Raw genomic sequence first — 57671 nt, forward strand, 5'->3', positions numbered from 1 at the left:
GGCGGCGCGGGCGCCCGCACTCCGTCTGGGGGCGTTCGGGGGGGGTGGGTGCGGGGCCCGCGGGGCGGTGGGGGCGGGCCTGCGGGCCCGCGCCTCTCCCGGCCGCCCCCGGCCGGTGGTACCCGCGTCTGCGGAAACGGCGGACGGACGGGGCGGCCCCCGCCGGGCTCGCGCGTCGCGGAACCGGCGGGGGCGGGGGAAGCTCTCGGGTCAGTACATCTCGACCTCGTACTCGGTGATCGACGTGGCGATCCCGTCGACCACCTCGACCTCGGCCAGGACGGTGGCGCCGTTCGAGAGGGTGGCGTCGAACTCGTCGAAGTCGCACGCCACCACACCGGTGTCGGGGTCCTGGACGCCGTCGGCGCAGGCGTAGATCCCGGCGTGGATCACCGTGTCCTCGGCGACGTGGAACGCCGTGCCGTTGACGGAGTACTCGCCGGGGGAGACGTACTCCAGTTCGCCCGCCACGCGCACGTCGGTCCCGCCCCCGGTGCCCTCCCCCGGCGCCGCCTCGGGGGCGCCCGTCGCTCCGGAGTCGTACGGGGTCGCGCTGTCGTACTCGGTGACCGACACCGCGACGAGCTCGTCGTCGTCCCCCAGCTCCGCCTCGGCCTTGACATGGACCGGAACGTCTCCCCGGGCCGCCGCCTCGAACGACTCCAGATCGCACTCGACGAGGCCGAAGCCGACGTCGTCGAGGCCGTCCTCGGCAGGGCAGACGTTGAGGCCGCCCACGTACCGGGTCTCCTCGCTGACGAAGAAGGCCTGGCCGTCGATGACGAACTCACCGGGGGCGAGGTACTCCAGCTGTCCCATGAGCGCGTCCTCGCCCCTCCAGTCGGAGTCGTCCGCCGACACCGCGTCGACCACGTCCTCTGGGGAGCACGCCGAAGAGCCGACGACCGTCAGACCGGAGGTCGCGACGGCCAGGACGGTGGTACGGAAACTGCGCTTCATGCGATCCCTTTCTCCCCGGAGAGGAGATGTCTTTGGTGTGGAAACGAGTGGCTGGCAGCGGTTCCCGGGCATGCCGAAGGCGCTCACCATGGGGTTTTCGTGAAGGATCGAACAGCCCGTGTGCGTACTTCTCGCGCGTTTCCCCCGCGCGGGCCCGGGCGCCCCAGAAGCGGCTGTGGCCTGCGGATACTCGTGCTCGCTGTCGGTCCCGTGCGCGCTCCGGGGCCGCCGTGTGGAGTGATCGAGTTCCGTTTTCCGGTCACCCGTGACGGGTTTCAGGCCATGGGCTGGTGTTCCGGGGTGTTCCTGCCGGAGCTCCGCTCGTTCCGTGGTTTCTTTCTGTGCGTTCTGATGGCGTCGGGGGCGGAGGAGTTCTCCGGGGGCGGAGTCTTTCTCCGAAGCGGGTCGCGGGCGTCAGCGGTCCGCCGGCGTCGGGGCGGGGAGGCCCTCAGCGTGGTCCCGGGCGGCGGGCACGCCGACCTCGAACCCGGCCAGGATGCGCTCCGCGTCCTGCGGGGACAGCCCCTGGCGTCGGCAGGCCTGCTCCACGAGCAGGCGTCCGGTGGCCCGCAGGTGGTGTTCCATCGCCTCGCGGGCGGCGACGGGATCGCGGTTGCGGATGGCGGCCAGTACCGGGGCGTGCTCGGCGTCGATGTCGTCCAGGGTGCGGGCGTCACCGGCGGTCGACGCGCCGAGCAGGCGGGTGTGGATGCGCAGCCGTGCGACGATCCGCGCGCTGCGGTCGGCCCGGCCGGTCCGCATGATCGTGTCGTGCAGGCGTTCGTCGTGGTCGAAGAACAGGGTCTCGTCGCCCTTCGCGGCGGCGGCGTGCATGTCGTCCTCGACGGCGGCGATCCGGGCCAGGTCCTCGGCGTCCGCGTCGCGCGCGGCCCGGGCGGCCGCCGGAACCTCCAGGGCCAGCCGTATCGAGAAGATCTCCGCCACGTCCTCCGGCTTGGTGGGGAGCACCCGGAAGCCCCGGTTGCGCTCGAAGGCCAGGAGTCCGGCCTCCTCCAGACGCACCAGGGCGTCGCGGACCGGTGAGCGGGAGATCCCCATCTCCTCGGCCAGGCGCTGGACGCTGTAGAGCTCCCCCGGCCGCATGGTCTGGGAGACCACCGCCTGCCGGACCCGATCCATCACCTGTTCGGTCAGCGACGGCGCGCGGTGGGGAAGTCGGTCCATGGTTGCCCATCCTGCCACAGGGAGATGTCCGGATTTGGCGGTATCTGGATGTATGTAACATGTTACATGCATGTGGCGGGAGTCACTGCGTGTTGCGAGTGAGGAGAAAGCATGGGGGCAGGGATCGTCAGCCTCATCGTGTTCATCGTGGTCACGATCATCGTGAACGTGCCGATGAGGCGACCCATCTCCGAGGCGCTGGTGGCGGCCTTCGTCGCCTGCGCTCTCGTCGGAGGACTACAGGCACCCGAGCTGATAGTGAACGGCATGCTCGGCGCCTCCCAGTCGGAGGTCACCTTCGCCGGGATGGCGTTCGTCTTCATGAGCCTGGTGATCTCCTCGACCGGTCTGATCCGGCGGTTGATCGACATTCTCAACTCCACGTTCGGCGGTGTCCGCGGCGGACCCGGGTACGTCTCGACCCTCGGCTCCGCGATGGTCGGCATGGTGGCGGGCTCCACCGCCGGAAACACCGCCACGGTCGGGTCGATCACCATCCCCTGGATGAAGCGCAACGGATGGTCGCCGGAGAAGTCGGCCACCCTGGTCGCCGGGAACTCGGGCCTGGGCGTGGCGCTCCCGCCCAACTCCACGATGTTCATCCTGCTCGCCATGCCCGCGGCGGCCGGAGCCACCGGCGGATCGGTGTACGTCGCGCTGCTGGTGGCCGGTAGTTACTGCGTGCTCTACCGCATGGCCGTCGTGTGGCTCTGGTCCCGGGGGTCGGACAGCCGCCCGCTGCCGAAGTCCGAGCGCGTCCCGCTACGGGAGTCACTGGCCCGGGGATGGCAGTCCACCCTCATCTTCCTGGGCGTCGTGCTCCCCGTGGTGATCACCTTCGGCCCCCTCAGCACCTGGCTCTCCCAGCCCGGAATCCTGGGCGAGAGCACGAGCAACATCTCGATCATCGTCTGGGTCCCCCTCCTGGTGACCGCCTTCGCGCTCGTCGAGGGGCGGCGCAACCTGCCCTCCGTCCGCGAACTGGGTTCCCGGATCATCGGCGAGATCCCCCAGTTCGCCACGGTCGGCATCTCCCTGTTCGCCGCGCTGGCGGCCGCGCACGTCATGGAGGCGCTCGGCCTCGGTGAGCAGCTCGCCGGGTTCATGACCTCGCTCGACGTCTCCCCGGCCCTGATGGTGCTCCTCGTGTGCGTCATCGTCGTCATCGTCGCCACCCCCCTGTCGGCGACGGCGACGGCGGCGGCGATCGGCGCGCCGTCGATCTACGCGCTGACCTCCATCGGTGTCGACCCGACCATCGCCATCGTCACCCTGCTCCTGTGCGCCTCCACCGAGGGCGCCTCCCCGCCCATCGGAGCCCCCCTGTTCATGGCGGCCGGGTTCGCCAAGGCCAAACCCGTGAAGATGTTCGTCCCGCTCACCGTCTGGTTCGTGGTTCCGATGGCCGCCATCGCCTGGCTCGTCGGTATGGGCTGGCTGCCGATCCCGGCGTGACCGTGAAGGAAGAGATCATGAAATCAGTCGTACTCCGCCCGGTGTGGTTCCTGTTCTGGGCCAGCCTGGCCGTGTTCCTGCTCAGCGGCGCAGTCGTGGTGTTCGGCCAGCTCGCCGGTGTGCTCCTGGTCCAGCCCGGCTGGATCACCGCGCTCTCCGGAAGCGCGTCGTCGGTCGCCTTCACCGGGTCGGCGCTCTGCGCCTGCTGCGCGTTCGTGCTCCAGTACACGTCCAGGGTGCGCGCCCAGCGCCCCGAGGACTCAGACGCCACGCCCCCCGAAGACGGCGAGCCGTCCGAGCACGACGGCGGTTCCGGACAGGGACCCACCTCCGGTGGAAGGGGTGACCGGTGACCAGCACCCTGGACTCCGCCTCCGACCTCCCCGGGGCGCCGGACACCGGCGGGGACCGCGCCGCCGAGATCGAGCGCTTCCTGGGCCCCCGCCTGCGGCTCGACACGACCACGCGCGGCGCCTACACCTCCGACGCGTCGCTCTACCGGCGGTTCCCCGCGGCGGTCCTGGAACCGAGGGACACCGACGACGTACGCGCCGGCGTGGAGCTCGCCCGGCTGCGCGGCTGGTCGGTGGTCGGCCGGGGCGGGGGGACGTCCGTGGCCGGGAACGCGATCGGCGAGGGGCTCGTGATCGACACGTCGCGGCGCATGAACCGCGTCCTGGAGATCGACCCGGTCGCGCGCACCGCCCGCGTCCAGCCGGGGGTGGTCTGCGACCAGCTCAAGGAGGCCGCGGCCGCCCACGGTCTCACCTACGGCCCCGACCCCTCCACCCACTCCCGGTGCACCATCGGCGGCATGGTCGCCAACAACGCCTGCGGCTCCCACTCGGTGGCGTGGGGGACCTCCGCGTCGAACCTGGTGTCGATCACCACCCTGCTCGCGGACGGCCGCGAGGTGCGCTCCGACCACGGCGGCGCCGACGACGAGGGAATCGACGCCGCGCTGCGCGGGCTGCGCGACCGCCACCTGGCGATGCTGCGCCTCGAACTCGGCCGCTTCCCCCGACAGGTCTCCGGCTACGGTCTGCACTACCTGCTGCCGGAGAACGGCTTCGACGTGGCCAAGGCCGTAGCGGGATCGGAGGGCACCCTCGGTGTGATCACCGAGCTCACCGTCTCCCTCGTGGAGCTCCCCAAGGCCACGGCCCTGGCGGTACTGGCCTTCCCCACCGTCTTCGACGCCGCGGCGGCGGCACCGCGCCTGCGCCAGGAGGGCGTGGCGACCATCGAGGGCATGGGCGGCGACCTCCTCGCGGCCCTGCGTTCGCAGCCGGGCAAGGAACGGGCCGGTTCCGGGCTGCCCGGCGGCGCCCCGGGCGACGTCACCGCCGGGGGGTGGCTCTACTGCGAGACCACCGGCGCGACCCTCGCGGAGGCCGAGGAACGGGCACGGGGCCTGGTCGCCGGGTCCGGTCCGCTGGTGGCCTCCACCGTGGTCACCGACCGGGCCCAGACCCGTGCGCTCTGGCGCATCCGCGAGGCGGGGGCGGGCATCGTCACTCGGCTGCCCGACGGCGGCGAGGCCTGGCCCGGTTGGGAGGACTCCGCCGTCCCCGCCGAGAACCTCGCCGACTACCTGCGCGACCTCTACGAACTGCTGGACTCCCACGGACTCCGGGGCATCCCCTTCGGCCACTTCGGCGAGGGCTGCGTCCACATCCGCGTGTCCTACCCGTTGAGGGACGAGGGCGGCGACCGCGTCTTCCGCGCCTTCATGGAGAGCGCCGCCGCGCTGGTGGCCTCCCACGGCGGGTCGCTCTCCGGCGAACACGGTGACGGGCGGGCGCGCTCCGAGTTCCTGGCGCGCATGTACAGCCCCGAGATGCTGGCGGCCTTCCGGAGTTTCAAGGAGGTCTTCGACCCCGACGGGCTCTTCAACCCGGGCGTCCTCGTCGACCCCGACCCCGTCGACCGGGGGTTGCGCCCCGGACCCGAACAGCGCCGCTTCGAGCTCACCCCGGTGCACGCGCTCTCCCGGGACGAGGGCTCCCTGGTCAACGCCGTCAACCGCTGCGTCGGAGTCGGGTCGTGCCGTTCCGACGAAGGCGCGATGTGCCCCTCCTTCCAGGTCACCGGGGACGAGGTGCACTCCACCCGGGGACGGGCCCGCCTGCTGTCCGAGATGCTCCGGGGCGAACGGATCACCGGCGGCCACCGCTCCGAGGAGGTGCGGGAGGCCCTGGACCTGTGCCTGTCCTGCAAGGCCTGCGCGTCCGAGTGCCCGGTGAACGTCGACATGGCCACGTACAAGTCGGAGTTCCTGAACCAGCACTACTCGGGGCGGCTCCGGCCGATGACGCACTACTCGATGGGGTGGCTCCCCGCGCTGACGGCGCTGATGCACCGCGTCCCGGGGGCGGCCCGGGCGCTCAACGCCCTGATGCGGGTCCCCGCCCTGGAACGGATGGTCAAGGCGGCCGCCGGGGTCGACCGCTCCCGGAGCATGATCCGCTTCGCGCCCCGCTCGTTGCAGACCGAGTTCCGCCGCAGCGGCCGCGCCGGTGCGGCGCCCGCCGCGTCCGCGGCCCCTCGGGAGACCGGGGACGGCCCGGACGGCGGGGCGCGGCCCCGCCTGGTGCTGTGGCCGGACTCCTTCTCCAACCACCTGGACTCCGGGCCCGGGCTCGCAGCGGTGGAGGTCCTGGAGGCGCTGGGCTACGAGGTCCTGATGCCCCGGGAGTTCGTGTGCTGTGGTCTGACCTGGCACTCCACGGGACAGCTGGCCATGGTCAAGCGGGTGTTGCGACGCAGCGTGGAGGTGATGGAGCCCTACGTGGAGGCGGGCGTCCCGGTGGTGGGCCTGGAACCCTCATGCCGGGAGATGCTCGCGCACGAACTGACCGAGCTGCTGCCCGGCGACCCTCGCGCGGAGCGCCTCCAGCGGTCCGTCGTCTCCTTCTCCGAGGTGGTCTCCCGACACCTGCCCGGGGTGGACGCAGACCCGGGCGACTGGCCGTTCGGCGAGCTGCGCGTCGGCGCCGTCTCGCAGGTGCACTGCCACGAGCGCTCCATGGGGGACTCCGCGCCGTCGTCCGCCCTGCTGTCCGCGGTGGGGGTCGACGAGCGTGCCGTGCGGACCGGCTGCTGCGGACTCGCGGGCAACTGGGGCTTCGAGCCGGGGCACGCGGACCTCTCGCGTGACCTGGGCGAGCGCGAGCTGTTCCCGGCGATCCGCGCACGCGGAGAGGGGGACATCGTGCTCGCGGACGGATTCTCGTGCCGCACCCAGGTCAGGCAGGAGACCGACGCCGAGCCGCTGCACCTGGCCGAGGTGCTCAGGCGCGCCCTGGGGCGCCCCGGCGACGCCTGACACGGGGCGGACGGCGCCCGGCCCGATCATCGCGGGAACCGGGCGCCGTCCCGCTCCGTCCTGAGGAGAGGCCGCACCGAGGGCACGCCCTAGCATCGGGGCATGAGCACTCCCACCCCACCGCCCCCGCGCCGGGCCGCCCGCGGCACCCGGGCCCCCTACGAGCGGGGTGACCAGCGTGAGGCCCAGATCCTGGACAGCCTGGACGAGCTGCTGCGCACGACCCCGCTGACCGGGATCAGTGTGGACCACATCGCGAAGGGCGCCGGGATCTCGCGGCCCACCCTGTACTTCTACTACCGGTCGCGGTCGGAGGTCTTCGTCGCGCTGCTGCGCCGCACGCTGGCCGAGCTGAGCACGCCGCCGCAGGATCTGGTGGACGCGGCCCCGGAACTGACGCCCCGGGCGGAGATCGCCGCCCTGCTGCGCCACGTCCTGCGCTCCTGGCAGGACCACGGCGCCGTCCTCAGGGCCGTGGTGGAGGCGGCCGACGACCCGGCCGCGGACGCGGTGTGGCGTCAGGCCATGGAGGCCTACGCCCACTTCCTGGAGGGGTGGATCGAGCGGCACCGGGCCCAGGGCACGGCCGTGGACACCGGCGACGACCCGGCCGACCTGGCGGCCGCGCTCACGTGGATGGTGGAGCGCAACAACTACCGCAGGTTCCGTGCGGGGACGCCGACCGGCGCCGAGATCGACCGGCATTTGGACACGCTCACCGGGATCGTGCTGCGGGCCATCGGCATCACCGACCCCGCCTGATCGACAAACTGTCGATTTACACTCGACACAGTGTTGATCACTGCCGGTGTCCGGGGCCATACTCGTGCCACACACTCACCCCCTAAGCGGCGGAGGCAGCCCCCCATGGCGCGACAACGGACCCTCATCACCGGTGGACTGGTACTGGTCGGAGACCCGCTGAACGGGAAATGCGAGCGGACGGACGTCCTGGTCGAGGACGGGGTGATCACCGCCATCGGCACCGGGTGGGATCGGGCCGACGCCGAGCGCGTCGACGCCCGAGGCCGACTGGTGGTGCCCGGCTTCGTCGACTCCCACCAGCACCTGTGGCAGACCACCATGCGCGGCCTCACCGCGGACTGGGACCTCAAGGACTACTTCTGGCGCATCCGCATGAACCACACGGCCCAGCACGGGGCAGAGGACGTCTACGCCGGCACCTACGTCGGCGCCCTGGCGTCGCTGGACAACGGCGTGACCACCACCAGCGACTACAGTCACGCCCTGCTCAGCCCGGACCACGCGGACGAGGCCGTACGAGCGGTCACCGACGCCGGGCTCCGCGCCCGGTGGTTCTACGGGCTGTACGACCCGCCGACCGCGAACCCCGTGTTCACCGACGCCGAGCAGCGGTGGGCCGACGCCCGCCGCGTCCGCTCCACCCACTTCAGCGGCAACGACGCGCGCACGGACCGCGTCACCATGGGTGTGGCCCTGACCGAGCTGGGCCTGCGCCCCTGGAAGGAGACCGAGGGCGAGTTCCGCCTCGCCGCCGACCTTGACGTGTCGCTGACCGCGCACACCAACGTCGTGTGGGGCCCCGGCCACGGCACCTCCGAGATCGAGACCTACCACCGGCACGGCCTCCTCGGGCCGGGGCAGCTGCACTCCCACGCCAACACCAGCACCGACCACGAGCTGCGCCTGCTCGCGGACGCGGGCGCCACCACCAGCAGCACCCCGGACACCGAACTCCAGATGGGTATGGGAAGCCCCGTCTGGGCGCGGGCCGCCGCCGCCGGCGTGCACGTCGGCCTCGGAGCCGACATCCAGTCCAACAACTCCAGCGACCCCTGGGCCCAGATGCGGCTCGCTCTCCAGGCGGAGAACCTGCGGGCCTCCCTGCCCGTGCTCGGGACCGACGGTCTGGTCGGCCTGACCGGGGCGCCGGCCACCCCCCGGCAGGTCCTGTACCACGCCACTCTGGGCAGCGCCCGGGCCCTGGGCCTGGGCGACGTCACCGGCTCCCTGGACGTCGGCAAGCACGCGGACCTGCTCCTGGTGCGTGTGGGCGGGCTGGGCCAGCGCCCGATCGTGAACCCCCTCCACACGCTGGTGCTGCACTGCGGCCCCGCCGACCTGGACACGGTCATGGTGGGCGGTGACATCGTCAAGCACGGCGGCCGCCTCACCCACCGCGACCCCGTGGCCGCGGCCATGCTGTTGGAGGCGGCCCACGAGCGGGTCTCGGAGCGTGTGACCGCGCGCGGCGGTTGGACGCCGCCCACCCCGCCGACCTTCCTCCACCAGGTCATGGACACCATGGTGGCCAACGCCCCCGGTGAGCCCGCCGACCCGGTGGCGTCCTGATGAGCCGGACCACACCACCGAGGGTGCGGCTGTACGAGCCGGTCCGGGGCGACCGCGCCGAATTCTGGCGGAGCCTGCGAGCCACCTACGGGGACGTCGCCCCCGTGGAGCTGGAACCGGGGGTGCACGGGTGGCTGCTGCTGTCCTACGACCTCAATCGGCGCGTCCTCGGCAGGGACGACCTGTTCTCCCGGGACCCGAGGACCTGGCGCGACCTGGAGGACGGCACCATCGCGGCCGACTCCGGAATCCGCGCCGCATGGCAGTACCGGCCGACCGCGCTGTTCTCCGACGGTGACGAACACCGTCGCCTCTCCCGCTCCCTGTTACGCGCCTTCGATCGGCTGAACGAGCGTCGCACCTCCGCCAACATCAGCGAGGTCTCGCACGGCCTCATCGACCGGTTCGCCGCCCGGGGCCACGCGGACCTGGTGGCCGACTTCTGCGTCCCGCTGCCCCTGATGGTGATGGGGACGCTGTTCGGACTCTCCCAGGACCAGATCGCCCGGATCATCGACCAGACCACCCGCACCTGGCAGGGCGACCCCGAGGCGGCGCAGGCCATGGGGCGGCTGCTGTTCGAGGTCGCGGTGGCCGCCCGTGAGGAGCCCGACGAGACCACCCTGCCGACCCTGTTGCTGGAGCAGGGCCTGACCGAGGCCGAGACCGCGGCACAACTGGGCCTGCTGCTCTCGGCGGGGGTGGACCCGGTCACGCACACCATCGGCGCCGCCCTGCGCGAGCTGCTCACCGACACCGACGTGTCCCGTGCGCGGTCCGTCATGCGGATCTCCGACTCCGTGAACCTGGTCCTGGTCCGCCACACACCGCTGGAGACCATGGTGGCCCGCTTTCCGCTCCAGGACCTGAGCCTGGGCCGCTACCAGGTACGCGCCGGGGACTGCGTCGTGGCGGGGTTCGCGGCGGCGTCGGAGGACCTGTACGCCGGTTCGACACTGGACGAGATCGCGTCGAACCGGGCTCACCTGACATGGGGGGTGGGGGCGCACCGCTGCCCCCACTACGGTCGGGACCTGTCCCAGGACATGGCCGAGACCGCGATCGGCGCCGTGTTCGAGCGGCTCCCGCTCCTGCGCCTGGCCACACCGCCCGAGAGCCACCGGTGGCTGCCCAACGTCAACCTGCGCGGCCTGCGGTCGCTGCCCGTGCGCTTCGCCGCGCGGAGCGCCGCCCCGCAGCCGCCCGCCGAGGCTCCGCCCGTCGGCGACGTCAGGGCACTGGGGTTCTGGCGCAGACTCGCCGAAGCCGTCACACCCCGGCGCGCGGCGGGATGATCGGCGTTCGCGCCGTCTCCGTGAGGAGGCGGCGCGGACCCTCGGCGGCGTCCCCGAGCGGTTCACCCCGTGAGCTGGAACACGAGCTGGTCGGCGCCGCTGGCGTAGTCGCCGACCAGGTTGGCCCTGTACCAACCGGGCCCGGCGGGCGCGCCGACGTCCGCGCAGTCGACGGAGGAGCGCCCCAGGTCCCAGGTCAGGGTGTACTCGTGCGGAACGCCCCGAAGGAGCTGGCGCTCCTCCTCGCTGGTGCCCCCGACGCAGTCGGCCGAGGAGTAGACCCGGTCGTCGCCGGAGTGCACCAGGAGCTCGATCGCCCCGGGGCCCGTGTCCACGGTGCAGGTCTGGGCGGCCGTGTTGACCACCACCACCCGGAACCCGGGGTGTGAGCCCCCGCTGTACACCTCGCGGTCCCTCTCCGAGAAGTCGAGGGTGACGAGGACGTCCTCGGGGCGGCAGGGGTCCTCCGGTGCCTCGGGTGCGGGAAGGTCCTCGACATCGGGACCGTCGTCCTCCTCGACGGGAACCGCGTCCCCGGAGGAGGCGGCCGGTGGGACGGTCTCCTCCTCGTCGGGGCCGGCCTCGGCGGTGGGCGGAGCGTCGCCCCGATCCGTGCCGAGTACGTAGACCCCGGCCGACAACAGCACCAGCGCACCGACCAGAGCCGCTCCCAGCCGACGCCGACGCCCCCGCTCGGGTACGGAGAGCGCGGTCGGCGGCGGCGACGGGGGTCCGGACGTCGGGGGTCCGGACGTCGGGGGTCCGGGCGTCGGGGGTCCGGACGTGGGAGGGAGAGGCGCGGGGGGAATCACGGGAGGGGTGTCCTCCTCGCCGCCCGGGCGCGCACCCAGCTCGGCGAGCAACCGGTCCGGATCGGGGCGGTTCGCGGGCTCCCGCGCCAGACAGGAGCCGACGAGGTCGCGCAGGTCCTCGGGGAGCGCGGACAGGTCGGGTGCGGCCTCCAACACGCGCTGGATGACCGCCAGCCCCTTGCGGCCGAACGGAGGCGCCCCGGTCGCCGCGTAGTACAGGACGCTGCCCAGGGAGAACACGTCCGACGCCGGTCCCAGCTCCTCCCCGAGCATCTGTTCGGGGGACATGTACGGCGGCGTGCCGAAGCGGCCGCCCAGCGGCGTGAGCGGGGTGAGTGAGATCTCGGAGGACCCGCGCAGCGCCTTGGCGATCCCGAAGTCGATGACCCGGGGGCCCTCCTCGGACAGGATGATGTTGCCCGGCTTGAGGTCGCGGTGGACGACCCCGACCAGGTGGATCGACCTCAGCGCCTCGGCCAGGCCAGCGGCGAGGGCGAGCGTGGCCTCCACGGTGAGCGGTCCGTGCCGCTGAACCGTCCTGGACAGTGTCGGCCCGGGTACGTACTCGGTGACCAGCCAGGGCGCCGCGGTGCCCAGGTCGGCGTCGAGGACCGAGGCGGTGTGCGGGCCCGAGACTCGACGCGCCAGTTCCACCTCACGGGCGAAGCGCCTGCGGAAACCCGGCTCACCGACCACCGCGCCGTGCATGACCTTCACCGCGACGCTTCGCGCCTCGGTCCGTCCCAGGTACACGCGGCCCATGCCGCCCGCGCCGAGCCGGCCCAGCAGCCGGTACCGGCCGATGCTCGGCGGATCGTCGTCAGCGAGCGGTTCCACGGATCACCCCTGAGAGAACTCTCGGACGGTGCCGGCCGGGAACGCGGCGGGCCGGTTCCGGGCGACAAAGAAGGCCCTGGTGAACAGGGCCTTCGTTGGTGTCTCGGGAAGAGACGCCCGACTCTCCTGTGGCTCCAAGGTAAGCAGCACCTCACCTGAGCGCAGGGTCCTCTGGTCCGCCTTCGGGACGCCTTTCGCGAGCACGGTGTCCACAGACGATGTCCGGCCGCCCGCCGGGATGCTCGAAAGGGGGACCGGAGCACGCCTGGAGCGTGGTCCGATCCCCCTGGCGCCGGTTCCGGCAGAGTGCTCGGGGGAGCCGCCACGGCCGTGGGATCGGCGGCATCCTGTCGTCGCTAGGCGACGGGCTCGCGCACCCTGCGTTTGAGACCGGTCCAGACGGGCTTGAGGAGCCCGGCGAACAGAACGACCACCACAAGGGCCCAGATGGTGATCGAAATGCCGGAGGCACCGACCATCGCCCAGAAGTCACCTCGGTAGGTGACCATTCCCTGGACGAAGTAGCGCTCGATCATCGACCCCAGGACCAGGCCCACCAGCAGCGAGGCCGGAGAGAAGTCGAGCAGCCTCAGGAAGTATCCGAAGAGTCCGGCGATCAGCACGATGTGCAGGTCGATGAAGTTGCTGTTGATGCTGTAGGCCCCGATGGAGGCGATGATGACGATGAACGGAACCATGTAGCGCATCGGGGTCATGATGAGCTTGATCCACACCCCGATCAGGGGCAGGTTCAGCAGAAGCAACATGACGTTGGCGACCAGGATGGACGCGATCACCGACCAGAAGAGGTCGGGCCGCTGGGTCGCCAACAGGGGACCGGGTTGGACACCCTGGACGGTCATGGCCGAGATCATCAGGGCCAGGGTGGCGGAGAACGGGATGCCCAGCATCAGTACCGGAACGATACTGCCGATGGTGGCCGAGGAGTTGGCCGCCTCCGGGCCGGCCACGCCCTCCACGGCTCCGGTGCCCAACTCCTTCCGGTGCTTGGAGACCGTCTGTTCGACCTTGTACGAAGCGAAGGTGGAGAGCGCGGCCGCCGGACCAGGAATCAGCCCGAACCCGAAGCCGATCAGGGAACCGCGTCCCCAGGGTGTGATCGACCGGCCGAGCTCCTTCTTGGTCGGAATCAGTTCACGCAGACGGAGGCGTCGGGGTTTGGGTCGTTTGGAGTCCCCGGTGAGCATGAACATCAGCTCGGAGAGACCGTAGAGACCGACCGCGACACTGGCCAGCGCGACCCCCAGGGTCAGGTCGATCTGACCGAAGGTGAAGCGGTTCGTCGAGGTGTTGACGTCCAGCCCGATCGTCGCCAGCGCCACACCGATGATCATCGGTAGGAGCCCCGACCCCAGCGATCCCCCGGAGATCCTGGCGAGGACGAGCAGGCCGCCCGCGGTCAGAGCGAAGAACTCCGCCGGGCCGAACCGCATGGCCACGCCGGTGACCGCGGGCAGGACCAGCAGCACGATGGCCAACCCGATCAGACCGGATATGAACGACCCGAGGGTCATGATGGTCAGGGCCGCTCCACCGCGGCCGTTCTTCATCATCGGGTGGCCGTCGAAGGTCGCGACGACGGACTGCGCGTCACCGGGCATGTTCAGCAGGATCGACGTCATCGACCCCGCGAACTGGGTGCCGATGTAGATGCCGGCGATCATGATCATGCCGACCACGGGCTCGTAGGCGAAGGTCAGCGGTAGCAGCAGCGCGGCACCGGCGACCGGCCCGAGACCGGGAAGGATACCGATCAGCGTGCCGGCCAGCGCACCGACGAACGCCGCCAACAGCAGCTCGGGAGAGAGCGCGAGGTTGAGGCCGTAAAGAAAGCCTTCAATAGTTCCCATGGTTTATGCCTCTTACGGAATGATCATGCCGCTGGGCAGTCGAATCCCCAGGGCCTCAGAGAAGAAGAGGGTCAAGATGATTCCCATGGCAACGCCGATAGTAATGGATTTCAACCATGAGTCACGGCCGACCACGCGAATGAATGCTGTGGCGAAGAGTGCCGATGCGATGTACTGACCAAGGATCGGAATCAGCGCGGCGTAAAAGACGACCACCATGGCTGTGAATATGAGGACGTCTTTGAGATCACGCCCGCGAGGGAAATCGATCTGACCCGATTCCGAGCGTCCCAGTAGTGATTCGATGATCACTATGAGGGAGATGACCGCCCCGGCGATGCCGACCCATCCGGGGATCATCCCCGGGCCCGGTTGGGACAACGTTCCGTTGTCGAGCTCTCTTCCCGCCAGGTAGTATCCGACGAAAATGGCCAGGAAAAGGGCTCCGAAGAGAATGCGACCCAATCGTTTCGGATCGTTCCGCAACCCTTGCGATGATCTTTCCGACGCTTGGCCGGCGTTCTCGGTCTCAGCCATCAGTTATCGCGGTCGTTTCCGAGTTCGATGCCGTGCTCGATGTTGGCCTGGATTTCCTCCAGGTAGGCGTCCAGCTCGTCACCCGTGGCCACGTGGGGAAGTACGCCCTGCTCGCGGGCCCAATCGGCCCACTCGTCGCTCATGATGATGGCGTCGGAGGCCTCACGCAGGGCCGACTCGACGTCCTCCTCCAGACCGGCCGGGGCCATGGTCATGTAGTCCGAAGTGAAGGGGATGTCGTATCCGGCCTCGTTGAACTGGACCGCGTCGGGGAGGAAGTCGCTGTAGTCCTCCGGGCCGCTGTAGGCGATCGCCCGCAGGTCACCCGACTCGACCAGCCCCAACTGCCCGGAGGCGTTTCCGACCACGGCGTCCAGGCGTCCGCTCATGACTTCCAGAGCCGCTTCCCCGGTACCGCCGGCGGTGGTGACCAGTGATACCTCGATGTCTGCCAGCTCTTCGAGGTAGTAGATGACGAAAGCCGGGTTGCCCATGCCGGCGGGCGTGCTGATCTGGATCTCCCCCGGGTTCCGTTTGGCGGCCTCGACCAGGTCGTCCAACGTCTCGTAGTCGGAATCCGGGGAGACGAACAGCCCGTAGGGTGTGCCGGACATCTTGGCCAGGGGTGTGAAGTCCGAGGGTGTCTCGTACTGGGCCTCACCGGTGACCAGGGGCTGGGCGACGAATCCTCCGGAGGTACCGAGCCCCAGGGTGTAGCCGTCGGCGTCGGCGCCGGCCAGTCGGGTGATGCCGACCGCCTCGTCTCCGCCGGGCACGTTGATGACGTTTCCACTGGCGTTGAGTTCCGACTCCAGCATCTGGACGAACTGGCGGCCGACGGGGTCGGCTCCACCACCCGGGTTGTAGGGAACGATGTATTCGATGGAGTTCGAGGGGTATTCGCCACCGTTGTCGCTACAGCCCGCCAGAATGAGAGGGGCGATCGCCGCGGCGGCCACCAGCACGCGGTGATTCCGCTTGCTTACTCGATTGATTGCGGGGCGCGATGAGGGGGTGTGCATGGTTCTCCCTTTCGGGATATGGGGGCATGGTGATAAGGCGGAGTTCCGTGGAGGCGGAGTTCCGTGATGGAGGGTCGACCCATGTTCGGGAAGCGCTCAGCAACATGAGATCTGCGTCACGTTATCATGTAATGACCGGGTTTGGCACCACTTGTCCGGTAAAATTAGTCCGGATGGTCCGAGCTCTTATGAGTGCCGCACCCGAGGACTTCTGTGTAACCATTCGATTTCGATGTGTGCGACGGATGGAACGTTGTCGGGCCGGGCGGTGAGGCGCGTGAACGGGTGGGGATCGGCTGTCGGCTGTCGGGTGCCAGGCGCCGGACCCCTCCGATGTTCACCCTCTTCCATCGTTTTCACCACGTCGTCCGACGGGGAAGACGCGGGCGTGGTCGAGCTTCAGCACGGGAGGATTCGGGGACGGCCCAGCGGAGCGGTCGGGTGTCAATCGTCCTTTCCGGACGTGAGACCGGTATTCCGCTGAACCCTCCCGTGTGCCCCGGCCTTCGGGGTGTTCTCAAGCCGGGGACTCGATCGCTTCGAGTTGTGTCAGGGGCGGCCGGGTCGGAGGGGCCCCGATGGGGCGATCACCGTGGATCGCCGGCCGGCGCGGGTTCACCGCTGCCGGAACGCGGCCTCGATGTGGTCGCGCATGGTGTCGGCGGCCTCCTCGGCCCGGTGCGCCCTGATGTGGTCGACCATCCGCGTGTGTTCGTCGAGCGACGCGCTCCAGCGCTGGTCCGTGCGCAGCGTCGTGGGGGGGATGGACATCGACTGCACTCCGTGCTTCTGGTTCGCCTCGATGAGGAACGGGTTGCCGCTGGCCTGCCAGATGATCAGGTGGAACCTGTAGTTCAGCTCCCGGCGCAGGGTGGCGGAAGGGTCCGTCAACTCGGACTGCTCGGCGAGGCTGGCCTCCAGCTGGTTCACCGTGTTCTCGCTCCTGCGCATCGCGGCGAGTCGACAGGCCTCCGACTCCAGGATCTTGCGCATCTCGTAGAGCTGGCCCATCTTCTCGCCGTCCCACACGGTCACCCGGGTCCGGCGGCCCAACCGTTCGGCCAACCCGTCCACGAGCAGCCGCGCCACGGCCTCCCGGACCGGGGTTCGCGAGGTGCCGACGAGGTCGGCCACGGCGCGTTCGTTGAGATCGTATCCCTGGTCGAGAGACCCGTCGAGGATGCGGGCGCGGAGCTGCTGGTAGACGCTTTCGACCTGGGTGCTGCCCGTCATGACGCCGCCGACCGACCCGCGATCCGGCCGAAGACGATGCCCGCGGCCAGCCCGGAACCGCCCGGGTAGTTCTCGCTGAACAGGCCGCCCAGGGCCTCCCCGCAGGCGTAGAGCCCCGGGATGACCGATCCGTCCTCACGGACCACTCGCGCCTGTGAGTCGCCCTTGAGCCCGCCGAAGGTGAAGGTGATGCCGCAGGTGACGGGGTAGGCGTAGAAGGGACCCTCGGAGATGGGGTTGGCCCAGTTGGACTTGGGCGGTGTGGTGTCGGCCGAACGGCCGTCCTTGACGTTGGGATCGAACTCCACCGAGGTGCGGATCGAGTCGTTGAAGGACCGGACGGTCTCGACGAGTCCGTCCTCGTCGATCCCCGAGAGCCGGGCGAGCTCCTCCAGTGTGTCGGCGATGTGCTCGCCGACGCCGGGGACCTCGTACTCCTGCGGACGGAGCATGGGACGCAGCGGTGCGTCGAAGATCTGCCAGGCGACGGCGCCCGGCTGCATGAGTACTTCCTTGCCGTACTTGGCGTAGGTGAGGTTGCGGAAGTCGGCGCCTTCGTCGAGGAAGCGCTTGCCGTCGCGATTGACGATGATGCCCAGTGGGTAGCTCTGGCGGGTCAGTCGGTTGGTGACTTCGTAGTTGGACTCGTTGTCCGTGAAACCCGCGTCCCACTGAGTGGCGTGGCAGGAGCTCCAGTCCCCGCCCTTGGCAGCACCGAGCCTGAGTGCCTCGTTCAGCATCGTGCCGGTGTTGAACGGGGTTCCGCGGGTGATGGCGTGGTGCCACTGCGGACCCATGTGCTCGGCCCGCATCTCCTTGCTCGCTTCGAAGCCGCCGCTTCCCAGGATGGTCGCCTCGGCCTGGACGGTGTGCTCTTCGCCGTCGTGTTCGTAGACCACCCCGGTGACCACGCCGTCGGTTTCGGTCAGGCGGAGGGCACGGGCACCGAAGAGGATCTCGATGCCGGATTCCTCGGCCGCGCGGTGGTGATCACGGACCAGCCCTTCGCCGCCGTCGACGTTTCCGACGTGCAGACCGCCCCAGAACAGGTAGCCGCCGTCGGGACGCTCATAGGCCTGACGCTCGTACATCAGGCGGTACCGAAGGCCCTTGGAACCGAGCCACCGTATGTCATCGGCGATGTTCGAGACCAGGGTCGCGGTCATCTCGGGGTCGTTGCGCCCGTCGGTCACCCGCTTCAGGTCCGCGGCGTATTCCTCCCGGGAGTAGGGCGGTACCTCCGTGTCGCCGTGTCGCTCATCGGGCTCGATGAGGTCCAGGAGACTCTCCAGGCCGTCATGGGTGATGCGCGTGGCGCCCGCCGTGAAGTAGCTGTTGCCGCCGGCCTGGTCCTTGGGTGCGGCTTCCAGGACCAGGACTCGCCTGCCGAGTTCCCGGGCCGCGTGAGCCGCGCACATGGCGGCGTTGCCGGCGCCCACGACGAGAACATCAGTCTTGCTGGTGGACATTCACTCCCCTTTGGTATACCAAGTGAATGAAAGGTATTCCAAGGGTAAAACGCCTGTCAAGGGTTTCGTGCCTGGTACGCCGAGGTTTCGAAGCGATGAATGATTGAGGTCAAGTGACGGCACAAGCGGACAAACCCGGCTGGGGACGGGTCTTAGGTGTACTGCGATCGCTGGCCGGGGCAGTGGTGGTGGGTTCGCTCCTCGAACTGATGGGGGTGCCCGCGGGAATGCTGTTGGGGAGCGCCGTCGGTGCCGCCCTGGCCAACCACGAGTGGTCACCGCGGCTGCGGTCGACCTCCTTCCCTCGACCGCTGCGGTATGTCGGGCTGCTCCTGGTCGGCCTGGTCAGCGGTGTTGTGCTCACCATGGACTCCCTGGCGAGCACGGCTTCCGTCGCCGTCCCGGTGATCGCCGCCTATCTCGGGCTCGTCCTGGTGAACCTCCTGGTCATCTCCCTGCTGATGGCCCGCTACGACGTCGACCCGGCCACCGCTGTCCTGGCCGTCACCCCGGGCGGCCTGGCCGAGGTCACTTCACTGGCCATCGACAAAGGAGCCCAGATGGACGTGGTGATGACCGTGCACGCGGTCCGGCTGTTGACCATCGTGTTCGTGTTCCTGCCCGTGGTGTTGGCGGTGGTGGGTTCATGACACCGCTACCCCTGCTCGCGGTCATGGCGGGTTCCCTGGGCGCCGCCCTCGTCTTCCGATGGGTCCGTATGCCGCTGTGGCCCCTCACGGGAGGTCTGGTGGGAGCGGCCGCGGTGAACCTCGGCTTCGGCCTCGCTGCGGAGGTGCCCGTCGTGATCTCCCTGACCGGGCAGTTGCTGATCGGCACGGCCATCGGTTCCACCATCGGACCGGAGGTGTTCCGGCGGTTCCTACGCATCCTCGGCCCCGGAACGCTCGCGGTGACGGTCGTGTTGGGCGCTGGGCTTCTCTTCGGATGGCTGTTCGCCGCTACGGGGCTCATGGACCCCGCTGAGTCGATGCTGGCGCTGGTGCCCGGTGGTGTGGGGGAGATGGTGGCCGCGGCGATCGCCCTCGACCTCGACAGCGCCCAGGTGGTCGGTGTGCAGGTGGTGCGGATTCTGACCGTGTTGCTGAGCCTGCCGCTGGTCTTCTGGGTGAGCGAGTGGATTCACCGCCGCTGGATAGCCGGACCGGACGACTCCGCCCGGTAGCGGAACCGGCCCTCCCACCCTGTCCGCAGTGGCTCCCGGTCGGCTCGTGGCGTATCACTCGGGCCGACCGGGGCCGCCCCGCGAGGCTTTGACGGTGTCAGCGGTCCGGGTGCGCGCCCTCACGCTCACCCCGGACCGCTTCGTCTGAAGGGGTCGGCGCGACTGGGCGAAGAGGCCGTCGAGCAGATGGTGCGTGAACTCGGCGAGATCGTGGGGGTTCTGGAGAGGGCCCCGAGGATGAGGCGGACCTGTACGAGGCGTGGGGCCTGCGGCCGACCTACGAGCCGGACAGCAGGAAGGTGCGGGCCGAAGTCACCTTCGATCCGCACCTCAGAGGAAAGTCAAGAGTGTCCGAGGGGGGACTTGAACCCCCACAGCCTTAACGGCCACTAGCACCTCAAGCTAGCGCGTCTACCTATTCCGCCACCCGGACTGGGCTGTTCGGCGCCTGTCGCTCCGAACAGGTTTAACCATAGCAAAGGTCTGGGGGAGTCCGAACCAGTTTTCCGGCGGGGGGTCATCGTGACAGGCTCTAGGCCAAAAGGTGCGTCCTGAGATGGGAGAACCAGATGGTGGAACCAGGCGGGCAACCGAGCGCGGGCGAGGTCGAGGTCGTCGACCTGTGCCGGGAGCTCATCGAGTTCGACACCTCCAACTACGGTGACCACTCCGGGCCGGGCGAGCGCAAGGCGGCGGAGTACGTGGCCGCCAAGCTCGACGAGGTCGGGGTGGAGTCGCGGATCTACGAGAAGCACCCCGGGCGCAGCAACGTCGTGGCGCGGATCTCGGGCGAGGACTCCTCCCGCCCGCCGCTGCTCATCCACGGCCACCTCGACGTGGTCCCCGCCGCACCCGAGGACTGGACCCACCACCCGTTCGCGGGCGAGGTCGCCGACGGCTGTGTGTGGGGCCGGGGCGCGGTCGACATGAAGAACATGAACGCGATGGTGCTGGCCATGCTCCGCCAGCGGCTGCGCGAGGGGCGCCGCCCCCCGCGCGACATCGTCCTGGCCTTCCTCGCCGACGAGGAGGCGGGCGGGACCTGGGGCGCGCAGTACCTGGTGGACGAGCACCCCGAGCTGTTCGCCGACTGCGACTCCGCGATCAGCGAGGTCGGCGGTTTCTCCTTCACGGTGAACGAGAACCGGCGCCTGTACCTCGTGGAGACGGCGGAGAAGGGCATCGCGTGGATGAAGCTGACCGCGCGCGGCACCGCCGGTCACGGCTCGATGACCAACCGGGACAACGCCGTCACCGAGCTCGCGGCGGCCGTGGCCCGGCTGGGGCAGCACGAGTTCCCCGTGCAGCTCACCCCCACCGTGCGGACCTTCCTTGAGGAGATCTGCGAGGAGTTCGGCATTCCCTTCGACGAGAGGGACGTGGACGCCACGGTGGCGCGGCTGGGGCCGATCGCCAAGATGATCGGCGCCACCCTGCGCAACACCCTCAACCCCACCGTGCTCGGCGGCGGGTACAAGGCCAACGTCATCCCGGGCGAGGCCACCGCCCAGGTGGACGGGCGCTTCCTGCCCGGCACCGAGGACGCGTACTTCGCGAAGATCGACGAGTTGCTGGGCCCGAAGGTCAGCCGCGACTTCATCCACCACCTGCCCGCGGTGGAGACCTCCTTCGACGGGGGCCTGGTCAACGCCATGTCGGAGTCCCTGCTGGCGGAGGACCCGGGCGCCAAGGCCGTCCCCTACTGCCTGTCGGGCGGTACGGACGCCAAGAGCTTCTCCCGCCTGGGCGTGCGCAACTACGGTTTCGCGCCGTTGCGGCTCCCCCCGGAGCTGGACTTCGCGGGCATGTTCCACGGGGTGGACGAGCGCGTCCCGGTGGACGGCCTCCAGTTCGGTGTGCGGGTGCTGGACCGTTTCGTCGGCATGAGCTGACCCGCAATTCCTCCCATAGGGGACGGGACGGGCGGACCGCGTCGGGAAGATCTCGGCGCGGTTCGTTTTTTCCACCCATGGTCACTCACGGTGATGCTAGTGTTGCTTTCAGTTCGGCGAGGTCTCCGGTTCTCCGGGGTCTCGCTGTGCGACCGTCAGCGGCGCCGCCGCACGGGACCGTCCAGCAGTAACGAAACGAAGGGGCATCCATGGTGCTCGCGAGCCGAGGGTGGCTGGTTTCCTCCAGTCGCGCTGCTCGCAACGCCCGTGGTGCCTACGCTCGGTTGCTGCTCCTGTCCGGCATCGTCGCCGTCGCCTGGCTGGCCGGAGGGGTGGGGGTCGCGCACAGCGAGACCGGCTCCGACTCCGGCGGCCTCGGCGGAGACGTCCTGGGCGTCGGCGAACTCGCCGAGCGCACCGGGCAGGCCGCCGACGACCTGCGCGACACCCGTCTCTCCGACACCGCCAGCCGGGCCGCCTCCTCCACGGAGGCCCTCGCCGGCGCCGTCGTCCCGCAGGCGTCCGCACTTCCCGCGAACGCCCTCCGGGACACCGGGGTCGGGGCGGCGCTGGAGGACAGCTCCGTGGCCACCGTCGTCCACGACACCGGGCAGGCGGTCGACGACACCGCGCGCGGTGCCACCGGACTGGTCGCGGGTGTGGCCCGCACCGGTCAGGGGGTCGTCGACTCCACTGACGAGTCACTGCGCGAGTCCGCGCTGGTCGACAGCGTGGCCACGAGCCTGAACGACACGGTCGGACGCGGCGGGATCGACGCCGTGACCGAACCCGGCGGCCCCCTGGGGCTGCCGATCCTGGGTGCCGACGACGAGCCCGCCGTGGCCTCCGCCGTCGAGCGCGCCGACGCCGAAAGGCGCGAGAAGGAGGAGCGGGCGGCCCGCGTCAAGGACGAGGTCGCCGCCCACGTCGCCCAGACCTCGTGGCGCGTCGCCAACGAGGTCGCGGAGAACGCCGGTGACACGGCCTCCGGCGACGACTCCGCCGAGCGCGTCCGCCTCATCGGAGGCGGCTCCCAGTACCAGGTCGGGCCGGACACCACCGGTGCCTCCGCCCCGTCCTTCCCGGCCCCCGGCGCCGCCGGATTCCTCATGGCCCGCTCCGGTCACATGGTGCTTCGGGCCCAGCGGGTCGCCCTTCCCGGCGACCCCACCCTGGTCGTTCGCGACGCCGCGGACGACCCCTCCTACTCTCCCGACTAGCCGCGCTCTCCGACCGCGGCCGGTCCGTGCGCCCTGCGCACCGCCGCCCTGCCGACTCCCGGCGGGCGTGCCCTCTTCCCAGGCTCCACAGCCGGGAGACCAGTCCGCGGTCACACGAGCAGTCAGCAGATCTCCTCGTCGACCAAAGGACAGCCGATGACCCAGTCAACCCACCTCCGCCTCGCGGCCCTCGTGGCCACCGGATTCTTCGTCGCCGCCAGCGGCATCGCCCACGCCGACACCACGACCAGCGGTAACGGGTCGATCGGCGGGGGCAACCAGCTGGTCGTCGACGGCGACGTCCCGGTCAACCTCTGCGGGAACGCCATCGCCGTCCTGGGCATCGCCGGAGCCGACTGCACGGGCGGCGACGCCAAGGTGACCGAAGGCGGCACCCCGAAGAACCCGCACCCCGGCTACGACGGCTACGACCCCGAGGAGCCGGGCCAGCCCGGCGAGCCGGGAGAGCCCGGTGAGCCCGGCACCCCCGGTGAGCCCGGCGAGGAGACGCCCGGCGGGGAGACCCCGGGCGAGGAGACCCCGAAGGTTCCGGACCGCGAGGAGGAGGCGGAGGAGCCGTCCCCCTCTCCGTCCCCGTCCCCCTCCCCTTCCGAGGAGCCCTCGCACCCCTCCTCGAAGACGCCCGAGCCCTCCGACCCCGCCTCGCCCAGTGCCCCGACCACCGACGAGCAGCGCCTCGCGGTGACCGGCGCCGACCAGAGCGGCCTCGCCGGACTCCTCGCGGGGGCGGTCCTCGTGATCGCCGCCGGTGCCGGGCTCCTGCTTTTCGGTAAGCGCCGCGGCGCCCGGGCCTGATCAGCCTCCCGGGCCTTCGGGCCCGGGGGTTGACGCGAGTCCCGCAGCACCGGCCGAGGCCAAGTGCTCGGGGTTCACGTCAGCCGCCGTCCCACCAGGGCGGAGCTGATCGACGGGGTGTGGACGTCCTCGCGCAGCCAGCGCAGACGGACTCCGCCCGCACCCACCAGACCGGCAGACCACGCACCGACCAGGTGCGGAGCCGACCGGATGATCCCCGGCCTCGGCCGAAGGCCCGCACCCCACCCAGGGGTGTGGAACGGCCTGTGGCCCGCACACGAACCTTCTCATCAACTCGTTCTCTTGAAAGGACTTCCCACATGCGTAAGTGGGCCAGCACCTCCGCGAAGTCCGTGCTCCTGGCGGCCGGATTCGTCGCCCTGGGCGCCGGCGTGGCCTTCGCCGACAGCGATGTCGCCACCAGCGGCAACGGCTCCGTTCTCGGCGGCAACCAGGCCGTCCTGAACGCGGACGTCCCCGTCAACGTCACCGGCAACGCCGTCGGCGCCGTCGCCGGTATCGCCGGTGCCTCCAGCACCGGCTCGGACGCCAAGGTGATCGACCACCACCACAACGAGGTCCACACCTCGGGCAACGGTTCGATCCTGGGCGGCAACCAGCTGGTCGTCGACGGCGACGTCCCCGTCAACGTCACCGGCAACGCCATCGGCGCGGTCGGCGGCGTCGCGGGTGCCTCCAGCACCGGCAGCGACTCCAAGGTCCTCCAGAACGGGCACGGCCACAAGCACGGCGAGCCCGACGTCGCCACCTCCGGCAACGGCTCCCTCATCGGCGGCAACCAGATCGTCGGCGACCTGGACGTCCCCGTGAACATCTCCGGCAACGCCATCGGCGCGGTCGGCGGCGTCGCGGGCGCGGCCGCCACCGACGCGGACGCGATCGTCCGCCAGAGCCACGCGGCCCCCGGCGTCGAGCACCAGTCCGGCCCGCTGACCGCGACCGACCTGGTCAACGAGGCCGTCAGCAACGCGTCGATCCTGCCCGACACCTCCGGCGTGGACGCGGGCGTGCTGCGCCAGTCCGCCCCGGTCCGCGAGCACCAGTCGATCGCCACCTCCGGCAACGGCTCGCTGCTGGGCGGCAACCAGGCCGTCGTGGACCTGGACGTGCCCGTGAACGTGGCCGGCAACGCGGTCGGCGCGGTCGGCGGGGTCGCGGGCGCGGCCGCCACCGACAGCGACGCCGTCGTCAAGGAGGCCCAGCGCGACATCGCGACCTCCGGCAACGGCTCCGTCCTGGGCGGCAACCAGCTGGTCGCCGACGCCGACGTCCCGGTGAACGTCGCGGGCAACGCCGTGGCCGCCGTCGCGGGTGTCGCGGGCGCCAGCGCCACCGACGCCGACTCCAAGGTCGTGCACCAGAGCGCGGAGACCGAGGCGCAGTCCTCGGCCCTGAACAGCGTCCCCGTGGTCAGCGAGCTGCCCGAGGTGCCCGTCTCCGAGATGCTGCCCGTCAGCTACGACCTGAGCGAGACCGCCGCGCAGTCCGTCCAGGAGCACGCCCCGGAGCGCGCCGCCGAGCTGCCCGAGGCCTCCGAGATCCCGTCCGTCGACCCGGTCGGTGACCTCCTGGGCGCCGCCGGCATCGGCCTGTAGCAACCAGAGCAGGTTCCGGGACGTGCGCGGTGCCGCCTTCGGGCGCTCCGGTACGGTCCGCGGGGCCTGAGCGGGGGGTGTGTCCGTTCGCGGCCACCCGCCGGACCAGGGGTGTGCGGCCTCCCGTTCCGTTATGGAACGCGGTGGACTGCGGGAAGCCGGACCCCCGGTCCCGGCGGCGGCGGTGGCACGGGCCGGCGTCCCCGCGACCGGTACCCCACGCGGTGCCGTGGGCGTTCTGAGTGAAGTGGTGGTGTGTCGCCTCCGCGCTCCCGTTCCGTTATGGAACGCGGTGGACTGCGGGAGGGTGGAGGTGACGACCGTCGAGCTCAGGACGTGAGCCGAGTCCTCCCGGGAATATCCGGGAGGACTCGCCGCATTCTGGAGACGAGACACCCTGGAGCCCCGAAGTGTGAGGCAAGTCACATTACCTGGGTGTTCCGGGTGCTCGCCGGAGGAGGAAACGGTCCGGGGGAGAGCGGCGCCACGGCCGCTGGTCCTGGTTACGGGCCGGTACCGGGTCGGGATGCGCTTATTCTGCGGGTGCCGGTGGGAGGCGGCCCGAGGAACGCTGAGGGCGAGACCCGAGCGAGGGGCCGGGCCCGCTCACCGACGGGGGAGAGCCGGTAGTTCGGTTACTGTCGGTTCCCACGGGAACCGAAGGACCGCGGCCGACAGAACACGTAAGGCTAGACGTAGGGGAAACAGCGTGCCACCCACGAAGGGCAGCGCCGGCAAGAACGGCTCGAAGGACAACGCAAGCCAGGGGGCGGGTACCGCTCTCGTCATCGTCGAGTCACCAGCCAAGGCGAAGACCATCGCCGGGTACCTGGGGCGCGGCTACGTCGTGGAGTCCAGCATCGGTCACATCCGTGACCTGCCCACCAAGGCCGCCGAGATCCCCACCAAGTACCGGAAAGAGCCCTGGGCGCGCCTCGGTGTCGACGTGGACAGCGACTTCGAGCCGCTCTACGTCGTCAACTCCGACAAGAAGGCACACGTCAAGAAGCTCAAGGAGCTCATGGCGGACGCCGACGAACTCCTCCTGGCCACTGATGAGGACCGCGAGGGCGAGGCCATCGCCTGGCACCTGCGCGAAGAGCTCAACCCCAGGATTCCCGTACGCCGGATGGTCTTCAACGAGATCACCAAGGACGCCATCCAGCACGCCGCGAACAACACGCGCGACCTGAACACCCGTCTGGTCAGCGCGCAGGAGACACGGCGCATCCTGGACCGCCTCTACGGCTACGAGGTCTCCCCCGTGCTGTGGAAGAAGGTCATGCCGAAGCTCTCGGCGGGCCGCGTGCAGTCCGTGGCCACCCGCCTGGTGGTCGAGCGCGAGCGCGAGCGCATGGCGTTCACCTCCGCCGAGTACTGGGACATCAAGGCCGTCTTCGACGCCACCGGGACCGGGGCCCCCGACGGCCCCGCCGCCTTCCCCGCCACGCTCTTCTCCGTGGACGGAAAGCGCGTCGCGTCCGGGCGCGACTTCACCCCCCAGGGCACCGTGCGCTCCGACCGCGACGTGCGCCAGCTGGACGAGGCCACCGCCCGGGGTCTGGCCGAGCGCCTGGCCGGGGCCGGGTTCTCCGTGAAGTCGGTGGAGCGCAAGCCCTACCGCCGCTCGCCCTACGCGCCCTTCCGCACCACCACCCTCCAGCAGGAGGCCTCCCGCAAGCTCAACCTGTCCGCGAAGCAGACCATGCAGGTCGCCCAGCGGCTGTACGAGAACGGGTTCATCACCTACATGCGTACCGACAGCACCACGCTGTCGGACAGCGCGGTCAACGCCGCCCGCAACCAGGTGCGGCGCCTGTACGGCGGCGACTACCTGCCGGACAAGCCGCGCGTGTACGCCAAGAAGGTCAAGAACGCGCAGGAGGCCCACGAGGCCATCCGCCCCGCGGGTGAGGCCTTCCGTACCCCCAGCGAGACCCGGCTGAGCGGTCCCGAGCTGCGCCTGTACGACCTCATCTGGAAGCGCACCGTCGCCTCCCAGATGAAGGACGCGGTCGGCGAGTCCGTGTCCGTCCGGATCGAGGGCACCTCCACCGGCGGCGAGGTCGTCGAGTTCGGCGCCAGCGGCAAGGTCATCACCTTCCACGGCTTCCTCAAAGCCTACGTGGAGGGCTCCGACGACCCCGCCGCCGACCTGGACGACCGCGAGCGCCGACTCCCCGCGATGTCCGAGGACGACCAGGTCAAGGCCCAGAGCCTGGAGGCCGAGGGGCACAGCACCCGGCCCCCCGCGCGCTACACCGAGGCGACCCTGGTCAAGGAGCTGGAGGAGCGGGAGATCGGCCGCCCCTCCACCTACGCGTCGATCATCGGCACCATCCTGGACCGCGGGTACGTGTTCAAGAAGGGCACGGCGCTCGTGCCGTCCTTCCTGGCCTTCGCCGTGGTGCAGCTGCTGGAGCGGCACTTCGGCAACCTGGTGGACTACGAGTTCACCGCCCGCCTGGAGGACAGCCTCGACGACATCGCCCGGGGCGAGGCCGAGAGCCTGCCGTGGCTGCGGCGCTTCTACTTCGGCGGCGAGGACGCCGAGGGCAACCAGGAGACGGGGCTCAAGGAACTGGTGGGCGACCACCTCTCCGAGATCGACCCGAAGGAAGTCAGCTCCCTGCCGCTGCCCGGAACCGACATCGTGCTGCGGGTGGGGCGCTACGGCCCCTACCTGGACCGCGAGGGCGTCCGGGTGAACGTGCCGGAGGACCTGGCCCCCGACGAGCTCACCCCGGACAAGGCCGAGGAGCTCTTCGCCCAGCCCAGCGGCGACCGCGAGCTCGGCACCGACCCGGAGACCGGCCGGATGATCGTGGCCAAGTCCGGACGGTACGGCCCCTACGTCACAGAGATCATCCCGGAGCCGGAGGAGCCCGAGGGCGAGACCAAGACCAAGGCGAAGAAGGCCGCGAAGGTCAAGCCGCGCACCAGCTCGCTGCTCAAGGACATGGACCTGGACACGGTCACCCTGGAGGACGCGCTGCGCCTGCTGTCGCTGCCGCGCGTGGTGGGCCAGATCGACGGCGAGGACGTCACCGCCCAGAACGGCCGCTACGGCCCGTACCTGAAGAAGGGCACCGACAGCCGCTCCCTGGAGACCGAGGCGCAGATGTTCACGGTCACCCTGGAGGAGGCCCAGGCGATCTTCGCCCAGCCCAAGCAGCGCGGGCGCCGTGCGGCGGCGCCTCCCCTGCGCGAACTCGGAGAGGACCCGGCGTCGGGTGCCAAGATGGTGATCAAGGACGGCCGCTTCGGCCCCTACGTGACCGACGGGGAGGTCAACGCCTCCCTGCGCAAGGGCGACGAGGTCGAGTCGATCACCGACGAGCGCGCCGCCGAACTGCTGGCCGAGCGCCGGGCCAAGGCCCCCGCCAAGAAGAAGGCCCCGGCCAAGAAGCCCGCCGCCAAGAAGGCCCCGGCCAAGAAGCCCGCGGCGAAGAAGACGGCGACCACCACGGTGAAGAAGACGGCGGCGAAGAAGCCCGCCGCCAAGAAGACCGGTGAGCCGAGGACCACGGCGAAGAAGAGCACCGACGAGTCCTGACCGGCTCCGGCCGGACCGGCCGCCCACGCCCGGGCGCCCCCTTCGGGGGTGTCCGGGCGCTCGGTTCTCCCGGGCGGGAGCGATCCCCACGGACATGTGACGGATACGCGACCCGGGACCCTGTTCGGGGATGATCTTCCGTACTACGCTGTGTGGCACGGTCGGGCCCACGGAAACGTGCGCGAATCCCGAACGTTTCCCCCGAATGACCTGGACAGGCGAGCACGCCTGTCATTTCCTATCCCCCTCATCGATAATCTTGAGCGCTATGAGCAGATCTGCACCCCTGGGAGCGCCGGCCGAGGCGCAGAACGTCCTCGCGATCACACCCTTCAGAAGGCTGTGGATCTCGCTTTCCCTGTCCAGCCTCGGCGACTGGCTGAGCCTGCTGGCGTTGGTGTCCCTCGCGGCCATCTTCACCGCGGACGGCTCCCCCCTCACCCAGTACCTCGCCGTCGCCGGGGTCGTCGCCGTCAAGCTGGCCCCCGCGATCCTGCTCAGCCCCCTGGCCGGAGCCGTCGCGGACCGCCTGGACCGGCGGTGGACCATGGTCGGCGGCGACGTCCTGCGCGGCCTCCTCTACGCGTCCATCCCCGTGGTCGGCTTGCTGTCCTCCGGTTTCACGCTCCAGTGGCTGTTCGTCGCGAGCCTGCTCGCGGAGATCATCGCCCTGCTGTGGACTCCGGCCCGGGACGCCACCATCCCGACCCTCGTCCCCAAGCGGATGCTCGGTCAGGCCAACCGGCTCACCCTGCTGGCGACCTACGGCGCGGCCCCGGTCGCGGCACTGCTGTTCGCGGTGCTGGCCTCGGTCAGCAACCTGCTGGGCGCGCTCGTGCCGTCCCTGGCCAGCCCCGAGGCGGACGTCTCCCTCTACCTGAACGCCCTCACCTTCTTCGTCGCCGCGATCGTCGTCGCCGGACTGCCGCTGCCCAAGCACACCGTTCCCAAGGGGTCCCTGAGCCCCAACCGCGACGCCAACGTGCTGCACGCCGTCCTGTCCGGCCGCGCGGCGGTCGGCGGCGGCTCGCTCGTGCGCGGCACGGTCGTCGGCCTGGCCGCCACGGCGGCCGCGGGCGGCCTGGTGATCGGCGTGGGCCGGGCACACGTGGAGAACCTCGGCGCGGGCAACGCCGGGTTCGGCGTCATGGTCGCCGCGCTCTTCCTGGGCCTGGGGCTCGGCCTGGTCTCCGGACCGCGCGTTCTGAAGCAGTTCAGCCGGCGCCGCCTGCTCGGGCTGTCCGTGCTGTTGGCCGCCCTGGCGCTGCTGTTCACCGGTGCCATCGGCGACATGGTGCTCTCCGCCGTCCTGGCCCTCGTCCTGGGGACGGGCGCCGGTCTGGCCTGGGTGACCGGTACGTCCCTGGTCGCCGTGGAGGTCGAGGAGGAGCGGCGCGAGGCGGCGTTCGCACTCCTGCTCGGCACCGGCAGGCTCGCCCTGCTCACCGCCGCGGTCCTGGCCCCGCTGGCGGCGGGTCTGGCGGGCGACCACGTGATCCCCCTCGGCGGTCCGCTCAGCTACGACCTGCATGGCAGCGGCCTGGTCCTGATGGTCGGCGGACTCCTCGCCGTCATCGGCGCGGCCGTCGCCTACCAGCAGGCCAACCGGGACGACCCCGAGGCGGGGCCCGGCCTGCTCCCCGAGCTCTTCGCCGCGCTGCGCGGCGTCGCCCCCACCGCCGAAGAGGAGGAGGACGACCGGATCACCGGCGCCTTCATCGTCCTGGAGGGCGGCGAGGGCGCGGGCAAGTCCACCCAGGTGCGCGAGCTCACGGTGTGGCTGCGCGACCAGGGATTCGAGGTGGTGGGAACCCGCCAGCCGGGTGCCACCAAGCTCGGTATGCGCCTGCGGGGCATCCTCCTCGACCGGGAGAACTCGCACATCACCAACCGCGCCGAGGTGCTGCTCTACGCGGCGGACAAGGCAGACCACGTCGAACAGGAGATCCTGCCCGCGCTGCGCCGGGGCGCCGTGGTCATCAGCGACCGCTACGTGGACTCCCTGCTCGCCTACCAGGGCGCCGGGCGCGACCTGGAGGCCGACGACGTCGGCCAGATCAGCGGGTGGGCCACCCAGGGCCTGGTTCCGGACCTCACGGTGCTGCTGGACGTGCGTCCGGAGGACGGGCTGTCACGGCTGGGCGGACCGGCCGACCGCATCGAGTCGGAGTCGGTGGACTTCCACGAGCGGGTCCGCAGGGGCTTCCGCGACCTCGCCGAACAGGCCCCCGACCGTTACCTGGTGCTCGACGCCCGGGAGCCGCGGGAGAAGATCACCCGGGAGATCCAGCGCCGGGTGCGTCCGCTGCTGCCCGACCCGATCGACTCCAGCTCCGAGGCGGTCACCGGCATGATCCCGGTGATCCGCCCCGAGTAGGAGCGGTGCGTACGCGAGGGCTCCTTCCCGTCGGGGAGGGGCCCTCGCGTCGTCCGGGGGAGTCGCGGACCCCGGGCGGGGACCGGACGCTTCCCGCCCGGCGGGACCCGTTCAGGGGAACACGTAGCGGGTCTGGCTGAACACCGGTGCCTTGCCGAAGGCGAAGGCCTTCACCGGGGCGACCCGGACCGTCAGGACCCGGCCCCGGCGCACCGCGTCCGGGAGCCCGAACCAGGTGCCGGTCTCGGCGGTGACGTCGGTCCCGTACTTGTCCTCGTAGGTGCCCGCGACCCGGTCCAGCTCCACCGGGTCGTCCACGGCGACGCCCCGCCCCTCGACGACGACGTCCGGACCGCCCTCCAACGCGTTGTCCCCCGTGTTCACCGCGCAGTGCGGATTCGCGGCCAGGTTGAGGGCCTTGCGCTCCTCACGCCCGGTGCAGAAGTACAGGGCGCCGTCCGTCCACACGCCCAGCAGCGGGGTCGCGTGGGGGCGCCCGTCGGGACGCACCGTCATGACCCAGTACAGGGGTGCCCCGGCCAGGACGGCGCGGGCCCGTTCCCAGGGCGTGGGCGGCGCGTCCGGGCTGCCGAACTCGGGGCAGACCTCGGTGACGGGTGTCGGTTCGCTCATGAAGACCACCTTTCTCTCCCGGACAGACTCGCCGAGGCGGCGGAACTCGTCGCGAAGCCCCGCCGGGGCGGTGGCGCGCGCGGTCCCGGGCCGTGCGCGCGCCGGCGCGTCGGTCCCGGGTGGGGGACGGTCGGAGCGGGGGCTGTGGAAAACGGTTCCGGTGTCGGTCGGGACTCCTATTCTGGAACCAGACAATCCATGTGCTCCGGGGGGCAAGCTTGACGGTCTTCGACGACCTCGTCGGCCAGGAGGCGGCGAGCGCGCAGCTGGAACGCGCCGTGGCGGGAGCGGCCGACCTCCTCGCGGGCGGGCGCGGAACCGGCATGACCCACGCCTGGCTGTTCACCGGCCCGCCCGGGTCCGGCCGGGAGGAGGCGGCACGCGCCTTCGCCGCCGCCCTCCAGTGCCGGCAGGGAGGGTGCGGGCACTGCGACTCCTGCCACCAGGTGCTGACCGGGACCCACCCCGACGTCCTGTACGTCCAGCCCAGCGGGCTGAGCTTCGGTGTGGCCGCCACCCGTGACCTCGTGCTCCGCGCCGGCTCCAAGCCCTCCGGCGGCAACTTCCGGATCGTGCTCTTCGAGGACGCCGACCGCGCCACCGAGGCCGCCTCCAACGCGCTCCTCAAGGCCGTGGAGGAGCCCTCGCCGCGCACGGTGTGGCTGCTGTGCACGCCCACCCCGGAGGACCTCCTCATCACCATCCGCTCCCGGTGCCGACTGGTCACCCTGGCCACTCCCGGCACCGGTCGGATCGTCGACGCCCTCGTCCAACGGGACGGCGTCGACAGGACCACCGCCGAGGCGGCCGCCCGCGCCGCCGCGGGCCGGGTCGACCGGGCCCGCCAACTGGCCACCGACCCGCAGGCACGGCGCAGACGCGAGGAGGTCCTGTCCATCCCGGCCGGGCTCGACGGGCTCGGAGCCTGCGTCACCGCGGCCGCTCGGCTGTTCGAGATCGCCGAGGAGGAGTCCAAGGCGCTCACCACTGCGCTCAACGAGAAGGAGCGGGACGAGCTCAAGGCGGCCTTCGGGGAGGGGTCCACCGGCAAGGGTGTGGCCAAGGCGGTGCGCGGCGCGGCGGGCGCGCTCAAGGACCTGGACGAGCGGCAAAAGCGCAGGGCCACACGGATCAAGCGCGACTCCTACGACCGGGCCCTGCTCGACCTGGCCGCCTTCTACCGGGACGTGCTCGCCCTCCAGCTGGGCGCGACGGTGGAGCTGTCCACGGCCGAGCGCTCGGGCGACCTGAGACGCGTCGCCGACTCCGCGACCCCGGAGTCCACACTGCGTAGGATCGACGCGATCATGGCCTGTCGCGGGCGGATCGCCGCGAACGTGCACCCGCAGATCGCCATGGAGGCCATGACCTCCGCGCTCCTGGCCGGATAGGGACCTGGAGCCCGGGGCCCGCGCGGTCACCGGGAGAATGGTCGGGTCGCGCACCCCAGCGTGACCCTTGGCGGCCGTGGTGCCCTCGCGCGACCACGGTCGGGGGCACACGGGTGCGGGGCGCGACCCGACCGGTACGGCGGTCCGGGAGCGGGTCCGCCTCCCTGCACGGGTGTTCGGCGGTCACGGGATTCGAGTGAAGGCGGTTACGGGTGGGCACGAGGTATCGGGGTCCGTGGGCGGTACTGCTCGCCGGGACGGTGGTGGTCTCCGGCTGTACGGTCGGCGGTGACGACGACGCGACCGGCGACGGCGGGGACGGCGCCCCGGTGGAGATCGCCGAGCAGGTGCTGGCCTGGGACGAGTGCGAGACCGGTCTGCCCGACAGCGAGTGCGCCGTCTTCGAGGTGCCGCTGGACTACGACGACCCCGACGGCGAGCGGATCGAGATCGCGGTCAAGCGCCTGCCCGCCACGGGCGGGGACGCCACCGGCTCGCTCCTGGTCAACCCCGGCGGCCCCGGCGGTTCCGGCCACGACTTCGTGGACCACGCGCCCTACACCGTGAGCGAGGCGGTGCGGGAGCGCTTCGACGTGGTCGGGTTCGACCCGCGCGGGGTGGGCCGCAGCACCCCGCTGACCTGTCTGGACGCCGAGGGGATCGACGAGTTCCTGGGCACGGACTACGGCGGTGGCGAGGGGGCGGACGACCTCGCCGACCTCGGTCCCGAGGGGCTGGCCGAGATCGAGGCCAACAGCCGGGCGTTCGTCGAGGCCTGCGAGGAGAACGACCCGGACCTCATGCGCAACATCGGCACCGCCGACGTCGCCCGCGACATGGACGTGCTGCGCGGTCTGCTCGGGGACGAGCGGCTCACCTACCTGGGCGCCTCCTACGGCACCCACATCGGCGCGCAGTACGCCGAGCAGTTCCCGGAACGGGTGCGGGCCCTGGTGCTCGACGGCGCCGTCGACCCGAGCCAGGACCAGCTCACCGTGAGCGTGCAACAGGCCACCGGCTTCGAGACGGCGCTGCGCTCCTTCGTGGAGGACTGCCTCACCAGACCCGACTGCCCGCTGGGCGCCCGGGGGAGCACCGTGGACGAGGGCGTGGCCGCCCTGGACGAGCTGCTGGCGGGCGCCGCCGAGGAGCCCCTGGCCAACTCCACCGGTGACGGCCGGGAGGTCAACCGGGCCCGCGCCGAACTCGGCGTGCTCGCCGCCCTGTACACGGAGAACTGGTGGCCGCGCGTGCGCGAGGCGCTCACCGACGCGAAGGAGGACGGCGACGGTACCGGCCTGCTCCTGCTCGGCGACGACCTGTACGGGCGCGCCGACCCGGACGAGTACGAGAACTCCACCGCCGCGCTCACCGCGGTGAACTGCTCGGACTCGGTGGCCCCCCGGGACGTGGAGGCCTACGCGGACGCGGCGGCCGAGGCGGCCGAGGAGTCCCCGATGTTCGGACCGATGCTGGCCTGGGGCGCGCTGACCTGTGCGTTCTGGCCGGAGGAGGCGGTGGCTCCGCTGGGGGAGCTCAACGCCGTCGGCGCCGACCCGATCATGGTGGTGGGCACCACGCGTGACTCCGCCACCCCCTACGCCTGGTCCGAGGCGCTCGCCGACCAGCTGGATTCGGGCTTCCTGGTCACCCGCGACGGCGACGGCCACACCGGCTACCGGATGGGCGACGCCTGCGTGGACGCGGTCGTGGACGAGTACCTGCTCGAACTGACCGTGCCCGACGACGGTATGGCCTGCGCCAGCCACCTGGTGGAGGAGGCGGGGTAGCGAAAACCCGGTTCGCGCCACTCGCCGGAGGCGCTAGACTGGTTCCTGCCTCGCCACGCGTACCGCGTGGCGGTGTGCCGCCTTAGCTCAGTCGGCAGAGCGATTCACTCGTAATGAATAGGTCATCGGTTCGATTCCGATAGGCGGCTCCAGCCAGAACGCCACCCCGGTCCGGGGTGGCGTTTCGCGTTGTGGCCACCCCTCGGAACACCGCGGGCGGTGGCGCGGCCCGAGCGTCCCCGGCACCCGGGCGGGCGCGGCCGGGCGGTGCGGTGACCCGCCCGGGCGGGCGCCCCGATCGGGACGTGCTCCCTCCTCCCCGGTCGCCCGCGGACGCGTCGGTGAGGGGGCCCTTCGACCTGCGGTCCGAAGGTTTCTGACCGACCCTGGCCACAGGACTGTGCGTCGTCCCGGGTTCCCGGCCTCCCAGGTGGATACGGTACCTATCGCAGACCCTCCGGCGCGGCGCCGGGGCGATACCCCCATGGGAGTCGATGCATGATCACGGTCCGCGTCTCGAAGACAGATCCCGCCGCCACCCCCTCGCTCGGGAAGGCGGTCCGGGACCACCGTCACGCCGGTGCCGACCTGCACCTGCGCGTCGCCCCGGGCGAGTACGTGGAGCCGCTGGTCATCGGCGTGCGCGGGCGGGTGGTCGTGACCCCCGACGAGGGCGCCGGGACCGTGACGGTGGTCGCGAGCGGCGAGACCAACGTGTTCAACGTGCACGAGGGCGGCAGTCTGGAACTCGAGGGGATCTCGGTGCGTAGCTCCTCCGAGGAGTATCCGCCGCTGTACGTACAGCGCGGGGCCCGGCTCCGGGCGGCGGACTGCGTCTTCACCGCGCCCCGGCGGGTCAACGTCGTGGGCGCCCGGGCGGAGATCGTCGGCTGCCGGTTCGAGGAGAGCGGGCTGCTGTGGGACGGCAGCGAGGGCAGCGTCCGGGAGTGCTACTTCGCCGGGGCGGTGATCGCCGTCCAGGGCCGGTGCAGCCCCAAGGTCAGCGGGACGCTCTTCACCGGGACGCACGACGACTGGCACACCCTGTACGTGGCGGACGCGTCCCCCGAGTTCACCGACTGCGCCCTGGTGGACGGCGGCGGCGTGTACGTGCGCGACGGGGCGCGCGCGGAGTTCACGGACCTGAGGGTCACCGGCTCCTACGACTGGCCGGTGCGGGTCTACGAGCGCTCGAAGGCCACCTTCACCCGGATGGTGGTGGAGGACGCCCGCAAGGAGGACACCGACGCGTTCTTCGTGCACGGGGACTCCGAGGGCACCCTGAACGACTGCGAGATCACCGGAGCCACGCGCACCGGTGTGGCGGTCGAGGGCGGGCGGCTCACCGTCCGGGGGCTGACGGTGACCGGGACCGTCACGGACGCCGTGCTCGTGGACGGCGGACAGGCCGACGTCACCGACCTGCGGTGCAGCCGGATCGGGAAGGCCGCACTGCTCATCGCGGACGGTGCCAGGGTCACCGTCGCGGGGATGTCGGTGTCGGAGAGCGGCGTGGAGGAGCGCGGCGCCATCGCCTCGGTCCGCTCCCGGTTCGAGGTGAGCGACCTCCGGGTGAGCCGGTGGCACGGCCCGATGGCCATCGTGGTGGGCGGCCGGGGGCACTTCGAGGACATCGTGGGCCACGAGGTGGGTTCGGGCATCCACAGCCGGGAGGACGCCACGCTCACGGTGCGCGGCATGGTGTTGCGGGACGCCCGCGAGGACGGCCTGAACATCCTCGACGGCACCGAGGTCCAGCTCCACCAGGCCGACCTGTCCGACTGCGGTGAGGACGCCGTCTACGTCCAGGGCGGCCATGTCTCGGTGCACTCCTCGACCCTGTCGGGGAGCGGGGAGCGCGGTATCCGGGTGGGGGAGGGCGGAGTGGCCGCTCTGGAGGACACCGCGATCCGGGACGGTCGCGGCGACGGGGTGATGGTGGAGGAGGGCGGTCGCGTGCGGCTGGTGCGCTGCACCGTGACCGGTAACGACGAGGAGGGCCTGTGGGCCGCGGACAGCGCTTCGGTGTACCTGGAGGAGAGCACCTTCAGCGGCAACCGGGGCGGCGACCTCGACCAGGGCGGGAGCGGGGACCGCGCCGCGGCCCGGGTCGCGGGGACGGGGGGCCGCTCCGACGAGGGCGGGTCGGCCGCGCAGGAGCCCGGTGACGCGGTGGTGCGGGACCGGGCCCGCCCGCTGGAGGCGCTGCTCGCCGAACTGGAGGGGCTGGTGGGGTTGGCGCGGGTGAAGAAGGAGGTCCGCGCGCTCGTCAACATCCAGATGGTCAGCGCCAAACGGGTGGAGGCGGGGCTCCCGCCGCTCAACATCAGCCGCCATCTGGTGCTGGCCGGGCCCCCGGGGTCCGGGCGGGCGACCGTGGCCCGGCTGTACGGCGAGATCCTGCGCTCCCTGGGGCTGCTCGGCCAGGGGCATTTCGTGACGGTGACCGGGGACGACCTGGCGGCCGACCACGGCGGCACCGCGCGCGGGACGGAGGCCGTGGTGGAGCGTGCCCGGGGCGGCGTGCTGTTCGTGGCGGACGCGTCCGTGCTGGGGCGGGGTGGTGACGGCCCGGGGCGGGAGGCGGCCAACGCCCTGGCCGGGCTCATGGCGGAGCTCCGTGGCGAGGTGGTCGTGGTCCTGTCCGGAACGCCGGGCGGGATGCGGTCCCTGCTCGACGCCTGCCCGGAGCTGCGGTCCCGGGTGGCCCGTACGGTCGAGTTCGACGGCTACTCCTCGGAGCAGCTCGGCGGGATCTTCGAGGCCATGGCCGGGGCGCACGGCCTCACCCTGGGGGAGGGGACGCGCGAGCTCCTGCTCCGCCACTTCCGCAAGAGGTCCTCGGAGGAGTCGTTCGGCCACGGCCGGGAGGTGCGCGCCGTGTTCGAGGAGGCGCTCCGGGCCCAGTCCGAGCGCATCACGGCGGGTGGCTACCAGACCGTCGCGGACCTCACCCTGCTCCGCCCCGACGACCTGTCCGGCGCGGTGGCCGGGCCCGTCGAGGGGGCGGACCGGACGGTGGACGGCGCCCGGGTGAACGCCCTGTTGTCCGGTCTGGACGCCATGGTGGGGCTCGACGAGGCCAAGCGCCAGGTGCGGGGGATGGCCGAGCTCCTGCGCCGGGCCGGTGCGGCGCGGGGACGGCCCCCGGCGGCACGGCACCTGCTGTTCCAGGGGCCGCCGGGAACGGGCAAGAGCACGGTGGCGCGCCTCTACGGCGAACTGCTGGCCGCACTGGGCGTCCTCGCCCGGGGGCACGTGGTGGAGGCCTCTCCGGCGCGTCTGGCGGGGCCGCCGGGGCAGCGGGGGCCGGGGAGGGTGGCGCGGCGCACGCGCTCCCTGTTCGAGCGGGCGCGCGGGGGCCTGCTGCTGCTGTCCGACGCCGACCTGCTGATCCGGGACCCGGGCGGCGGGAGCGGGGTCGGGCAGGACGTGGCCGACACCCTGGCGCGGCTCATGGAGGAGCACCGGGACGAGGTCGTGGTGGTCGTGTCCGGCCGCGCGCGGGGGGTGGCCGGGTTCCTCGCCGACCATCCGGGGCTGGCCGTGCGGTTCTCGCGGACGGTGGAGTTCTCCCCCTACGGCAGGGAGGAGCTGACGGACCTCTTCGTGGCGATGGCCGAGCGGGCCGACCTGCGGGTCCCGGAGCGGACACGGCGGGCCTTCGCGGCGGCGTTGGGGGTGGACGCCGACGGTTTCGCCGAGGGCAACGGCCACCGGGTGCGGGCGCTGTTCGAGGCCAGTCTGCGTGTGCAGGCGCGGCGGATCGAGGCGGCGGCGCTGTCGGGGGACAGTCCGGACGTGGTGGAACTCCAGACCCTGTTGCCGGAGGACCTCCTGGACGGGGGTCCCGACTTGGCGCAATGATGACTCCGCGTGACGGAGTGTTGTGCCTGTTGTGTCTGATGTGTGGGTAGGTGGGCGGTATGAGCCTGATGTTCATGCTGTTCGCCCTGTTGGGGGCCGTGGTCGTGCTCGGCGGGGGTTCCTACGCCCTGCGCGGTGTCCTGGCCCACATGGAGGCACGCGCGGAGGTCCCGGAGCCCAAACCGCCCCCGAGGGCCGTGCCCGACCCGCACGTGGGCGGATACGTGCCGGTCCGAGGCGGAGCCGACGCACGCCCGGCACCGTCCGCCGGGGCGCCGGACACCGGTCCCGACGACCGGCCCGGCAACGGGCCGCCGTCCGACGCGCTCCCCGGAGACCTGCGCGCGCGGGTGCGCGACCTCGTCGCGCTGGGCCGCACCGACGACGCGGTGCGGATGGTGCGGGAGCGCCTCGGCGGGGACGAGCGCCGGGCGCGCGGGCTCGTGCGCGGTCTGGGCGGCGAGGAACGGCCCGCTCTGGAGCCCTGACCGCGGCTCAGAGCCGCTGGCGGTTCTGGACCCAGCCCCAGACGGCGGTCGCGGCGAACAGGAGGCCGCCGATCACCGCGAGCCAGAACAACCCCTTGACCACGATCCCGATGATGGCGAGGAGCAGCCAGACGGCGAGCAGGATCAGGACGAGGTAGAGCATGAGGACTCCCAGGTGTCGGCGTCGCCGGAAGACCTACCCCGCCACCCGCTCCCCGAAGCCGTCGGCCCCGTTCAGGGCCAGGTGCCGTCGATCACGGTCCCGTGGTCGGGCCTCTCCCGGTCGAGCCACTCCTGCCGTCCCCGGGCGTGTTCCAGGGCCCACTCCGCCTGCCGGTCGTGCAGTTCCGGAAGGGCCAGGGAGGCGGTCCCAGGGTGGCGGGCACCGATCTCCCCGGCCAGCGCCAACGCGGCCCGGGCGTCGCCCTCCGCGGTGTGCGCGTACTCCAGGGGCACCCCGTAGTACTCGCACAGGGTACTGAGTGTGCGCCTGCCGCGTCGATAGGGTTCCACGGCCCGGTCGATCACCAGCGGGTCCACGATCGGTTCCGGCGGACGCCCGAGGGCCTCGGCGAGCGGGCTCAGGCCGTGGCGGCGCCGTTCGGCGTCGAGTACGGCGAGGTCGAACGGCGCGTTGAACACGACCAGTCCGAGCCCCCGCCCCAGGTGTTCGGCCAGCACCTTCGTGAGCTCCTCCAGACACTCCGCCGCGGGGCGCCCCTCGGCGCGCGCCCGCTCGGCGCTGACGCCGTGCACGGCCACCGCCCCGGCGGGGATCTCCTTCTCACCGGGGTCGATCAGCCAGGTGCGCCGACCGCCCCTGGCGTCCGTGACGGCGGCCGACACCAGGAAGGCCGTGGCGGGGTCGGGGGAGGAGGTCTCGGTGTCGAACCCGAGCAGGTCGGAGGTGTGCCAGCCGGGATGGTCGCCGCGCGCGGGCGGAACCGGGCGGGGCTCGTGCTCGGCACAGTGGGTGAGCCAGCGCGCCGCGCCCTTCACGACGAACCCCTCCCCGGCCACGACCCGGACCGAACAGGTGACACAGGTACCGGCGTAGCGGTTGCGCATGGGTTCCTCCCCCGACCGGGCGGGCCCCGGTTCCTGCCTCTCCACCGCTGTGAACAGCGGCGATTCGAGTCCATCGTAGGCGCGGAGGGTGGCGTCCCGGGGTGGATGGGGGGCGGGACACAGGGGACGGGTGTGTGCGGATGCCCTTTTCGGGGGAGGTGAAGGGGCATGAGTCTGGAAGAGGCGTCACGTCAGCTGGAAGCCACCATCCACGACGCGCGGGTCGCGTTCGACTGCATCCTGCTGGAGGAACTGGACCGGGCGCACACCAACGCGATCACCGCGCGGGCCGCCGTGGACGCGGCCGAACAGGCCATCCGCGTGGAGCTGGAGAGGCGTACGGCGGAGGAGAAGGAACAGGCCGACACCCCCGAATGACCGGAGGGCCACACGATTCCCGGGCTGTGGATATCGAACACGTTTTCGAACAGCGGGTATGCTGGGGGGCATGCCCGATCAGTCCCTGACATCGGACTGGCCCGCGAGTGTGCACCCACCCGGGTCGGACTCCTTCGAGCAGACGGCCCTGGAGTGGCTGTTCGATCACGTGCCCGCCGACTACCGGCTGCACGGGGTCCTGCGCCGCCATCCCTTGGCGCTCTCCCGGCTGGCGCGCCAGTACGTCGCCGCGACACTGGACGCGGCCCGGGAGGGGTACCGCACGGCCCGCGTGGACCTACGCGACCGGCTTCCGCCGCACGCCCTCGACCAGGTGATGAACGCCTATCTCGCCGAGGGGCGGCGCACGGCCGAGGTCCTGCGCGCGGTCGAGGCCGTGGACGGGGCACTGCGCGCCGCCGAGCCGCGTCGGGGGCACGATGAGTGAACCCCCGCCCCGCTCCGGGAGACGAAGACGCTCAGACGCTCACCCGGACCACCACGGCCACCTCGTCGCCCGTGTTCACCAGGTGGTGGTGGCCCTGCCGGGAGGCGCCCCCCACCACGCGGGTACGGCCGACGGACAACTCGGCGGCGGCGCGCATCTGGCCGTCGGCACCGGAGGTGATCAGGTGGGCCCTCCCGCTGACCAGGTGCAGTACCTCCATGCCGTGCGCGTGGTCGGAGTGGCGGGCCGGACCGGGAACGAAGCTGTTGGGTTCGAGGGCCACCGTGGTCACCCGGAAGCGGCCGCCCACGTGTCGGCGGGCGCTGCGCGGGGCGGGCTGCCAACGGCCCCGGCGGGTCGGCCACAGGGTCGGCCGGCGCAGCGAGGCGGCGGCGCCGCGCGCCGCGGTGACCAACTGCCCCACCGTCGGCAGACGGCGTTCCACCAGGTGGGCGTAGCCGGAGGTGCGCCCGGCGTCGACCACGTCCCCGATCCCGTCGAGGGAGACCGACGCGGTGCGCGGGCCGGGCGCGGACGGGGAGGTTCCGGGACGAACGGAGGTCGAGGCCAGGACCTGCTGGGGCATCGTGGGAAGATCCTTCACGTGTACGCTGCCCGGTCCGGCGACCGGGACGGCGGGGGTGTCGTCAACGGGCCCCGGAGATACCGGGGCGGCAGGGGCGGCCACACCGAACGCACGTTCGGAGAGCACAATCACCCTGGTGGTGTTCGCTCGCGGACCGGTCACACCGAAGGGTGGAGGCCGCTCACGGACTGGTCGGTCGGGGTCGGTCGGGACAGACCCCTCGGAAACGACTCAGCGACGACAACACGGACACGCCGCACGGGCCAGGTGGCAGGAGACCCAGGGGGTCGTACGAGCCGTGGCGTCGGTGCGGGTGCGCGGATACATGAACGTAAGGAGACCAGCAAAGTCGGTGGCGCGTCAAGCGAACGCCGGGAATCGTGCGTGTCGGACCACGTACCGGTCCGCCCGGAACGTGTTGCGGGCGGCGTCCCGTGGTGGTGACATGTGGAGCCCGAGAACACGGCGCGTCCGCCGATCCGGAGTCCATCCCCCAGAACAGCCGTAGCGACAGGAGTGGCAGTGCAGCCGTCCGTCCCCAGAGGGCAGCCTTGACCCCCGAGGCTCAGGGCCGGTGGGCGCGTGTCCTGGTGCGCGCCCTCGTGGTGGTCGCCGCCGGTGTGATGGCGCTCGGATTCCTGGGCCCCGGGGCCGCGCTGCTGGTCGCCTTCCTGACCGCCCTCACCCACGTGCTGCTGTGGGCCCGCACCCGCTACGCGGGGTTCCTCTTCACGGACGCCGGGGACGAACCCCCGGCAGGGCGGGACGACCCCGGGGGACCGCCCCGGGAAACATCGGACTGAGGTCACACCGGCCCGCGCCGGGCCTCCTCCGCGCAGGTCGGAGCCGGTGGCGCCGGGCACGGAAGGTGTCCTTCGCGGCGAGCCGTGGGGCGCGGGGCCGCGCGCGGCGTAGATTCTAGGTCTATGACGGACCGGGACCTCCTGCACGCCCTGCGCTTCGACCGGGCCGACACCTCGGACACCTACGCGAAGCTCCTCGACGCCTACGGGGACGAGCTGTACCGGCGGTGCATCCTGGTCCTGCGCGACCGGGACGCCGCCCACGTCGTCCTGCGTGACACCCTGATCGTCGCCCGCGCGCACATCGGGCGCCTGCGCGACACCGACCGGCTGAGGGAGTGGCTGCACGCCCTCGCCGAGGCCGAGTGCGCCCGCCACCTGGCGCACCACCGGGTCCACGGCGACGCCCGGCCGCTGCTGCTGCCGGAGCGCACCGACCTGGTCCGGGAGCGGGTGCTCAACGGGGTGAGCGGGCCCGGTTTGGCCGGGTACCGCACCCACGTGGCGGCCCGCGCCGCCCGGTTCGGTCGTGACGGGTTCCCCCGGCTCCCCGTCTCCGGGAACCTCGCCGACGGGCCGGTGTCACCACTGTCCTTCGTCATCGCCGTACTGTGCGCGCTGCTGGTGCTGGCCCTGGCCGGGTACGCGCTGACCCGGGACCCGGGACGCGAGCTGGGCACGGACGCGCCGCAGATCGCCGGGGCCTCCTGATCCCGGACACGGCGAAGGCCCGGCGGGAGGAACCCGTCCGGGCCTTCGGCACCGGGACCGCCTGCTACTGGTCCTCGTTGGTGATGTGCGAGGAGTCGCCGTGCGCACCGGCCTCCTCGGCGCGCTTCACCGACGCGATGATCTCCTGCTCGGCCTCGTGGCGGCCGACCCAGCTGGCGCCCTCGACGGACTTGCCGGGCTCCAGGTCCTTGTACACCGTGAAGAAGTGCTCGATCTCCAGGCGCTCGAACTCGTTCACGTGGTGAATGTCACGCAGGTGCTCCTGGCGCGGGTCCGTCGCCGGGACGCACAGCAGCTTGTCGTCACCGCCCGCCTCGTCGCGCATGCGGAACATGCCGATGGCGCGCGCCCGGATCAGGCAGCCCGGGAAGGTCGGGGCCTTGAGCAGGACAAGGGCGTCCAGGGGGTCGCCGTCCTCGCCGAGTGTCCCCTCGACGAAACCGTAGTCGGCGGGGTAGGTGGTGGAGGTGAACAGCATGCGGTCGAGACGGATACGACCGGTCTCGTGGTCCACCTCGTACTTGTTGCGCTCCCCCTTGGGGATCTCGATCGTAACGTCGAATTCCATGCTGATCTCGGCTCCCAATGCGACTAATGTCGCCGTATAACTAACAACGTCAGGCCGCGACACCGACGGAAGGCAGGTCCCCGGGTGCGACGGGTACGAGGCGAGGTGTTCCTCGCGCTGGCCCTGCTCAACATATTCGTGCTGATCACCGGGTTGGTCGCCCTGGACGTGATCGAGGCACGACCGCTGTCGGCGGTGCCCAACCCCGTCACGCGCGCCGACGGCGTGGCGGCGGTTGCGTCCACGTCCCCGACCCCGGCGGACCCGGGTCGGATCGCGGACATTCTTGATGATCCCATGTCATCGTCCGGGCTCGAGGAGGGCCTGTCGGGTTACGTCGTGGACGGTGTGACCGGACAGACGCTCTTCGAGCGCGACGCGGACACACCGGTGACCCCGGCGTCGACGACGAAGATCGCCACGGCCGTCGCCGTCCTGGACGCCGTCGGCCCCGACCACAGGCTGCGCACCGAGGTGTACCTCGACGCGGAGGAGGACCGGGTGGTGCTGCGCGGAGGGGGCGACGTGATGCTGACGGCGACCGCCGACTCCGCAGCCTACCCGCAGGTAGCCACACTGGAGGAGCTGGCCGGGGACACCGCCGCGGCCCTGGCCGCCACCGGCGCGGAGACCGTCTCCGTCGGCTACGACGACTCGTTCTTCACCGGTCCGGACACCGCTCCCGGGTGGAAGCCCAACTACGTCACCGAGGGCAGCACGGCCACCATCCACGCCCTGATGATCGACAGCGGCAGGGTCGACCCCGACGTGTCCACGCGCTCCCCGAACCCGCCGCTGGCGGCCGCCGAGGCCTTCGCCGACCAGTTGCAGAAGGCGGGCGTGAGCGTGCGGGACTCCCCCGAGGAGGCCAGCGCCGCCGGAGAGCCGATCGCCTCCGTTGACTCGGCCCCCATGAGCAACCTGGTCGAGTTCATGATGCTCGCCAGCGACAACAACATGGCCGAGTCCCTCGGCCGGATCACCGCCCTGGAGACCGGGGAGGAGCCCGACCACGCCGGGGCCGCCGCAGCCACGGAGCGGGTCCTGGACGGGTTGGGGATCGAGGGGGTCCGGCTCTCCGACAACAGCGGCCTGAGCACCGAGAACCGCATCACCCCGCGCGCCCTGGTCCAGCTGGTCAAGGCCGCCGCCGACGACCCGCGCCTCAACGCCACCGTCACCGGTCTGCCCACCGCCCACTCCACGGGCACGTTGGCCGGGCGCTACTCGGAGTACTCCAGCTCCCACGCGGCCGCGGGGCTGGTGCGCGGCAAGACCGGGACGCTCGACGGGGTCAGCACCCTGGCCGGGACCATCCACGACCAGGAGGGTAACGTGTTCGTGTTCGCCCTGATGGCCAACAGCCCCGGAGCCACCGGCCCGCAGCTGGACACGCTGGCGGCCGCCCTCAGCCAGTGCGGGTGCGGCTGACCCGTGGCTGGGGAGGGTGAATCGGGCGGTCTCAGGGGTATCTCGGGGTCTGCCCTGAAATACCGCCCTGATCCCCGTGCCCCCGGGCGCCGCGTGGGTAGGCTGACCGTGTGACTGTGATCGACTGGGACGTAGCCGTCAACACCGGTGTCCGCCTCGTGCGCCCTGGGCCGCAGGTGGACCTGTCCGACGCGAGGCAGGCCGTGGTGCAGTTGCGCGAGCTCTCCACCGTGGCCGCCGGGCACGTGCGCGACTTCACCGGAATGAACCCCCTCGAACCCTCGGGGCCCGCGGTCATCGTCGACCGTCCGGGGTGGATTCGAGCCAACGTCGACGGGTTTCGGGTGGTACTCGAACCCGTCCTGGAACAGATGGGCGCCGACCGGCTGAACAACGGCCCGGCAGGGAACCTGACCAGCGCGGTCGGTTCGCGGATCACCGGGGTGCAGCTCGGGGCGGTCCTGGCCTACCTGGCCGGGCGGGTCCTCGGCCAGTACGAGCTCTTCCTGCCGCCGGACCCGGACGGCCACGCGCCGACCGGGCGCCTGACCCTCGTGGCGCCCAACATCGTCAACACCGAACGCGAGCTGGGCGTCGACTCGCGCGACTTCCGTCTGTGGGTGTGCCTGCACGAGGAGACGCACCGCATGCAGTTCACGGCCACGCCGTGGCTGCGCGGGCACGTCCAGGACCTCATGCGGGAACTCCTGTTGTCCACGGAGATGGACGCCTCCGACCTCATCGACCGGCTGCGCCAGGCGGGCGAGGCGGTGGCGGACGCCGTGCGCGGCGGCGAGGGCAACCTCCTCACCGCCTTCCAGACCCCGGAGCAGAGCGCCCTGATGGACCGGGTCACCGCCGTCATGAGCCTGGCCGAGGGCCACGGCGACTACGTGATGGACGCCGTGGGGCCCGACGTCGTCCCCTCGGTGGAGACCATCCGCAGCCGCTTCCAGCGGCGGCGCGAGACCGTCAACCCGCTCGACCGGATCATGCGCCAGCTCCTGGGCATGGACCTGAAGATGAAGCAGTACGAGGAGGGCGCCGCCTTCGTGCGGCAGGTCGTCGCCCAGGTCGGCATGGCCGACTTCAACCGGGTGTGGACCTCGCCCGAGACCCTGCCCACCCTGGAGGAGATCCGCAGCCCCTCCCAGTGGATCGAACGGGTCGTGCGCCCCGCAGCCATCACCGAGTGAGCGGGCCGCCCCCCGCCGTGGCCGCCGTCCGCTCGGCGGTCCGGCGGGCGCTGTCCGGGCTGCCCGAGGGCACCACGGCGCTGGTCGCGTGCAGCGGCGGGGCCGACTCGCTGGCCCTGGCCGGGGCACTGGCCTTCGAGGCCCCCCGACTGGGGGTGCCGGCGGGCGGTGTCACCGTCGACCACGGTCTCCAGGAGGGCTCCGACGAACGCGCCGGGACCGTCGCCAAGGTCCTGGGCGGCCTCGGCCTGGACCCCGTACGCGCGGTCGCCGTGCGTGTGGGCGGGCCGGGCGGGCCCGAGGCCGCCGCCCGGCGGGCCCGCTACGACGCCCTCGACGCCGTCGTGGCCGAGCTGCGGCCCGCGGTGGTCCTGCTCGGCCACACCCTCGACGACCAGGCCGAGACCGTGCTGCTCGGTCTGGCCCGGGGGTCGGGGGCCCGTTCCCTGGCGGGTATGGCCCCCCGCACGGGTGCCTACCTGCGCCCCCTGCTCGACCTGGACCGCGCCACCGTCCGCGAGGCCTGCTCCCTCATGGGGCTGAGCCCGTGGGAGGACCCGCACAACCACGACCCCCGCTTCGCCCGGTCCCGGGTGCGCCACGAGTCGCTGCCCGCCCTGGAGGCCGCGCTGGGCCCGGGGATCGCGGCCGCCCTCGCCCGGACCGCGACCCTGCTGCGCGCGGACGCCGACACCCTCGACGCGCTCGCGGCCGACCTGCACGGACGAGCCCGCGAGGGCGGCCCGGGCCTGGCCGTGGGCGTGCTGGAGGGGGCCGGACCCGCGCTGCGCACCCGGGTGCTGCGCCGGGCGGCGCTGGAGTCGGGGTGCCCGGCCAGCGCCCTCAACGCACGTCACGTACGTGAGCTGGATCGCCTCGTCACCGCGTGGCGGGGACAGGCCCACATCGACCTGCCCGGCGGGGTTCGGGGGCGTCGCGACGCTGGTCGGATCGTCTTCGGGGGCTGAGGCGGCGGGCTCCGGACAGCCGGTCGGGCGCCGTGGCCTCGTTCGGCACGTTTATCCTGGTTGCCGCAAACGGGGAACCCAGCAGCGAGGACGTGAGCGTGGACGCTAAGGACATGGGCGAGGACCTGGAGAAGGTCCTGGTCACCGAGGAAGAGATCAGGACGCGCCTGGCCGAGCTGGGAGAGCGGATCGACGCCGACTACGCGGGCCGCGACCTGCTGATCGTCGGTGTGCTCAAGGGCGCCGTCATGGTCATGGCCGACCTGGCGCGGGCACTGCACACCCCCGTCTCCATGGACTGGATGGCGGTGTCCTCCTACGGTGCCGGGACCACCTCCTCGGGTGTCGTGCGCATCCTCAAGGACCTGGAGACCGACATCAAGGACCGCGACGTCCTGATCGTCGAGGACGTCATCGACTCGGGCCTGACCCTGTCCTGGCTGGTCGGCAACCTGAGGTCGCGCGGCCCGCGGTCGGTGGAGATCTGCACCATGGTGCGCAAGCCCCTCGCCTTCGACGTCGACCTCGACGTCAAGTACATCGGCTTCGACCTGCCCAACGAGTTCATCATCGGCTACGGGCTCGACTACGCCGAGAAGTACCGCAACCTGCCGTTCATCGGCACCCTCGCGCCGCACGTCTACGAGAAGTAGCGTCCGGGCCGCCGTGCGGGCCCCGCACGGCGGCAGCGGGAACAACGGAACGGGTCGCCGTCGTTGGGTTCATGACGGCCCCGTCACCGGCCCGAGCGGTGTGCCCGCTCCGCACGGCGAGGTGTACCGTCGAATATCCCGGCGTTTTCGCAGGGAGCACGTGTCCGATAGGTCCTGCTTCGGAAAGTCCTCTGGGGCGGGCGGCCTGGTCAGGAGGGACGGACCCGACAGGGTTCCGCTCACATGAATCTGAAGCGTTTTTTCCGCGGCCCGTGGATTTGGCTACTGGCTGTCGGCCTCATGCTCGTCATCGGTTTCCGCGTGTTCGACGTGGGCGCCGGGCCCCAGCCCGAGGAAGCGGACATCTCGACGGTCTACCAGCTCATCGAGCAGGACCAGGTGGACAACGCCGAGATCGTCGACCGCGACCAGCGCATCCGGCTGACCACGGTCGACGAGGACATCTACGAGGCCTACTGGGTCGAGGGGCAGGGCCTGCAGCTGGCCGACATGCTCCTGGAGTCCAGCGAGAAGCCCGACACCAACCTCAAGTCCTACGAGGTCTCGGTGGCGACCACGCCCATCTGGACCACGGCCCTGTTCAGCCTCCTGCCGCTGATCATCATCATCGTCATCTTCTGGTTCATCTTCAGCCAGATGCAGGGCGGCGGCTCCCGGGTGATGCAGTTCGGCAAGTCCAAGGCCAAGCTCATCACCAAGGACACCCCGAAGAACACCTTCGAGGACGTGGCCGGTGCCGACGAGGCCATCGAGGAACTCCACGAGATCAAGGAGTTCCTCCAGAACGCGGAGAAGTTCAAGTCCATGGGGGCCAAGATCCCCAAGGGCGTCCTGCTCATGGGCCCGCCCGGAACCGGTAAGACCCTCCTGGCCCGCGCCGTTGCGGGCGAGGCCGGAGTGCCGTTCTACTCGATCTCCGGTTCGGACTTCGTCGAGATGTTCGTGGGTGTGGGCGCCTCGCGCGTACGCGACCTGTTCGAGCAGGCCAAGGCCAACGCCCCCGCGATCATCTTCATCGACGAGATCGACGCCGTGGGCCGCCACCGCGGCGCGGGCATGGGCGGCGGACACGACGAGCGCGAGCAGACCCTCAACCAGATGCTGGTCGAGATGGACGGCTTCGACGTCAAGGGCGGCGTCATCCTGATCGCCGCCACCAACCGCCCCGACATCCTGGACCCGGCGCTGCTGCGCCCCGGCCGCTTCGACCGCCAGGTCGTCGTGGACCGCCCGGACATGGACGGCCGCAAGGACATCCTCGCCGTGCACGCCAAGGGCAAGCCCATGGCCGATGACGTCGACTTCGCCGTCATCGCCCGCCAGACCTCCGGGATGACCGGTGCCGACCTGGCCAACGTCATCAACGAGGGCGCGCTGCTCTCGGCCCGCGCGGACAGCAAGGTCATCACCCACGCCGTCCTGGAGGAGGCGATCGAGCGCGTGATGGCCGGCCCCGAGCGCAAGACCCGGGTGATGTCGGACCGCGAGAAGAAGGTCATCGCCTACCACGAGGGCGGTCACGCCCTGGTCGGCCACGCGCTGCCCAACGCCGACCCGGTCCACAAGATCACGATCCTGCCGCGCGGCCGCGCCCTCGGCTACACGATGTCGGTGCCGACCGAGGACAAGTTCCTCACCTCGCGCTCGCAGATGATGGACCAGCTGGCCATGATGCTGGGCGGTCGCGCGGCCGAGGAGCTGGTCTTCCACGAGCCCACCACCGGGGCCGGGAACGACATCGACAAGGCCACCAACCTGGCCCGCAACATGGTCACCGAGTACGGCATGAGCGAGCGCCTGGGCGCCCGCAAGTTCGGCTCGGGCAACACCGAGCCGTTCCTGGGCCGGGAGATGTCCCACGCCCGCGAGTACTCCGAGGAGATCGCCTCCCTCATCGACGAGGAGGTGCGCCGCCTCATCGAGTCCGCGCACGACGAGGCCTACGAGGTCCTGGTCGAGTACCGGGACGTCCTCGACGAACTCGTGGTGCAGCTCCTGGAGAAGGAGACGCTCACCAAGACGCAGGTGCTGGAGATCTTCGAGCCGGTCCGCAAGCGCCCCGCGCGCGGTTCCTACACCGGCTACGGCAAGCGGCTGCCCTCCGACCGGCCCCCGGTCCGCTCCAAGAAGGAGCTGGCGGAGCTGAACGGCTCCGACGTGCCGAGCCCCTCCAGCAACGGTCGGCACCCGGAGCCGACCACCCACACAGAAGGAGACCAGGCGTGAGCTCGGACCTGCCTGCCAGACCCGTGGACCGCGAACGCATCGAGCACGCGGTTCGGGAGATCCTCATCGCGATCGGGGAGGACCCCGACCGCGACGGCCTCACCAAGACCCCCGAGCGGGTCGCCCGGGCCTACGAGGAGCAGTTCTCCGGTCTGGGTCAGAAGCCCGGTGACGTCCTCACCACGGTCTTCGAGGCCGACCACGAGGAAATGGTCCTGGTCAAGGACATCGAGCTGTACTCGACCTGCGAGCACCACCTGGTGCCGTTCTTCGGGGTCGCGCACGTGGGGTACATCCCGGGTGCGCACGGCAGGATCACGGGGCTGAGCAAGTTCGCCCGCCTCGTGGACGTGTACGCGCGCCGGCCGCAGGTGCAGGAGCGCCTGACCGGGCAGGTCGCCGACGCCATCATGGAGTACCTCGACCCGCGCGGCGTGATCGTGGTCGTGGAGGCCGAGCACCTGTGCATGACCATGCGCGGGGTGCGCAAGCCCGGCGCGAAGACGGTCACCTCCGCCGTGCGGGGCATCTTCCGTAGCAGCGACCGCACCCGCTCCGAGGTCATGAGCCTCATCCTCGACCAGCGCTGACCGCGCTCCGGGGGCGCGTCGGGCGTCGACGCCCACACCACCCGAGGGGCCGGGGGCCGTGTGCCCCCGGCCCCTCGGCGTGCGCGTAGGGTGATGCGCATGGCGCCGAAACACACACTTCCGGGGCTGCCCGACCGAGGGCGGTGCCTGGTCATGGGGGTCGTGAACGTCACCCCCGACTCCTTCTCCGACGGCGGGTCGTGGTTCGATCCCGAGCGTGCGATCGAACACGGGCTGCGCCTCGTCGAGGAGGGCGCGGACATCGTCGACGTGGGCGGTGAGTCGACCCGCCCGGGCGCCCAACGGGTCTCGGCCCCGGAGGAGCTGCGCCGGATCGAACCGGTGGTGCGCGAGCTCTCCGCGCGCGGGGTCCCGGTCAGCGTCGACACGATGCGGGCCGAGGTCGCGGCCAGCGCCGTCGAGGCCGGTGCCGTGCTCGTCAACGACGTCAGCGGCGGCCTGGCCGATCCCGAGATGGCTCGACTCGTCGCATCTTCCGGTGTCGCCTACGTGTTGATGCACTGGCGTGGGCATAGTCATGACATGCAGAGCCGTGCCGTGTACACGGATGTCGTCCAGGAGGTCCTCGATGAGCTCCGCGACCGTATGGAGGCCATGATCAGCGCAGGTGTCGACCCCGGTCAGATCGTCCTTGATCCGGGACTGGGATTCTCCAAGCGCCCGGAACAGGCGCACAACTGGGCGCTGCTGCGGAACCTCGACCGGTTCCACGAACTGGGCCGTCCCGTCCTGGTGGCGGGATCACGCAAACGCTTCCTCAGCCGTCTCCTCGGAGACGCCAAGGGCGAGGACCGCCCCTTCGTCGAGTGCGATGCCGCCACCGCGGCCGTGACCACCCTGTCAGCCGACCGCGGCGCCTGGGCGGTGCGGGTGCACGACGTCCGTCCGAACGCCGACGCGGTACGTGTGGCGGCGGCCTGGTCGGACGGCGGGGCCGCTCTCGTCGAGGGCCGGGACCACACCGTGGGCCGGGGGGACGCGTGAAGTCCCGCCAGGAGGTCATGGAGCGCGTCGCCGAGGCCAACGCGCAGTTCTACAGCGCCATCGAGAACGGCGACATCGACCTGATGCGCACCGTGTGGGCGGAGGAGCACGAGGCCCCCGACCTGGTGTGCGTCAACCCCGGCTGGCCGCTGTTGCGCGGCCGCACCGAGATCATGCGCGCCTGGTCGCTGATCATGGCCAACGTCACCTACATCCAGTACGTGCTCACGGAGACGCACATCGGTGTGGGGGGCGACATCGCCATGGTCACCTGTGAGGAGAACGTGCTCACGGCGGAGGACGGCAGCCCGGGGTTCGTGGCGGGCGGGCAGGTGGTCACCACCAACCTGTTCGTCGACACCGACCAGGGGTGGCGGCTGTGGTCGCACCACGCCTCCCCGGTGCTCATGGAGGACGACGACGATGCGGAGGACGAGGAGTGATGCGGGACCGCGTCGAGCTGCGCGGCCTGCGGGCCCGCGGCCACCACGGGGTGTACGACTTCGAGCGCCGCGAGGGGCAGGACTTCCTCGTGGACGCCGTGCTGTACCTGGACACCGCCCCCGCGGCGGCCAGTGACGACGTCGGCGACACCGTGCACTACGGGGAGTTGGCCGACCGGCTGGTCGCCGTGGTCACCGGCGACCCGGTGAACCTGATCGAGACCCTGGCCGAGCGGCTGGCCGGTGTGTGCCTGGCCGAGCCCCTGGTGGAGGGCGTGGAACTGACGGTGCACAAACCGTCGGCGCCCATCGAGCACGAGTTCGCGGACGTCGCGGTCACCGTCACCCGGGGGAGGCGGGGCGCGTGGTGAGGGCGCCGGCGACGCGTGCTGTGCTCTCGCTGGGCTCCAACCTGGGGGACCGGCGGGCGGCGCTCCAGGGCGCCGTGGACCTGCTGGCGGCGGGGGAGGGCGTCACCCCGGTGGCGGTCTCGCCGGTCTACGAGACCGCGCCGGTCGGCGGTCCGGACCAGGGTGCCTTCCTCAACGCCGTCCTGGTGGTGGACACCACGGGCACGCCCGCCGACCTGCTGGAGGCGGCCCGGTCGGCCGAACGCGCCTTCGAGCGGGTGCGCGAGGTCCGGTGGGGGCCGCGCACCCTGGACGTGGACGTGATCGCCTTCGGCGACCTGACCGACGACGACCCGGAGCTGACCCTGCCGCATCCGCGCGCCCACGAGCGCGCGTTCGTGCTGCGCCCGTGGCTGGACACGGACCCCGGAGCGGTCGTGCCCGGCCGGGCGCCGGTCGCGGTCCTGCTGGCCTCGGTGGAGGAGGCGGACCCCGAGGGGGAACAGGCGCTGACCGTCCGGGACGACCTGCGGTTGCGGCTGCCGGGGGAGGCCGTAGGTGTCCGGTGAGGGCGGGGGCACGCTCGTGCCGACGGGGTGGCGTGTCCCCTCACTGCTGGCACTCCTGGGGGCCCTGCTGGGGCTGGTGGTCGCCAACACGGTGAGCGGGTTGCCGCTCATGCCGTGGTCGGCCGTCCCGACCCTGCTGCTGCTGGCCCTCGCGGAGGGGTTCACCGCGGGCCGGACCGCGCGCCGCATCCGCCGCGCGCCGGGGACCGAACCGATGGAGCCGCTCAGCGCGGCCCGCCTGCTGGCCCTGGCCAAGTCGAGCGCGCTGTTCGCCTCGCTGGCGGCGGGGTACTTCGCCGGTACGGCCCTGGCCGCCTCCGACCGGTTGGAGCTGCCCAGCCACCGCGAGGTGTTCCTGACGGCGCTCGGTACGGCGCTGGCCGCCGGTCTGCTGTTGGCCGCCGCCCTCTACCTGGAGCACGCCTGCCGGGTGCCGGAGGACGACGACCCGGACCGCGACGACACTCCCGGCCACGCGTAGGAGCCGAGCTGGCGGGGCGCGACCGGCAGGGGGACGTCACGCACCGGTCCGGGTTCCGGCCGAGCCGTTTCGGGCGGGTCCGGTCCGCTGATGGTTGACTGAGTCCGTGGACACCAGTGAACCGACACCGCCGCCGGAGGGGGCCCAGCCGCCGCCCCGCCCCGTGGACGCCGCCTTCGCCGCCCCGGGGGACACCTCCTGGACCCGGGTTCCGGCCGCCCTGGCCTGGTACCGCCGTCTGGTGACGGCCGCGGGCTGCCTGGCCGTCGGCGCGGCCGGCGCGCTGCTCCTGTTGTTGTGGGGACAGACCGTGTCGGCCGCCGTCTGGGGGGCTCTGTCGGTGGGGGCCGCCGCCGTGCTGTGGTCGCTCGCCGGGCGGTTCCAGCGCTCCTGGGGCTACGCGGAGGGGCCCGCCGAGCTGTACCTGACCTTCGGGGTGCTGGTGCGGCAGCTGGTGGTCGTCCCCTACGGCCGGATGCAGGTCGTGGACGTCACGACCGACCTGTTGGAACAGGCGCTGGGCATCGCGACCGTGCGGGTGCGCACCGCCGCGAGCACGGCGGACACACGGGTGGTGGGACTTCCGCTGGCCGACGCGGTGCGGTTGCGCGACCGGCTCGCGGCGCGCAGCGAGACCTTCTCCACGGGGCTGTAAGTGCACGGACCACCGCAGCAGGGACCAGGACCGCACGGGCCGCACGGCGCGTACCCGTCCGTGCCGCCGACGCCACCGACCGCCCAGGGCCCGGGGGCGTGGCCACGGCGCGGCTGGGGGCCTCCGCCGCCGCCCCGGCGGTACGACCCGGCGGACGACGTCACCCGGGGCGTGTTCCGGTCGCACTGGCTCCTCGTCCCGTTCCAGGTCATCGGGGTCACCCTGGTGTTCGTGGCGCTGATCGGCCCGATCCTCACCCAGTTCGGCATCGCGTGGGTGTTCGTCCTGGCCGTGGCCGTGGTGTTCGGTTCGCTCGCGTACACGCTGCCCGCCTGGTGGTACGGCTCCTTCGGGCTGCGCGAGGACCACCTGGTGGTGCACAGCGGGCTGCTCCTGCGCAGTTCCCGCGAGATCCCGCTGAGTCGCCTCCAGGCGGTGGACGTGGTGCGCCCGCTCCTGATGCAGGTGTTCGGTCTGGCCGAGCTGCGGGTGGAGCTGGCCGGTGGCGACGGGAGCGCCATCCGGTTGCGCTTCCTGCGCCGCGAGGTGGCCGAGCGGCTGCGTGCCGCGGTGCTGGCGCACGCCGCCGGTCTGCCGGGGCGCGCCCCCGAGGCGCCGGAGTGGCCCTTCTACCGGCTGCCCTTCCCCCTGCTCCTCGGGGCGCTGACCTTCCGTGTCCCGGTGCTGCTGTCGTTCGTCCTGCTGTTCCTGCTCCTCACCGCGTACGCGGCCTTCGGCGAGCCGGGGGCGCTGGCCGGGGCGGTTCCGCTGGTCCTCGGTCTGTCGCGCTACTACTGGGGCCCGTTGGCGCGTTACACGGACTTCTACGCGTCGTCGTCCTCCGACGGGCTGCGGCTGCGGTACGGGATGTTCCAGCGCCGGATGCAGACGGTGCCGCCCGGTCGGGTGCAGGCCGTACGGGTGGTGGAGCCACTGCTCTGGCGGGCGCTGGGGGTGGCCCGTGTCGAGGCGACGGTGGCCGGATACGCGGGCGCGCGCCAGGGCGACTCGTCGGTGCTGTTGCCGGTGGCGCCACGGGGGAGGGCCTTCACCCTGGTGAACGAGGTGTTCCCGGACAGCGAGGCGGCGCGGGTGCCGCTGGTGGAGAACCACTCCCCGCTGCCGCACGCGGTGGGGGCGGACGAGCGGTTGTTCGTGAGCGTGCGCGGGGCGCTGTGCCGGGTGACGGAGGTCGTCCCGGTGGAGCGGATGCAGGGGCTGCGGCTGTCCGCCGGGCCGATCGCGCAGCTGAGGGGCAGGGTCACCGTGGACGTGGACACGCCCCCGGGGCCGGTGGCGGCGCGCGCGGTGGGCCGGGAGGCGGTCGAGGGGCGCCGTCTCCTGGACGCTCTGACGCGGTACGGAAGACGGGCGCGGGTGCCGTCCGCGGGAACGGAACGGTGGGCGACACGGGCCACCATGCACGGAGGGTCGGTGACCAGGCGGGACGAGGGTGGTGCATCGGCGGGGGCGAGCGGCGACACCCCCGAGGCGTGAGAGTGGCGTGTGTCACATTGAGGGGGTGTTGGGGCTCCGGTTCATGGTCGCAAGTCCGACATGTCTTCTCACTCCTGGTGATACCTCCAGTTCAGGACCGCAAAAAACTTTCGCGTTCTGGCTACGTACGGCGACGGAGTATGGCTAAATAGTGGTGAACACGTTGAGTGTTCACTGTCATACACATCGTCAACGTTATCGACCGGTTGGCGCCCCCGCTGGCCGGTCTGACGGGAGAAAACACATGCTGAAGAAGGCCTTCGCCGCCACGGCCATCGCCGCTGCCGCTGGTAGCGTCCTGTTCGCCGGCACTCCTGCCATGGCCAACAGCAACGTCTTCACCTCCGGCAACGGCGGCATCCTGAGCGGCAACCAGGCCGTGGTGGACGTCGACGCGCCGATCAACGTCTGCGGCAACTCCATCTCCATCCTGGGCATCTCCGGGGCGAACTGCACCAACTCCGGCGCCACCGTGAAGAACTGGTAGCAGGTCTGACTTCCCGGCCCGCCCGGGCGGGGGTGTCCGGCCGGAGACGTCCCGGCTGATCCGACCCGGTCCAGGGCCAGCGAGCTTTCCGCGCAGGGGCGCCACTCCGTGACGATGGAGTGGCGCCCTTTCCCGTGCCCCGGGCACACGGCCCGCCCCGGCACGGTGACCGCCCGGAACCAGGGTTGGAGGCGGACTGCAATCCCCGAGGTCGGTGACGCTGTGCGCACGCTGAGGAGGCCGAAGTCCCCGACTTTGCCCCGATCGAACCCGGGACGTTCCCTCGCCCTGAGTGACGGGACGACGATGTTCCGTGATGAATGCAGTTCAGCGCATGTTCACGCCGCTCCTTCGTCGGTAGCGTCTCTCTCGGCGCCCCCCCGGACGCCGCTCCAGAGTCACTACGAGTCCGGTCGGTCCCCCGCCCGGACACTGAAGGAGACCAGTAGTGCTGAAGAAGACGCTCGCCACCGGTGCCGTGCTCCTCGCCTCCGCCGGGGTCCTCCTCTCCGCCGCCCCCGCCTCGGCACACGCGGGTGCCTGGACCTCGAACCACGGCTCCAACGCCAGCGGCAACATCGCCTACATCAACGACCTGGAGGCGGAGAACGAGGGCTGCGGCAACTCCAACGCCGTCCTCGGCCAGTCCCTCGGCTCCTGCTTCAACTCCGGGATCATCATCCAGAAGTGACCCCCGGCGGCGGGCCCCCTCGCCCGCCGCTCCCGGGACACCCGGCCGCCCCTCCCCCTCACCGGGGGCGGGGCGGCTGGTCAGCGCCCGGGGAGGGCTATCGTGTGCTCAGAGCGCGGTGCGGAGTGAAGCGGACGCACCGGACCACGAGGGGACACGGTTCATGGAGACGACGGAGGGGCGTCCCGCCCGCCTGCGCGTCGGCGTCATCGGGGCGGGCCGGGTCGGCTCCGTCCTGGGAGCCGCCCTGGCACGGGCCGGCCACAGGGTCGTGGCGGCCTCCGCGGTCTCCGACGCCTCACGGGCCAGGGTCGAGCAACGGCTCCCCGGCGCCCGTATCCTCGAACCCGCCCAGGTGGCGGAGGCCAGCGACCTCGTCCTGCTGACCGTCCCCGACGACGCCCTGCCCGACCTCGTCGAAGGCCTGGCCTCGACCGGCACGGACCTGCGTGGCACGATCCTCGCCCACGCCAGCGGCGCCCACGGGTACGGCGTCCTGACCCCCGCCACGGTCGTCGGCGCGCTCCCCCTGGCCCTGCACCCGGCCATGACCTTCACCGGCCGCGACGAGGACGTCGAACGCCTCGTGAACTGCGCGTTCGGGGTGACCGCGCCCGAGCAGCTCCGCCCCATCGCCGAGGCCCTGGTGGTCGAGATG

Annotated in this window: 51 protein-coding genes and 2 tRNA genes (1 of these 53 running past the window's edge); 39 read left to right on the forward strand and 14 right to left on the reverse strand. The window is 71.5% G+C overall.

What is annotated here, in order from left to right; all coding sequences use genetic code 11:
* Positions 1 to 210: 210 nt before the first annotated feature.
* The gene (locus ABZ635_RS12970; RefSeq protein ID WP_357763463.1) at positions 211 to 960 is read right to left on the reverse strand and encodes a hypothetical protein; all 750 of its coding nucleotides are present in this window, start codon (positions 958 to 960) and stop codon (positions 211 to 213) included.
* Positions 961 to 1374: 414 nt separating this feature from the next.
* Complete coding sequence (locus ABZ635_RS12975) at positions 1375 to 2145, reverse strand: GntR family transcriptional regulator (RefSeq protein ID WP_357763466.1); 771 nt, start codon at positions 2143 to 2145, stop codon at positions 1375 to 1377.
* A gap of 111 nt (positions 2146 to 2256) precedes the next feature.
* Here ABZ635_RS12975 and ABZ635_RS12980 point away from each other — a divergent pair, with 111 nt between their 5' ends.
* From ABZ635_RS12980 to ABZ635_RS13005, 6 genes are all read left to right on the forward strand, one after another.
* Positions 2257 to 3600: a TRAP transporter large permease subunit gene (locus ABZ635_RS12980; protein ID WP_357763469.1), complete on the forward strand. Its 1344-nt coding sequence runs from the start codon at positions 2257 to 2259 to the stop codon at positions 3598 to 3600.
* Positions 3601 to 3617: 17 nt separating this feature from the next.
* Positions 3618 to 3953 (forward strand): hypothetical protein, encoded by a 336-nt coding sequence (locus ABZ635_RS12985; RefSeq protein ID WP_357763472.1) that lies wholly within the window; start codon positions 3618 to 3620, stop codon positions 3951 to 3953.
* Positions 3950 to 6928 (forward strand): FAD-binding and (Fe-S)-binding domain-containing protein, encoded by a 2979-nt coding sequence (locus ABZ635_RS12990; protein ID WP_357763474.1) that lies wholly within the window; start codon positions 3950 to 3952, stop codon positions 6926 to 6928. Before ABZ635_RS12985 ends, ABZ635_RS12990 begins: the two co-directional genes overlap by 4 nt.
* Positions 6929 to 7030: 102 nt before the next feature.
* Positions 7031 to 7690 (forward strand): TetR/AcrR family transcriptional regulator, encoded by a 660-nt coding sequence (locus tag ABZ635_RS12995; RefSeq protein WP_357763477.1) that lies wholly within the window; start codon positions 7031 to 7033, stop codon positions 7688 to 7690.
* Between the two features lie 105 nt (positions 7691 to 7795).
* Entirely contained in the window at positions 7796 to 9262 is a 1467-nt protein-coding gene (locus ABZ635_RS13000; protein ID WP_357763480.1) for an amidohydrolase family protein, read from the forward strand.
* Positions 9262 to 10557 carry a cytochrome P450 gene (locus tag ABZ635_RS13005; RefSeq protein WP_357763483.1) on the forward strand — a complete coding sequence of 432 codons (1296 nt, stop codon included), beginning with the start codon at positions 9262 to 9264 and terminating at the stop codon, positions 10555 to 10557. Before ABZ635_RS13000 ends, ABZ635_RS13005 begins: the two co-directional genes overlap by 1 nt.
* 62 nt (positions 10558 to 10619) lie before the next feature.
* Here ABZ635_RS13005 and ABZ635_RS13010 read toward each other — a convergent pair whose 3' ends face one another.
* From ABZ635_RS13010 to tcuA, 6 genes are all read right to left on the reverse strand, one after another.
* Entirely contained in the window at positions 10620 to 12206 is a 1587-nt protein-coding gene (locus ABZ635_RS13010) for a serine/threonine-protein kinase (protein WP_357763485.1), read from the reverse strand.
* A gap of 356 nt (positions 12207 to 12562) precedes the next feature.
* On the reverse strand, positions 12563 to 14077 hold the full coding sequence (locus ABZ635_RS13015; protein WP_357763488.1) for a tripartite tricarboxylate transporter permease: 1515 nt from the start codon (positions 14075 to 14077) through the stop codon (positions 12563 to 12565).
* A 12-nt stretch (positions 14078 to 14089) separates the two neighbouring features.
* Positions 14090 to 14614, reverse strand: a complete 525-nt coding sequence (locus ABZ635_RS13020) for a tripartite tricarboxylate transporter TctB family protein (protein WP_357763491.1) — start codon at positions 14612 to 14614, stop codon at positions 14090 to 14092.
* Positions 14614 to 15579, reverse strand: coding sequence for a tripartite tricarboxylate transporter substrate binding protein (locus tag ABZ635_RS13025; RefSeq protein WP_357763494.1), 966 nt, complete (start codon positions 15577 to 15579; stop codon positions 14614 to 14616). The genes ABZ635_RS13020 and ABZ635_RS13025 overlap by 1 nt, the downstream gene beginning before the upstream one ends.
* Positions 15580 to 16251: 672 nt before the next feature.
* Positions 16252 to 16869, reverse strand: a complete 618-nt coding sequence (locus ABZ635_RS13030; RefSeq protein ID WP_357763497.1) for a GntR family transcriptional regulator — start codon at positions 16867 to 16869, stop codon at positions 16252 to 16254.
* A complete protein-coding gene (tcuA, locus tag ABZ635_RS13035) occupies positions 16866 to 18338 on the reverse strand; it encodes an FAD-dependent tricarballylate dehydrogenase TcuA (protein ID WP_357763500.1) in 1473 nt (490 codons plus the stop codon). The genes ABZ635_RS13030 and tcuA overlap by 4 nt, the downstream gene beginning before the upstream one ends.
* Before the next feature lie 113 nt (positions 18339 to 18451).
* Here tcuA and ABZ635_RS13040 point away from each other — a divergent pair, with 113 nt between their 5' ends.
* Both ABZ635_RS13040 and ABZ635_RS13045 read left to right on the forward strand, forming a co-directional pair.
* Positions 18452 to 18988: an AbrB family transcriptional regulator gene (locus ABZ635_RS13040; protein ID WP_357763503.1), complete on the forward strand. Its 537-nt coding sequence runs from the start codon at positions 18452 to 18454 to the stop codon at positions 18986 to 18988.
* Entirely contained in the window at positions 18985 to 19521 is a 537-nt protein-coding gene (locus tag ABZ635_RS13045) for an AbrB family transcriptional regulator (protein WP_210840941.1), read from the forward strand. The genes ABZ635_RS13040 and ABZ635_RS13045 overlap by 4 nt, the downstream gene beginning before the upstream one ends.
* 348 nt (positions 19522 to 19869) lie before the next feature.
* Here the strand turns inward: ABZ635_RS13045 and ABZ635_RS13050 are convergent.
* A tRNA-Leu gene (locus ABZ635_RS13050) sits at positions 19870 to 19954 on the reverse strand.
* Between the two features lie 136 nt (positions 19955 to 20090).
* Here ABZ635_RS13050 and ABZ635_RS13055 point away from each other — a divergent pair.
* The 6 genes from ABZ635_RS13055 (at position 20091) to tmk (ending at position 30998) form a co-directional block, all read left to right on the forward strand.
* Positions 20091 to 21413 (forward strand): M20/M25/M40 family metallo-hydrolase, encoded by a 1323-nt coding sequence (locus ABZ635_RS13055; RefSeq protein WP_357763506.1) that lies wholly within the window; start codon positions 20091 to 20093, stop codon positions 21411 to 21413.
* Between the two features lie 209 nt (positions 21414 to 21622).
* Positions 21623 to 22633 carry a hypothetical protein gene (locus ABZ635_RS13060; protein WP_357763508.1) on the forward strand — a complete coding sequence of 337 codons (1011 nt, stop codon included), beginning with the start codon at positions 21623 to 21625 and terminating at the stop codon, positions 22631 to 22633.
* 156 nt (positions 22634 to 22789) lie between these two features.
* Entirely contained in the window at positions 22790 to 23449 is a 660-nt protein-coding gene (locus tag ABZ635_RS13065) for a chaplin family protein (protein ID WP_357763510.1), read from the forward strand.
* Between the two features lie 320 nt (positions 23450 to 23769).
* Positions 23770 to 25065, forward strand: coding sequence for a hypothetical protein (locus ABZ635_RS13070; RefSeq protein WP_357763511.1), 1296 nt, complete (start codon positions 23770 to 23772; stop codon positions 25063 to 25065).
* 709 nt (positions 25066 to 25774) lie between these two features.
* Positions 25775 to 28621, forward strand: coding sequence for a type I DNA topoisomerase (gene topA / locus ABZ635_RS13075; RefSeq protein ID WP_357763512.1), 2847 nt, complete (start codon positions 25775 to 25777; stop codon positions 28619 to 28621).
* A gap of 268 nt (positions 28622 to 28889) precedes the next feature.
* A complete protein-coding gene (tmk, locus tag ABZ635_RS13080; RefSeq protein ID WP_357763513.1) occupies positions 28890 to 30998 on the forward strand; it encodes a dTMP kinase in 2109 nt (702 codons plus the stop codon).
* A 111-nt stretch (positions 30999 to 31109) separates the two neighbouring features.
* On the opposite strand, the gene ABZ635_RS13085 is transcribed toward tmk, so the two are convergent.
* Positions 31110 to 31631 (reverse strand): pyridoxamine 5'-phosphate oxidase family protein, encoded by a 522-nt coding sequence (locus tag ABZ635_RS13085; RefSeq protein ID WP_357763515.1) that lies wholly within the window; start codon positions 31629 to 31631, stop codon positions 31110 to 31112.
* Between the two features lie 218 nt (positions 31632 to 31849).
* On the opposite strand from ABZ635_RS13085, the gene ABZ635_RS13090 reads away from it, so the two are divergent.
* From ABZ635_RS13090 to ABZ635_RS13110, 5 genes are all read left to right on the forward strand, one after another.
* Entirely contained in the window at positions 31850 to 33022 is a 1173-nt protein-coding gene (locus tag ABZ635_RS13090) for a DNA polymerase III subunit delta' (RefSeq protein WP_357763517.1), read from the forward strand.
* Positions 33023 to 33234: 212 nt separating this feature from the next.
* The gene (locus tag ABZ635_RS13095) at positions 33235 to 34812 is read left to right on the forward strand and encodes an alpha/beta hydrolase (RefSeq protein WP_357763520.1); all 1578 of its coding nucleotides are present in this window, start codon (positions 33235 to 33237) and stop codon (positions 34810 to 34812) included.
* 76 nt (positions 34813 to 34888) lie between these two features.
* A tRNA-Thr gene (locus ABZ635_RS13100) sits at positions 34889 to 34964 on the forward strand.
* Positions 34965 to 35310: 346 nt separating this feature from the next.
* On the forward strand, positions 35311 to 38679 hold the full coding sequence (locus ABZ635_RS13105) for a right-handed parallel beta-helix repeat-containing protein (protein ID WP_357763523.1): 3369 nt from the start codon (positions 35311 to 35313) through the stop codon (positions 38677 to 38679).
* A 59-nt stretch (positions 38680 to 38738) separates the two neighbouring features.
* Complete coding sequence (locus ABZ635_RS13110; RefSeq protein WP_357763526.1) at positions 38739 to 39167, forward strand: hypothetical protein; 429 nt, start codon at positions 38739 to 38741, stop codon at positions 39165 to 39167.
* 7 nt (positions 39168 to 39174) lie between these two features.
* Here the strand turns inward: ABZ635_RS13110 and ABZ635_RS13115 are convergent, their stop codons facing one another.
* Positions 39175 to 39330 (reverse strand): hypothetical protein, encoded by a 156-nt coding sequence (locus ABZ635_RS13115; RefSeq protein WP_357763529.1) that lies wholly within the window; start codon positions 39328 to 39330, stop codon positions 39175 to 39177.
* Positions 39331 to 39401: 71 nt separating this feature from the next.
* On the reverse strand, positions 39402 to 40235 hold the full coding sequence (locus ABZ635_RS13120) for an exonuclease domain-containing protein (RefSeq protein ID WP_357763531.1): 834 nt from the start codon (positions 40233 to 40235) through the stop codon (positions 39402 to 39404).
* Between the two features lie 168 nt (positions 40236 to 40403).
* Between ABZ635_RS13120 and ABZ635_RS13125 the strand changes: the two genes are divergently transcribed.
* Positions 40404 to 40613, forward strand: coding sequence for a hypothetical protein (locus tag ABZ635_RS13125; RefSeq protein ID WP_357763533.1), 210 nt, complete (start codon positions 40404 to 40406; stop codon positions 40611 to 40613).
* Between the two features lie 58 nt (positions 40614 to 40671).
* Positions 40672 to 41061, forward strand: coding sequence for a hypothetical protein (locus ABZ635_RS13130; RefSeq protein ID WP_357763534.1), 390 nt, complete (start codon positions 40672 to 40674; stop codon positions 41059 to 41061).
* A 31-nt stretch (positions 41062 to 41092) separates the two neighbouring features.
* Here the strand turns inward: ABZ635_RS13130 and ABZ635_RS13135 are convergent, their stop codons facing one another.
* On the reverse strand, positions 41093 to 41647 hold the full coding sequence (locus ABZ635_RS13135; RefSeq protein WP_357763537.1) for a hypothetical protein: 555 nt from the start codon (positions 41645 to 41647) through the stop codon (positions 41093 to 41095).
* Between the two features lie 551 nt (positions 41648 to 42198).
* On the opposite strand from ABZ635_RS13135, the gene ABZ635_RS13140 reads away from it, so the two are divergent.
* Complete coding sequence (locus tag ABZ635_RS13140; RefSeq protein ID WP_357763540.1) at positions 42199 to 42450, forward strand: hypothetical protein; 252 nt, start codon at positions 42199 to 42201, stop codon at positions 42448 to 42450.
* Positions 42451 to 42573: 123 nt separating this feature from the next.
* Positions 42574 to 43161 (forward strand): sigma-70 family RNA polymerase sigma factor, encoded by a 588-nt coding sequence (locus tag ABZ635_RS13145; protein ID WP_357763543.1) that lies wholly within the window; start codon positions 42574 to 42576, stop codon positions 43159 to 43161.
* Positions 43162 to 43225: 64 nt separating this feature from the next.
* Here the strand turns inward: ABZ635_RS13145 and ABZ635_RS13150 are convergent, their stop codons facing one another.
* Complete coding sequence (locus ABZ635_RS13150) at positions 43226 to 43750, reverse strand: inorganic diphosphatase (RefSeq protein ID WP_017542894.1); 525 nt, start codon at positions 43748 to 43750, stop codon at positions 43226 to 43228.
* Between the two features lie 84 nt (positions 43751 to 43834).
* On the opposite strand from ABZ635_RS13150, the gene dacB reads away from it, so the two are divergent.
* The 16 genes from dacB to ABZ635_RS13230 form a co-directional block, all read left to right on the forward strand.
* Positions 43835 to 45181 carry a D-alanyl-D-alanine carboxypeptidase/D-alanyl-D-alanine-endopeptidase gene (gene dacB, locus ABZ635_RS13155; protein ID WP_357763546.1) on the forward strand — a complete coding sequence of 449 codons (1347 nt, stop codon included), beginning with the start codon at positions 43835 to 43837 and terminating at the stop codon, positions 45179 to 45181.
* 116 nt (positions 45182 to 45297) lie between these two features.
* On the forward strand, positions 45298 to 46377 hold the full coding sequence (locus ABZ635_RS13160; protein ID WP_357763725.1) for a zinc-dependent metalloprotease: 1080 nt from the start codon (positions 45298 to 45300) through the stop codon (positions 46375 to 46377).
* On the forward strand, positions 46374 to 47345 hold the full coding sequence (gene tilS / locus ABZ635_RS13165; RefSeq protein ID WP_357763549.1) for a tRNA lysidine(34) synthetase TilS: 972 nt from the start codon (positions 46374 to 46376) through the stop codon (positions 47343 to 47345). The genes ABZ635_RS13160 and tilS overlap by 4 nt, the downstream gene beginning before the upstream one ends.
* A gap of 98 nt (positions 47346 to 47443) precedes the next feature.
* Positions 47444 to 47998, forward strand: coding sequence for a hypoxanthine phosphoribosyltransferase (gene hpt / locus ABZ635_RS13170; protein ID WP_357763552.1), 555 nt, complete (start codon positions 47444 to 47446; stop codon positions 47996 to 47998).
* A gap of 243 nt (positions 47999 to 48241) precedes the next feature.
* Positions 48242 to 50245, forward strand: coding sequence for an ATP-dependent zinc metalloprotease FtsH (gene ftsH / locus ABZ635_RS13175; protein WP_357763555.1), 2004 nt, complete (start codon positions 48242 to 48244; stop codon positions 50243 to 50245).
* On the forward strand, positions 50242 to 50835 hold the full coding sequence (gene folE, locus ABZ635_RS13180) for a GTP cyclohydrolase I FolE (protein ID WP_357763558.1): 594 nt from the start codon (positions 50242 to 50244) through the stop codon (positions 50833 to 50835). Before ftsH ends, folE begins: the two co-directional genes overlap by 4 nt.
* Positions 50836 to 50934: 99 nt before the next feature.
* Positions 50935 to 51840 carry a dihydropteroate synthase gene (gene folP, locus ABZ635_RS13185; protein WP_357763561.1) on the forward strand — a complete coding sequence of 302 codons (906 nt, stop codon included), beginning with the start codon at positions 50935 to 50937 and terminating at the stop codon, positions 51838 to 51840.
* Positions 51837 to 52283: a nuclear transport factor 2 family protein gene (locus ABZ635_RS13190; protein ID WP_357763564.1), complete on the forward strand. Its 447-nt coding sequence runs from the start codon at positions 51837 to 51839 to the stop codon at positions 52281 to 52283. Before folP ends, ABZ635_RS13190 begins: the two co-directional genes overlap by 4 nt.
* Positions 52283 to 52654 (forward strand): dihydroneopterin aldolase, encoded by a 372-nt coding sequence (folB, locus tag ABZ635_RS13195; RefSeq protein WP_357763567.1) that lies wholly within the window; start codon positions 52283 to 52285, stop codon positions 52652 to 52654. The genes ABZ635_RS13190 and folB overlap by 1 nt, the downstream gene beginning before the upstream one ends.
* Complete coding sequence (gene folK / locus ABZ635_RS13200) at positions 52651 to 53202, forward strand: 2-amino-4-hydroxy-6-hydroxymethyldihydropteridine diphosphokinase (protein ID WP_357763728.1); 552 nt, start codon at positions 52651 to 52653, stop codon at positions 53200 to 53202. The genes folB and folK overlap by 4 nt, the downstream gene beginning before the upstream one ends.
* Positions 53192 to 53683 (forward strand): DUF3180 domain-containing protein, encoded by a 492-nt coding sequence (locus ABZ635_RS13205; RefSeq protein WP_357763570.1) that lies wholly within the window; start codon positions 53192 to 53194, stop codon positions 53681 to 53683. The genes folK and ABZ635_RS13205 overlap by 11 nt, the downstream gene beginning before the upstream one ends.
* A gap of 163 nt (positions 53684 to 53846) precedes the next feature.
* On the forward strand, positions 53847 to 54338 hold the full coding sequence (locus ABZ635_RS13210; RefSeq protein ID WP_357763731.1) for a PH domain-containing protein: 492 nt from the start codon (positions 53847 to 53849) through the stop codon (positions 54336 to 54338).
* A 60-nt stretch (positions 54339 to 54398) separates the two neighbouring features.
* Complete coding sequence (locus ABZ635_RS13215) at positions 54399 to 55835, forward strand: PH domain-containing protein (protein ID WP_357763573.1); 1437 nt, start codon at positions 54399 to 54401, stop codon at positions 55833 to 55835.
* A 244-nt stretch (positions 55836 to 56079) separates the two neighbouring features.
* Positions 56080 to 56322: a chaplin family protein gene (locus tag ABZ635_RS13220; protein ID WP_357763575.1), complete on the forward strand. Its 243-nt coding sequence runs from the start codon at positions 56080 to 56082 to the stop codon at positions 56320 to 56322.
* 448 nt (positions 56323 to 56770) lie between these two features.
* Entirely contained in the window at positions 56771 to 57013 is a 243-nt protein-coding gene (locus tag ABZ635_RS13225; protein WP_357763578.1) for a hypothetical protein, read from the forward strand.
* A 163-nt stretch (positions 57014 to 57176) separates the two neighbouring features.
* A protein-coding gene (locus ABZ635_RS13230) for a DUF2520 domain-containing protein (protein ID WP_357763581.1) crosses the window boundary here: on the forward strand, positions 57177 to 57671 show its 5' portion. It continues 390 nt past the right edge of the window; only the first 495 of its 885 coding nucleotides appear in the window; it begins with the start codon at positions 57177 to 57179; the stop codon falls past the right edge of the window.

The organism is Nocardiopsis sp. NPDC007018 (assembly GCF_040635075.1).
GTDB lineage: Bacteria > Actinomycetota > Actinomycetes > Streptosporangiales > Streptosporangiaceae > Nocardiopsis.

Excerpts from the sequence above, each read along its gene's own strand:
- ABZ635_RS13020 (WP_357763491.1), bottom strand. The coding sequence starts at position 14,614 with ATGGCTGAGACCGAGAACGCCGGCCAAGCGTCGGAAAGATCATCGCAA.
- ABZ635_RS12980 (WP_357763469.1), top strand. The coding sequence starts at position 2,257 with ATGGGGGCAGGGATCGTCAGCCTCATCGTGTTCATCGTGGTCACGATC.
- ABZ635_RS13105 (WP_357763523.1), top strand. The coding sequence starts at position 35,311 with ATGATCACGGTCCGCGTCTCGAAGACAGATCCCGCCGCCACCCCCTCG.
- ABZ635_RS13060 (WP_357763508.1), top strand. The coding sequence starts at position 21,623 with ATGGTGCTCGCGAGCCGAGGGTGGCTGGTTTCCTCCAGTCGCGCTGCT.
- ABZ635_RS12985 (WP_357763472.1), top strand. The coding sequence starts at position 3,618 with ATGAAATCAGTCGTACTCCGCCCGGTGTGGTTCCTGTTCTGGGCCAGC.
- ABZ635_RS13055 (WP_357763506.1), top strand. The coding sequence starts at position 20,091 with ATGGTGGAACCAGGCGGGCAACCGAGCGCGGGCGAGGTCGAGGTCGTC.
- ABZ635_RS12975 (WP_357763466.1), bottom strand. The coding sequence starts at position 2,145 with ATGGACCGACTTCCCCACCGCGCGCCGTCGCTGACCGAACAGGTGATG.
- tcuA (WP_357763500.1), bottom strand. The coding sequence starts at position 18,338 with ATGTCCACCAGCAAGACTGATGTTCTCGTCGTGGGCGCCGGCAACGCC.
- ftsH (WP_357763555.1), top strand. The coding sequence starts at position 48,242 with ATGAATCTGAAGCGTTTTTTCCGCGGCCCGTGGATTTGGCTACTGGCT.
- ABZ635_RS13120 (WP_357763531.1), bottom strand. The coding sequence starts at position 40,235 with ATGCGCAACCGCTACGCCGGTACCTGTGTCACCTGTTCGGTCCGGGTC.
- ABZ635_RS13130 (WP_357763534.1), top strand. The coding sequence starts at position 40,672 with ATGCTGGGGGGCATGCCCGATCAGTCCCTGACATCGGACTGGCCCGCG.
- ABZ635_RS13085 (WP_357763515.1), bottom strand. The coding sequence starts at position 31,631 with ATGAGCGAACCGACACCCGTCACCGAGGTCTGCCCCGAGTTCGGCAGC.
- ABZ635_RS13135 (WP_357763537.1), bottom strand. The coding sequence starts at position 41,647 with ATGCCCCAGCAGGTCCTGGCCTCGACCTCCGTTCGTCCCGGAACCTCC.
- ABZ635_RS13125 (WP_357763533.1), top strand. The coding sequence starts at position 40,404 with ATGAGTCTGGAAGAGGCGTCACGTCAGCTGGAAGCCACCATCCACGAC.
- folP (WP_357763561.1), top strand. The coding sequence starts at position 50,935 with ATGGCGCCGAAACACACACTTCCGGGGCTGCCCGACCGAGGGCGGTGC.
- ABZ635_RS13145 (WP_357763543.1), top strand. The coding sequence starts at position 42,574 with ATGACGGACCGGGACCTCCTGCACGCCCTGCGCTTCGACCGGGCCGAC.
- ABZ635_RS13065 (WP_357763510.1), top strand. The coding sequence starts at position 22,790 with ATGACCCAGTCAACCCACCTCCGCCTCGCGGCCCTCGTGGCCACCGGA.
- ABZ635_RS13030 (WP_357763497.1), bottom strand. The coding sequence starts at position 16,869 with ATGACGGGCAGCACCCAGGTCGAAAGCGTCTACCAGCAGCTCCGCGCC.
- ABZ635_RS13000 (WP_357763480.1), top strand. The coding sequence starts at position 7,796 with ATGGCGCGACAACGGACCCTCATCACCGGTGGACTGGTACTGGTCGGA.
- ABZ635_RS13110 (WP_357763526.1), top strand. The coding sequence starts at position 38,739 with ATGAGCCTGATGTTCATGCTGTTCGCCCTGTTGGGGGCCGTGGTCGTG.
- tmk (WP_357763513.1), top strand. The coding sequence starts at position 28,890 with ATGAGCAGATCTGCACCCCTGGGAGCGCCGGCCGAGGCGCAGAACGTC.
- ABZ635_RS13150 (WP_017542894.1), bottom strand. The coding sequence starts at position 43,750 with ATGGAATTCGACGTTACGATCGAGATCCCCAAGGGGGAGCGCAACAAG.
- ABZ635_RS13045 (WP_210840941.1), top strand. The coding sequence starts at position 18,985 with ATGACACCGCTACCCCTGCTCGCGGTCATGGCGGGTTCCCTGGGCGCC.
- ABZ635_RS12995 (WP_357763477.1), top strand. The coding sequence starts at position 7,031 with ATGAGCACTCCCACCCCACCGCCCCCGCGCCGGGCCGCCCGCGGCACC.
- ABZ635_RS13005 (WP_357763483.1), top strand. The coding sequence starts at position 9,262 with ATGAGCCGGACCACACCACCGAGGGTGCGGCTGTACGAGCCGGTCCGG.
- ABZ635_RS12970 (WP_357763463.1), bottom strand. The coding sequence starts at position 960 with ATGAAGCGCAGTTTCCGTACCACCGTCCTGGCCGTCGCGACCTCCGGT.
- ABZ635_RS13015 (WP_357763488.1), bottom strand. The coding sequence starts at position 14,077 with ATGGGAACTATTGAAGGCTTTCTTTACGGCCTCAACCTCGCGCTCTCT.
- folB (WP_357763567.1), top strand. The coding sequence starts at position 52,283 with ATGCGGGACCGCGTCGAGCTGCGCGGCCTGCGGGCCCGCGGCCACCAC.
- ABZ635_RS13220 (WP_357763575.1), top strand. The coding sequence starts at position 56,080 with ATGCTGAAGAAGGCCTTCGCCGCCACGGCCATCGCCGCTGCCGCTGGT.
- ABZ635_RS13070 (WP_357763511.1), top strand. The coding sequence starts at position 23,770 with ATGCGTAAGTGGGCCAGCACCTCCGCGAAGTCCGTGCTCCTGGCGGCC.
- ABZ635_RS13115 (WP_357763529.1), bottom strand. The coding sequence starts at position 39,330 with ATGCTCTACCTCGTCCTGATCCTGCTCGCCGTCTGGCTGCTCCTCGCC.